This window comes from Actinomadura kijaniata NBRC 14229 (assembly GCF_001552175.1).
GTDB classification, from domain to species: Bacteria; Actinomycetota; Actinomycetes; order Streptosporangiales; family Streptosporangiaceae; genus Spirillospora; species Spirillospora kijaniata.
Genome location: NZ_BCQR01000004.1, coordinates 1 through 57,671 on the forward strand (window position 1 = coordinate 1; position 57,671 = coordinate 57,671).

49 protein-coding genes and 1 riboswitch (1 of these 50 running past the window's edge) are annotated in these 57,671 nt (G+C 74.0%); of the genes, 13 read left to right on the forward strand and 36 right to left on the reverse strand.

Going from position 1 to position 57,671, the window contains the following annotated elements:
• Positions 1-4,019 (forward strand): type I polyketide synthase (locus AKI01S_RS01185; protein WP_157419579.1); only part of this gene is annotated, 4,019 nt, incomplete at its 5' end.
• 62 nt (positions 4,020-4,081) lie between these two features.
• Here the strand turns inward: AKI01S_RS01185 and AKI01S_RS01190 are convergent.
• The gene (locus AKI01S_RS01190) at positions 4,082-4,699 is read right to left on the reverse strand and encodes a TetR/AcrR family transcriptional regulator (RefSeq protein ID WP_067811292.1); all 618 of its coding nucleotides are present in this window, start codon (positions 4,697-4,699) and stop codon (positions 4,082-4,084) included.
• Positions 4,700-5,045: 346 nt separating this feature from the next.
• On the opposite strand from AKI01S_RS01190, the gene groL reads away from it, so the two are divergent.
• Together groL and groES are read left to right on the forward strand one after the other, a co-directional pair.
• Positions 5,046-6,674 carry a chaperonin GroEL gene (gene groL / locus AKI01S_RS01195; RefSeq protein WP_067811295.1) on the forward strand — a complete coding sequence of 543 codons (1,629 nt, stop codon included), beginning with the start codon at positions 5,046-5,048 and terminating at the stop codon, positions 6,672-6,674.
• A gap of 149 nt (positions 6,675-6,823) precedes the next feature.
• The gene (gene groES / locus AKI01S_RS01200) at positions 6,824-7,135 is read left to right on the forward strand and encodes a co-chaperone GroES (protein WP_067811299.1); all 312 of its coding nucleotides are present in this window, start codon (positions 6,824-6,826) and stop codon (positions 7,133-7,135) included.
• Between the two features lie 64 nt (positions 7,136-7,199).
• Here groES and AKI01S_RS01205 read toward each other — a convergent pair whose 3' ends face one another.
• Complete coding sequence (locus tag AKI01S_RS01205) at positions 7,200-8,741, reverse strand: MDR family MFS transporter (RefSeq protein ID WP_067811301.1); 1,542 nt, start codon at positions 8,739-8,741, stop codon at positions 7,200-7,202.
• A 216-nt stretch (positions 8,742-8,957) separates the two neighbouring features.
• Between AKI01S_RS01205 and AKI01S_RS01210 the strand changes: the two genes are divergently transcribed.
• From AKI01S_RS01210 to AKI01S_RS01225, 4 genes are all read left to right on the forward strand, one after another.
• Positions 8,958-10,244: a nucleotide disphospho-sugar-binding domain-containing protein gene (locus AKI01S_RS01210; RefSeq protein WP_083998723.1), complete on the forward strand. Its 1,287-nt coding sequence runs from the start codon at positions 8,958-8,960 to the stop codon at positions 10,242-10,244.
• Positions 10,245-10,309: 65 nt separating this feature from the next.
• A complete protein-coding gene (locus AKI01S_RS01215) occupies positions 10,310-11,488 on the forward strand; it encodes a cytochrome P450 (protein ID WP_067811304.1) in 1,179 nt (392 codons plus the stop codon).
• A gap of 140 nt (positions 11,489-11,628) precedes the next feature.
• Complete coding sequence (locus tag AKI01S_RS01220; protein ID WP_067811307.1) at positions 11,629-12,609, forward strand: aldo/keto reductase; 981 nt, start codon at positions 11,629-11,631, stop codon at positions 12,607-12,609.
• 123 nt (positions 12,610-12,732) lie between these two features.
• Entirely contained in the window at positions 12,733-13,557 is an 825-nt protein-coding gene (locus AKI01S_RS01225; RefSeq protein ID WP_067811309.1) for a TylF/MycF/NovP-related O-methyltransferase, read from the forward strand.
• An 84-nt stretch (positions 13,558-13,641) separates the two neighbouring features.
• On the opposite strand, the gene AKI01S_RS01230 is transcribed toward AKI01S_RS01225, so the two are convergent.
• The 16 genes from AKI01S_RS01230 to AKI01S_RS01305 form a co-directional block, all read right to left on the reverse strand.
• Positions 13,642-14,604, reverse strand: coding sequence for a carbohydrate kinase family protein (locus tag AKI01S_RS01230; protein ID WP_067811312.1), 963 nt, complete (start codon positions 14,602-14,604; stop codon positions 13,642-13,644).
• Between the two features lie 14 nt (positions 14,605-14,618).
• Positions 14,619-16,001, reverse strand: a complete 1,383-nt coding sequence (locus AKI01S_RS01235; protein WP_067811314.1) for a tetratricopeptide repeat protein — start codon at positions 15,999-16,001, stop codon at positions 14,619-14,621.
• Between the two features lie 5 nt (positions 16,002-16,006).
• Positions 16,007-16,453, reverse strand: coding sequence for a PH domain-containing protein (locus AKI01S_RS01240; RefSeq protein WP_067811317.1), 447 nt, complete (start codon positions 16,451-16,453; stop codon positions 16,007-16,009).
• The gene (hisG, locus tag AKI01S_RS01245) at positions 16,446-17,321 is read right to left on the reverse strand and encodes an ATP phosphoribosyltransferase (RefSeq protein WP_067811319.1); all 876 of its coding nucleotides are present in this window, start codon (positions 17,319-17,321) and stop codon (positions 16,446-16,448) included. The genes AKI01S_RS01240 and hisG overlap by 8 nt, the downstream gene beginning before the upstream one ends.
• Positions 17,322-17,367: 46 nt before the next feature.
• A complete protein-coding gene (ribH, locus tag AKI01S_RS01250; protein ID WP_067811563.1) occupies positions 17,368-17,880 on the reverse strand; it encodes a 6,7-dimethyl-8-ribityllumazine synthase in 513 nt (170 codons plus the stop codon).
• Between the two features lie 347 nt (positions 17,881-18,227).
• Complete coding sequence (locus AKI01S_RS01255; RefSeq protein ID WP_067811322.1) at positions 18,228-19,457, reverse strand: bifunctional 3,4-dihydroxy-2-butanone-4-phosphate synthase/GTP cyclohydrolase II; 1,230 nt, start codon at positions 19,455-19,457, stop codon at positions 18,228-18,230.
• A complete protein-coding gene (gene pnuC, locus AKI01S_RS01260; protein WP_067811325.1) occupies positions 19,454-20,107 on the reverse strand; it encodes a nicotinamide riboside transporter PnuC in 654 nt (217 codons plus the stop codon). Before pnuC ends, AKI01S_RS01255 begins: the two co-directional genes overlap by 4 nt.
• A complete protein-coding gene (locus tag AKI01S_RS01265) occupies positions 20,104-20,697 on the reverse strand; it encodes a riboflavin synthase (protein WP_067811564.1) in 594 nt (197 codons plus the stop codon). Before AKI01S_RS01265 ends, pnuC begins: the two co-directional genes overlap by 4 nt.
• 97 nt (positions 20,698-20,794) lie before the next feature.
• Positions 20,795-20,925, reverse strand: a riboswitch (FMN riboswitch).
• A 93-nt stretch (positions 20,926-21,018) separates the two neighbouring features.
• Positions 21,019-21,669, reverse strand: coding sequence for an HAD-IA family hydrolase (locus tag AKI01S_RS01270; RefSeq protein ID WP_067811327.1), 651 nt, complete (start codon positions 21,667-21,669; stop codon positions 21,019-21,021).
• A gap of 58 nt (positions 21,670-21,727) precedes the next feature.
• Complete coding sequence (gene rpe / locus AKI01S_RS01275; protein WP_067811330.1) at positions 21,728-22,408, reverse strand: ribulose-phosphate 3-epimerase; 681 nt, start codon at positions 22,406-22,408, stop codon at positions 21,728-21,730.
• Positions 22,409-22,438: 30 nt separating this feature from the next.
• Entirely contained in the window at positions 22,439-23,389 is a 951-nt protein-coding gene (locus AKI01S_RS01280) for a phosphatase PAP2 family protein (protein WP_067811332.1), read from the reverse strand.
• A gap of 120 nt (positions 23,390-23,509) precedes the next feature.
• Entirely contained in the window at positions 23,510-24,940 is a 1,431-nt protein-coding gene (locus tag AKI01S_RS01285) for an RsmB/NOP family class I SAM-dependent RNA methyltransferase (RefSeq protein WP_067811334.1), read from the reverse strand.
• Positions 24,940-25,869 carry a methionyl-tRNA formyltransferase gene (gene fmt, locus AKI01S_RS01290; protein WP_067811337.1) on the reverse strand — a complete coding sequence of 310 codons (930 nt, stop codon included), beginning with the start codon at positions 25,867-25,869 and terminating at the stop codon, positions 24,940-24,942. Before fmt ends, AKI01S_RS01285 begins: the two co-directional genes overlap by 1 nt.
• Positions 25,870-25,871: 2 nt before the next feature.
• Positions 25,872-26,417: a peptide deformylase gene (def, locus tag AKI01S_RS01295; RefSeq protein WP_067811338.1), complete on the reverse strand. Its 546-nt coding sequence runs from the start codon at positions 26,415-26,417 to the stop codon at positions 25,872-25,874.
• 68 nt (positions 26,418-26,485) lie between these two features.
• Positions 26,486-28,285 (reverse strand): hypothetical protein, encoded by a 1,800-nt coding sequence (locus tag AKI01S_RS01300; protein WP_067811341.1) that lies wholly within the window; start codon positions 28,283-28,285, stop codon positions 26,486-26,488.
• 36 nt (positions 28,286-28,321) lie between these two features.
• Positions 28,322-30,454 (reverse strand): primosomal protein N', encoded by a 2,133-nt coding sequence (locus AKI01S_RS01305; protein ID WP_067811344.1) that lies wholly within the window; start codon positions 30,452-30,454, stop codon positions 28,322-28,324.
• A gap of 268 nt (positions 30,455-30,722) precedes the next feature.
• On the opposite strand from AKI01S_RS01305, the gene AKI01S_RS01310 reads away from it, so the two are divergent.
• On the forward strand, positions 30,723-32,300 hold the full coding sequence (locus AKI01S_RS01310; RefSeq protein ID WP_174567339.1) for a DUF8823 domain-containing protein: 1,578 nt from the start codon (positions 30,723-30,725) through the stop codon (positions 32,298-32,300).
• On the opposite strand, the gene AKI01S_RS01315 is transcribed toward AKI01S_RS01310, so the two are convergent.
• From AKI01S_RS01315 to pyrR, 14 genes are all read right to left on the reverse strand, one after another.
• Positions 32,297-33,580: an aspartate aminotransferase type Ic gene (locus AKI01S_RS01315; RefSeq protein ID WP_067811349.1), complete on the reverse strand. Its 1,284-nt coding sequence runs from the start codon at positions 33,578-33,580 to the stop codon at positions 32,297-32,299. The genes AKI01S_RS01310 and AKI01S_RS01315 overlap by 4 nt on opposite strands.
• Before the next feature lie 225 nt (positions 33,581-33,805).
• Complete coding sequence (gene metK / locus AKI01S_RS01320) at positions 33,806-34,999, reverse strand: methionine adenosyltransferase (protein ID WP_067811351.1); 1,194 nt, start codon at positions 34,997-34,999, stop codon at positions 33,806-33,808.
• 179 nt (positions 35,000-35,178) lie between these two features.
• Positions 35,179-36,396, reverse strand: coding sequence for a bifunctional phosphopantothenoylcysteine decarboxylase/phosphopantothenate--cysteine ligase CoaBC (gene coaBC / locus AKI01S_RS01325; protein WP_067811354.1), 1,218 nt, complete (start codon positions 36,394-36,396; stop codon positions 35,179-35,181).
• A 29-nt stretch (positions 36,397-36,425) separates the two neighbouring features.
• On the reverse strand, positions 36,426-36,680 hold the full coding sequence (rpoZ, locus tag AKI01S_RS01330; RefSeq protein ID WP_067811357.1) for a DNA-directed RNA polymerase subunit omega: 255 nt from the start codon (positions 36,678-36,680) through the stop codon (positions 36,426-36,428).
• Between the two features lie 21 nt (positions 36,681-36,701).
• Positions 36,702-37,292: a guanylate kinase gene (gene gmk / locus AKI01S_RS01335; protein ID WP_067811359.1), complete on the reverse strand. Its 591-nt coding sequence runs from the start codon at positions 37,290-37,292 to the stop codon at positions 36,702-36,704.
• A gap of 100 nt (positions 37,293-37,392) precedes the next feature.
• Complete coding sequence (gene mihF / locus AKI01S_RS01340) at positions 37,393-37,719, reverse strand: integration host factor, actinobacterial type (RefSeq protein ID WP_067811362.1); 327 nt, start codon at positions 37,717-37,719, stop codon at positions 37,393-37,395.
• Between the two features lie 561 nt (positions 37,720-38,280).
• Positions 38,281-38,973 (reverse strand): orotidine-5'-phosphate decarboxylase, encoded by a 693-nt coding sequence (gene pyrF, locus AKI01S_RS01345; protein ID WP_067811365.1) that lies wholly within the window; start codon positions 38,971-38,973, stop codon positions 38,281-38,283.
• Entirely contained in the window at positions 38,970-39,995 is a 1,026-nt protein-coding gene (locus tag AKI01S_RS01350) for a dihydroorotate dehydrogenase (RefSeq protein WP_083998725.1), read from the reverse strand. Before AKI01S_RS01350 ends, pyrF begins: the two co-directional genes overlap by 4 nt.
• Positions 39,992-40,879, reverse strand: coding sequence for an iron-sulfur cluster-binding protein (locus AKI01S_RS01355; RefSeq protein WP_067811369.1), 888 nt, complete (start codon positions 40,877-40,879; stop codon positions 39,992-39,994). The genes AKI01S_RS01350 and AKI01S_RS01355 overlap by 4 nt, the downstream gene beginning before the upstream one ends.
• Before the next feature lie 102 nt (positions 40,880-40,981).
• On the reverse strand, positions 40,982-44,320 hold the full coding sequence (gene carB / locus AKI01S_RS01360; RefSeq protein ID WP_067811371.1) for a carbamoyl-phosphate synthase large subunit: 3,339 nt from the start codon (positions 44,318-44,320) through the stop codon (positions 40,982-40,984).
• A 115-nt stretch (positions 44,321-44,435) separates the two neighbouring features.
• Positions 44,436-45,566, reverse strand: a complete 1,131-nt coding sequence (gene carA / locus AKI01S_RS01365) for a glutamine-hydrolyzing carbamoyl-phosphate synthase small subunit (RefSeq protein ID WP_067811374.1) — start codon at positions 45,564-45,566, stop codon at positions 44,436-44,438.
• Positions 45,563-46,852, reverse strand: coding sequence for a dihydroorotase (locus AKI01S_RS01370; RefSeq protein ID WP_067811377.1), 1,290 nt, complete (start codon positions 46,850-46,852; stop codon positions 45,563-45,565). Before AKI01S_RS01370 ends, carA begins: the two co-directional genes overlap by 4 nt.
• The gene (locus tag AKI01S_RS01375) at positions 46,853-47,794 is read right to left on the reverse strand and encodes an aspartate carbamoyltransferase catalytic subunit (RefSeq protein ID WP_067811380.1); all 942 of its coding nucleotides are present in this window, start codon (positions 47,792-47,794) and stop codon (positions 46,853-46,855) included. It abuts the gene before it with no gap.
• Positions 47,791-48,372, reverse strand: a complete 582-nt coding sequence (pyrR, locus tag AKI01S_RS01380) for a bifunctional pyr operon transcriptional regulator/uracil phosphoribosyltransferase PyrR (protein WP_157419591.1) — start codon at positions 48,370-48,372, stop codon at positions 47,791-47,793. Before pyrR ends, AKI01S_RS01375 begins: the two co-directional genes overlap by 4 nt.
• A 417-nt stretch (positions 48,373-48,789) precedes the next feature.
• On the opposite strand from pyrR, the gene bldD reads away from it, so the two are divergent.
• Positions 48,790-49,284: a transcriptional regulator BldD gene (gene bldD / locus AKI01S_RS01385; protein WP_021597992.1), complete on the forward strand. Its 495-nt coding sequence runs from the start codon at positions 48,790-48,792 to the stop codon at positions 49,282-49,284.
• 93 nt (positions 49,285-49,377) lie between these two features.
• On the opposite strand, the gene AKI01S_RS01390 is transcribed toward bldD, so the two are convergent.
• Positions 49,378-50,850 carry an MFS transporter gene (locus AKI01S_RS01390; RefSeq protein WP_245681436.1) on the reverse strand — a complete coding sequence of 491 codons (1,473 nt, stop codon included), beginning with the start codon at positions 50,848-50,850 and terminating at the stop codon, positions 49,378-49,380.
• A 120-nt stretch (positions 50,851-50,970) separates the two neighbouring features.
• On the opposite strand from AKI01S_RS01390, the gene AKI01S_RS01395 reads away from it, so the two are divergent.
• The 3 genes from AKI01S_RS01395 to AKI01S_RS01405 are packed head-to-tail and all read left to right on the forward strand — an operon-like array spanning position 50,971 to position 54,047.
• Positions 50,971-51,564: a TetR/AcrR family transcriptional regulator gene (locus tag AKI01S_RS01395; protein ID WP_067811383.1), complete on the forward strand. Its 594-nt coding sequence runs from the start codon at positions 50,971-50,973 to the stop codon at positions 51,562-51,564.
• A complete protein-coding gene (locus AKI01S_RS01400) occupies positions 51,561-52,430 on the forward strand; it encodes a crotonase/enoyl-CoA hydratase family protein (protein ID WP_067811385.1) in 870 nt (289 codons plus the stop codon). The genes AKI01S_RS01395 and AKI01S_RS01400 overlap by 4 nt, the downstream gene beginning before the upstream one ends.
• 3 nt (positions 52,431-52,433) lie before the next feature.
• Positions 52,434-54,047 carry an AMP-binding protein gene (locus tag AKI01S_RS01405; RefSeq protein ID WP_067811388.1) on the forward strand — a complete coding sequence of 538 codons (1,614 nt, stop codon included), beginning with the start codon at positions 52,434-52,436 and terminating at the stop codon, positions 54,045-54,047.
• Between the two features lie 4 nt (positions 54,048-54,051).
• Here AKI01S_RS01405 and AKI01S_RS01410 read toward each other — a convergent pair whose 3' ends face one another.
• The 3 genes from AKI01S_RS01410 to AKI01S_RS01420 all read right to left on the reverse strand — a co-directional run bounded on the left by AKI01S_RS01410 (position 54,052) and on the right by AKI01S_RS01420 (position 57,553).
• The gene (locus AKI01S_RS01410) at positions 54,052-55,410 is read right to left on the reverse strand and encodes an amidase (protein WP_067811390.1); all 1,359 of its coding nucleotides are present in this window, start codon (positions 55,408-55,410) and stop codon (positions 54,052-54,054) included.
• 616 nt (positions 55,411-56,026) lie between these two features.
• Positions 56,027-56,533 (reverse strand): SAV_6107 family HEPN domain-containing protein, encoded by a 507-nt coding sequence (locus AKI01S_RS01415; RefSeq protein WP_067811393.1) that lies wholly within the window; start codon positions 56,531-56,533, stop codon positions 56,027-56,029.
• A 255-nt stretch (positions 56,534-56,788) separates the two neighbouring features.
• On the reverse strand, positions 56,789-57,553 hold the full coding sequence (locus AKI01S_RS01420) for a L,D-transpeptidase family protein (protein ID WP_245681437.1): 765 nt from the start codon (positions 57,551-57,553) through the stop codon (positions 56,789-56,791).
• 30 nt (positions 57,554-57,583) lie between these two features.
• Between AKI01S_RS01420 and AKI01S_RS01425 the strand changes: the two genes are divergently transcribed.
• Positions 57,584-57,671: the start of a YbaK/EbsC family protein gene (locus AKI01S_RS01425; protein ID WP_067811398.1), read on the forward strand. The gene runs 386 nt beyond the window's last position; 88 of the gene's 474 nt are visible here — the first part of the coding sequence; the start codon lies at positions 57,584-57,586; its stop codon lies beyond the right edge, outside the window.

Genomic DNA, 57,671 nt, shown 5'->3' on the forward strand with positions numbered 1-57,671 from the left:
CCCGCCTCGCCGAGCGCGCCGACGACCTGCCCTCCCCCACCGAGGTGGCCTGGGCGCTCGCCACGACGCGTTCGACGTTCGACCACCGCGCCGTCGTCGTCGGCCGCGACCGCGCCGAGCTCCGCGCCGGGCTCGCGGCCGTCGCCGCGGGCGAGCCGCACCCGGCGGTGGTGCGGGGCGCGGCCCCCGCCGGTCCGGTCCGGACCGTCCTGGTGTTCCCGGGGCAGGGCTCGCAGTGGGAGGGCATGGCGCTCGACCTGCTGGAGCGGTCGCCGGTGTTCGCCGAGCACCTGCGCGCCTGCACCGACGCCCTCGCGCCGCACACCGGCTGGTCCCTGCTCGACGTGCTGCGCGGCGCGCCCGGCGCGCCGGGCCTGGACCGCGTGGACGTGGTCCAGCCCGCGCTGTTCGCCGTCATGACGTCGCTGGCCGAGCTCTGGAAGGCCGCGGGCGTCGTCCCGGATGCGGTCGCGGGCCACTCCCAGGGGGAGATCGCCGCCGCGTACGTGGCGGGGGCGCTGTCGCTCCCGGACGCCGCCCTGGTGGTGGCGCTCCGCAGCCGGATCCTGACCCGGCTCGCCGGGACCGGGACGATGGCCTCGGTGCCGCTGCCCGCCGACGCCGTCGCCGGACGGCTGGCGGCCGGGGCGGACGCCGACGTCCACCTCGCCGCGATCAACGGGCCGGACAGCTCCGTGGTCGCGGGCGGCGCCGACGCCGTCCGCGCGTTCGTGGCGCGGTGCGAGGCCGACGGCGTCCGCGCCCGGCTGATCGCCGTGGACTACGCCTCGCACACCCCGCACATCGAGACGCTCCGCGACGAGCTGGCGCGGGCCCTCGCCCCGGTGCGGCCGCGCGCGGGGACGGTGCCGTTCTACTCCGCCGTCACCGGCGGGATCGTGGACGGCGCCGAGCTGGACGCCGGGTACTGGTACCGCAACCTGCGGCACACCGTCCAGTTCGGCATCACCACCGAGGCGCTGCTGGACGCCGGTCACCGCCTGTTCGTCGAGGCGGCCCCGCACCCCGTCCTGACGGTGGGCGTGCGGCAGACCCTGGAACGCGCCGGGGCCGGGGCCGCGGCGATCGGCACGCTGCGGCGCGACGAGGGTGACGCCCGCGCCCTGCTCACCGCCTTCGCCGAGGCCCATGTCCACGGGGCCCCGCTGGACTGGACGAGGGTGCTCACCCCGGGGACCGGGAAGGTCGACCTGCCGACCTACGCGTTCCAGCGCGACCGGTACTGGCTGAGCCCCGCGGCCGCGACCGGCGACGTGACGGCGGCCGGGCTGACCGACACCGGCCACCCCCTGGCGGCGGCGAGCCTGCCGGTCGCCGGGGACGACCGGCGGGTCCTCAGCGGCCGGATCTCGCTGCGCACCCATCCCTGGCTCGCCGACCACCAGGTGAACGACGTGGTGCTGGTGCCTGGGACGGCGTTCGTCGAACTGGCGCTGCACGCCGCCCGCGAGGTCGGCTGCGCCGCGGTGGAGGAGCTCACCCTGCTCACCCCGCTGGTGGTGCCCGAGCGGGGCGGCGTCCGGATCCAGGTCGTCGTGGGGGCGCCCGAGGCGACCGGCGCGCGCCCCGTCACGGTGCACTCCCGCCCGGACTCCGACGACGACGCCGAGTGGACCCTGAACGCCACCGGCGCGCTGGCCCCGGAGGGCGCGGCGACCGCGGACGCGCTGCCCGAGTGGCCGCCCGCCGGAGCCGAACGGGTCGACGCCGGAGCCGTCTACGACCGGTTCACCACCAACGGCCAGACCTACGGCCCGGTCTTCCAGGGCCTGCGGGCCGCCTGGCTCCACGGCGACGACGTCTACGCCGAGGTGACCCTCCCCGAGGACGTCGGCATCGAGGGGTTCGGCGTCCATCCGGCCCTGCTGGACGCCGCCCTGCACGCCCTGATGGCGCGGCGGCCCGCGACCGACCCGTCCGAGGCGGCGGTGCTGCTGCCGTTCTCCTGGACGGGGCTGTCCCTCACCGCGACCGCGGGCCGGACGCTCCGCGCCCGGCTCCGGCCCACCGCCGACGGCGACGGCCTGACCGTGGACCTGGCCGACGGCGCGGGGCGGCCCCTCGCACGCGTCGGATCGCTCCGGCTGCGGCCGCTCGACCCCCGTCGTCTCACCGCCGACCAGGGGCGCGGCGCGGCGCTGACGACCGAGTGGGTCGAGGCCGGACCGGCCGCGGCCCCCGCCCCGACGCTGGCGTTCGTCGGCGACACCGGCGTCCCGGACGTCCGGTCCGAACGCCACGAGGACCTGGACGCGCTCCGCGCGGCCGTCGCCGACGGCGCTCCCCCGCCGCAGGCCGTCGTCATGGCCTGCCCCGGCGGGGTCACGGCCGACCCCGCCGCCGACGCGCACGCGGCGACCCGCCGCGCCCTGGAGCTGGTCCAGCGCTGGTCGGCCGACGAGACGTTCGCCGCGTCGTCCCTGGTCCTGGTGTCGCGCGGCGCTGTCCCCGGCGGCGGCCGGGAGGACGTCACGGACTTGGCGGCCGCGGCCGTGTGGGGCCTGGTGCGCAGCGCGCAGTCGGAGAACCCGTTCCGCTTCCAGCTCGTCGACGTCGACGCCGGGACCACCGAGGACGCGCTCGCCGCCGCGCTCGCGCTCGGCGAACCGCAGGCGGCGATCCGCGGCGGGAAGGTCCGCCTGCCCCGCCTGGCGCGGCGGCCCGCGGGCGATCCCGGGCAGGGCCCGGAGGTGTTCCGGGCGGACGGGACGGTGCTGGTCACCGGCGGCACCGGCACGCTCGGCGGCCTCGTCGCCCGGCACCTGGTCACCGCCCACGGCGTCCGGCACCTGGTCCTGGTCAGCCGCGCGGGACTGGCGGCGGACGGCGCGCCGGACCTGGCGGCCGAGCTGGCCGGGCTCGGCGCGACGGTCACCGTCACCGCCTGCGACACCGCCGACCGCGACGCGCTGGCCGGGGTGCTCGCCGCGATCCCCGGCGAGCACCCCCTCACCGGGGTCGTGCACGCCGCCGGGACGCTGGACGACGCGACGGTGCCCAACCTCACCCCGGACCGGCTGGACACCGTCCTGCGGCCCAAGGCCGACGCCGCCTGGAACCTGCACGTGCTCACCGCGGGGCTCGACCTGGCGGCGTTCGTCCTGTTCTCCTCCGCCGCCGGGACCCTCGGCGCCCCCGGCCAGGCCAACTACGCCGCCGCCAACGCGTTCCTCGACGCGCTCGCCGCGCACCGCCGTGCCCTCGGGCTGCCCGCCGTGTCCATGGCCTGGGGCCCGTGGGAGCCGGCGAGCGCGCTGACCCGGGGGCTGGCGGAGCAGGACCAGGCCCGGGTGACCGCCCGCCGCGGCCTGGTCCCGCTGTCCACCGGCGACGCGCTCGCCCGCTTCGACGCCGCCGTCGGCGCGGAACACGCGGTCCCGGTGCTCGCCGAACTCGACATGCGGCACCTGCGCGCGCAGGTCGTCGCCGACGCCCTGCCGCCGGTGCTGCGTGGCCTGGTGCGGGTCCCGCCGCGCCGGGCGGACGACGCCGGTGGCTCCGTCGCCGAACGGCTCGCCGGGCATGACCGCGAGGAGCAGCTGGAGATCGTGGCGGACCTGGTGCGCGGTCAGATCGCCGCCGTGCTCGGCCACGGGTCACCGGCCGGGATCGCCGTCGATCGCGCCTTCCAGGACCTGGGGTTCGACTCGCTCACCGCGGTGGAGCTGCGCAACCGGCTCGGCGGGGCGACCGGGCTCCGGCTCCCGGCCACCCTCGTCTTCGACTACCCGACGGTGCGGGCACTGTCGGAGTACGTCCTGGGCCTTCTCGCCGCGCCCGAGCCGTCGCCCGCCGACACCGTCCTGGCCTGCCTCGACCAGCTGGAGGCGGCCCTGGCGACGCTTCCGGACGGCTCCGCCCGCGAACCGGTCGACCGGCGGTTGCGGCTCCTGCTCGGGCGGACGGACGGGACGGCCGGAGCGGACGGCGCGGAGATCGAGGGCGCCTCGGCCGACGAGCTCATGGACTTCATCGACCGGGAGCTCCGGCAGGCGTGAGCGGCGACCGGCCGGCCCGGCGGATCAGGACCGCCGGGCCGGCCGGGTCAGGGCCGGTCGGGTCAGGGCCGGTCGGCGGACGGGGCCAGCGTGCCGGGGCGCAGCACCTGCCGCAGCGCCTCGTCCAGCACCTCGGCGAAGGGCTGCGGGTCGGTGCTGTCGAGCCAGTGCCGGCCCGCCACCCGGACTGCCCCCGCGACGGCCGCGGCCAGCACCGCCGGGCGCAGCTCGTCGGCGTCATCGCCCACGCGTTCGGCGATCGCGAGGGCCAGCGGCTCCTCGGCCATGGCGAACGCCTTCAGCGCCTCGCCCTGCAACGACGGCGTGGACATGATCATCTTCAGCCCGCCCCGGTCCGGCTCGGGATCGGCGAAGACCTCGATCGCCGCCGCGACGACGGCCTCGTCCAGCGGCTCCCCGGCGGGCCGGGCGCTCAGCGCGCGGCCCAGCCGCCGGGCCTGGTCGGCCTGGAAGGCGCAGATCGCCTCCTCCCGGCTGGAGAAGTAGTTGTTGTAGGTCCGGGGGGCGACCCCGGCCGCCTCGGCGATGTCACGGACCCGCACCAGAGCCAGCCCCTCGGGGCCCTTCTCCAGCGCCAGCCGCAGCGCCGCGGCGCTGATCGCCTCGCGGGTGGCCTGCTTGTTGCGCGTCCGCATGTCGTGGACTTCGTCGGCGAACATGTGCGGTCGAGGAACGGCCGGTCCAGGCTCGACAGCCGACCGCCGGTCCCCTACCCCCCTCCTCGATCTCCGGATCTCCTCAGGTCAACGCTGGATTGTTCCACGTCGGCCCGGGGCGGTCCGCGCCCGCTCACCCGGTGCGCCGGGGGCCGTTCCGCGAACCTCTTTTGATTACGCTCCATGCACTATATGCGTGGCGCGCAACTTTCGGCTAGGGTACGAACCGTCGCCTGGCACTCGAACCAGGCGAGTGCCAATCACAGTGGCGTGCCGGGACGGCGAGGCCCGTCGGGCCGTCCGTCGCGGGCGCCGTCCCGGGACGCCACCCAGAACCGCAGGAGGAGCGATGGCTGCAAAGATGATCGCGTTCGACGAGGAGGCCCGGCGCGGTCTCGAGCGCGGCATGAACCAGCTCGCCGACGCCGTCAAGGTCACCCTTGGCCCCAAGGGCCGCAACGTCGTGCTGGAGAAGAAGTGGGGCGCCCCCACCATCACCAACGACGGCGTGTCCATCGCCAAGGAGATCGAGCTCGAGGACGCCTGGGAGAAGATCGGCGCCGAGCTGGTCAAGGAAGTAGCCAAGAAGACCGACGACGTCGCCGGTGACGGCACCACCACCGCCACCGTGCTGGCCCAGGCGCTGGTCCGCGAGGGCCTGCGCAACGTCGCCGCCGGCGCCAACCCGATGTCCCTCAAGCGCGGTATCGAGGCGGCGGTCGAACGGGTCAGCCAGGAGCTGCTGAAGCTCGCCAAGGACGTGGAGACCAAGGAGCAGATCGCCTCCACCGCCTCCATCTCCGCCGGTGACGTCCAGATCGGCGAGATGATCGCCGAGGCGATGGACAAGGTCGGCAAGGAAGGCGTCATCACCGTCGAGGAGAGCAACACCTTCGGGCTGGAGCTGGAGCTCACCGAGGGCATGCGCTTCGACAAGGGCTACATCTCGCCCTACTTCATCACCGACAGCGACCGCATGGAGGCCGTGTTCGAGGACCCCTACCTGCTGATCGTCCAGAGCAAGGTCTCGGCCAACAAGGACCTGGTCCCGGTGCTGGAGCAGGTCATGCAGACCGGCAAGCCGCTGGTCATCATCGCCGAGGACGTCGACTCCGAGGCGCTCGCCACGCTGCTGGTGAACCGGATCAAGGGCCTGTTCAAGTCCGTGGCCGTCAAGGCCCCGGGCTTCGGCGACCGCCGCAAGGCCATGCTCGGCGACATCGCCACCCTGACCGGCGGCCAGGTCGTCTCCGAGGACATCGGGCTGAGGCTGGAGTCCACCACCCTGGACATGCTGGGCCACGCCCGCAAGGTCGTGGTGGCCAAGGACGAGACCACCATCGTGGACGGCGCCGGTGACGCCAACGAGATCGCGGGCCGGGTCAACCAGATCCGCACCGAGATCGAGAACACCGACTCCGACTACGACCGCGAGAAGCTCCAGGAGCGTCTGGCCAAGCTGGCCGGCGGCGTGGCCGTCATCAAGGCCGGCGCGGCCACCGAGGTGGAGCTCAAGGAGCGCAAGCACCGCATCGAGGACGCCGTCCGCAACGCCAAGGCGGCCGTCGAGGAGGGCATCATCCCCGGCGGCGGCGTGGCGCTGCTGCAGGCCTCGAACGGGGCGTTCGAGAAGCTCGACCTGGAGGGCGACGAGGCCACCGGCGCCAACATCGTCAAGCGCGCCCTGGAGGAGCCGCTGAAGCAGATCGCCGTGAACGCCGGCCTGGAGGGCGGCGTCGTGGTGGAGAAGGTCCGCAACCTGACCCCGGGCCACGGCCTCAACGCCGCCACCGGCGAGTACGTCGACATGTTCGAGGCGGGCATCATCGACCCGGCCAAGGTGACGCGTTCGGCGCTGCAGAACGCCGCCTCCATCGCGGCGCTGTTCCTCACCACCGAGGCCGTCATCGCCGACAAGCCGGAGAAGAACGCCGCTCCGGCCGGCGGCGGCGGCGACATGGGCGGCATGGACTTCTGACGTCCCCCCGCCCGTGTTCCGGGGCGCGCTCCGGCCTTCCCGCGGGAGGCCGGGGCCGCCCCGGCATCCGTGGCCCCGTTCGACCAGCCTTGCCCACCCGGCCCGAGCCGACGCAAGCCGACGTACAGCCGACCCGAGGGAGTCCGATCGTGGCGACCGCCACCAAGCTCACGCTCAAGCCGCTCGAAGACCGCATCGTGGTCCAGCAGTCCACGCCCGAGCAGGTCACCGCGTCGGGGCTGGTGATCCCCGACACCGCCCAGGAGAAGCCCCAGGAGGGGACCGTCCTCGCCGTCGGCCCCGGCCGGTGGGAGGAGGGCGGCTCGAAGCGCGTCCCGCTCGACGTGAAGGTCGGCGACACCGTTCTCTACAGCAAGTACGGCGGCACCGAGGTGCGGCACGGCGGCGAGGAGTACCTCGTGCTGTCCGCCCGTGACGTGCTCGCCGTCATCGAGAAGTGACGTGACCACGACACCGCCCCGGCCCGCCCCCTCACGGGGCGGGCCGGGGCGGTGTCGTACGCGGTCAGGACTCCCTGGGGCGGGGGACGTCCGCGGCCTGCCCGGGCTCCTTGCCGAGCTCCCTGCCGGACTCCTTGCCGGGCTCCGGCCCGGTCTTCGGCCCTGTCTTCGGCCCGGTCTTCGCCCCCAGCACCGTCGTCGGCAGGAGAAGCGTCGGCACGACGGCGAGCGCGAGGAAACCGACGCTCCACCAGAACGTGTTGTCGTAGGCGCGGGCGAGCCCGGCCGTGCCACCGGCGGACCCGTGCGCGGCCAGCTGGAACTGCAGCACCACGCCGATCACCGCGGTGCCCGCCGACAGCCCGACCTGCTGGAAGATCCGCGAGCCGCTCGCCGCCCGGGCGATCTGGTCCGGCGGCAGGCCGATGTAGAGCGCGGTCGTCATGGACAGCACCATCATGCCGAGCCCCACCCCGGTCGCGAACATGGCGACCAGGATGACGAGGTGGCCGGTGCCGGCGTCGAACTGCGTGAACAGGAAGCGGCCGAGAAGGGCGCAGGCGAGGCCCGCGAGGCCGACCTTGCGCGGCCCGAGCCGGTTGAACGCCTTCCCCATGACCAGCGAGGCGAGCGCCGATCCGACGCCCGTGGCCACCAGCAGCAGCCCGGTGCCCGACGCGCTCTCGGCGTGGACCTGCTGGAGGAACAGCGGATCCACGTACCCGGCCCCCATGGTGAGCCCGGACAGCAGCAGGAGCGCGCTGGAGGTCGCGAACCCCCGGTACCGGAACATCCGCATCGACACCAGCGCGTCGATGTTCGGCCGCGACGCGTGCAGCGCGAACGCGGCGACCAGGACCGCCCCCACCGCGAGCGGCACGATGGCCCCGGCGCCGTCGAACCCGGTGGAGGGGGCCGCGGAGAAGCCGTAGACGACCGCCACCAGCCCGGGCACCAGCAGCGCGACCCCGAGCACGTCCAGCGCGGCGCCGCTCCGCGCCCTGATGTTGGGCATGGCCCGGCTCGCCACCAGGAAGGCGACCAGCCCGATCGGAAGGTTGACGAAGAACATCCACCGCCAGCTCAGATGGTCGACGATGACCCCGCCGAGCACCGGGCCGAGGGTGGGGCCGATCAGCGCGGGCACCGCCATGAGCGACACCAGCCGGGCCCGCCGCTCGACGCCGCTGAGCTGGATGAGCATGGCCTGGCCGACCGGCACCATCATGCCGCCGCCGAGGCCCTGCAGCACCCGCGCCGCGATGAGCGTCCAGATCGAGTCCGCCACGCCGCACAGCAGCGACCCGACGAGGAACGCGGCGAGGGAGACGTTCCACATCGTCCGGGTGCCGAACCGGTCGGCCGCCCATCCGGCGACCGGCATCCCGGCCATCAACGCGAGCAGGTAGGCGGTCATCACCCACTGCACCGTGGACACCGGCACCGACAGCTCGCGCACGAACTTGTCCAGCGCGATGCTGACCATCGTCCCGTCGAGCTGCATCAGCAGCATGCCGAGCAGCACCACGCCGGTGACCTTCAGCAGCTCCGGCGAGAGACGCTGGCCGTCGCCCGCCGGAGAGTCGTCCAACTTCGCCTGCGCCATCAGAGTCCTTCGGGGTTCAGGAGGTCGCGCGCGACGCGGCGCGCCAGGCATGGCCCTCAGGCTGGCATAGCGTTGCGTGTCACGCAAGCAGGTGCGTAATCTGCAGAAGGTTGCGAGTCATGCAGAGCCCCTGCCATGCTTCAGACGACTTTTAGCGGGACGGGCTTTGCTGGACCCGGTCCGCTGTCGCGGCGGAGCCGGCCACACCGGAAAGGCATGCTGTTGCGAATCCTGTTCACCGTGCCCCCCTTCCCGACCACCCTGTTCCACGCGGTGCCGTTGGCCTGGGCGTGCCGGGCGGCCGGACACGAGGTGCGCATCGCCGCCCAGCCGGAGCTCACCCCGACGACCACCGGCATCGGGCTGATCGCGGTCGAGGTCGGCCACGGCTACGACCTGCTGGACGGCATCCTGCGGGCGCGCGGCGGCCGGCAGGTCGTCGAGTCCCCCGCCGCGGACTGGAAGCGGACGGAGCTGGCCGACTCCCCGCCGGAACCCGGCTCCGCGTCCGCCGGGCTGCCCGCCGACGAGAGGCGCAGGGCCCACGACCGGCTGCTCGCCCCGCACGTCGCGGCGTCCGCCGCGGTCGCGGACGACCTGATGCGGTTCGCCGAACGCTGGCGGCCGGACCTGGTGATCTCCGATCCGCTGCTGTTCGCCGCCCCGCTGGTGTCGGCGGCACTCGGCGTCCCGCTGCTGCGCCACCTGGTCGGGCCCGACATCTGGGGGCGGTTCTGCCCCCTGCAGGGCCAGCCGGACGACGGCGGCGCGCGGGAGCGGTGGCCGGCGGAACTCGTCGCCCTGTACGACCGCTTCGGCGTCGAGGTCCGCGACGACCATCCGGTGGGCGCGATCGACCCCTGGCCGACCAGCCTCCAGCTGCCCGGCGTCGCCGGCCGCGTCCCCGTGCGCTTCGTCCCCTACAACGGATCGGCGGCCGCGCCGGACTGGGTGCTCGACCGGCCCGGCCGGCCGCGCGTGTGCGTCACCTGGGGGACCACGACCGCCGTGCTCGGCGGTGACGACACCTTCGTCCTCCCCCGCGTCCTGGAAGCGCTCGCCGAACTCGACGTCGAGATCGTCCTGGCGGTGACCGCCGCCGAGCGGACGAGGCTCGACTGGATCCCCGGCAACGCGCGGGTCGCCGACAGCGTGCCGCTCCACCTGCTCATGCCCACCTGCGACGCGATCGTGGACCAGGGCGGCGCGGGCTCGGTCCTCACCGCGGCGGCGCACGGCGTGCCCCAGGTGATCATGCCGCGCACCGCGGACACCCCGATCGTCGCCGCCAGCTTCGGCCGCGGCGGGGCGGCCGTCACCCTGGACGCCGACGACGCGACCCGGGAGGCGATCGGCGCGGCGGTGACGCGGACGCTCACCGACGACGCGGTCCGGAACGCGGCGCTGAAGCTGGCCGACGAGATCGCCGCGACCCCGTCGCCCGCCGCCGTGGTGGGCGCGCTGGAGGACCTGGTCGCCCGGCGCCCCGGCGCCCGCGCGTGACCGCACCGGCCGGGGCCGCGCGGTCCCGCGCCGGTAGCCCACCCTCGTTGATCACAGGAGGCAGGATGGCCGCCGAGACCTTCGCCCAGATGCCGTCGCTCGCCGACGGCGGCGCCGAGACGCTGGCCTGGATGCGGCGGATGCGTGACGAGCAGCCGCTCTGGGTGGACGCCGCCAACATGCACCACGTCTTCCGGTACGCCGACGTGCAGGCGGTGATGTCCGACCCCGCGCGGTTCTCCTCCAACATCGGCCGGATCCTGCCCGGCCACGACCCCGAGCAGATCAGCGCCAACCTGCCCTGGCTGGACCCCCCGGACCACCGGCGGCTGCGGCAGCTCGTCAGCCAGGCGTTCGCCCCGAAGACGGTGGTCGGCCTGCGGCCGCGGATCACCGAGATCGCCGCGGGCCTGCTGGCCGCCGTGCCGGACGGCGAGTTCGACTTCGTCGAGCGGGTGGCGTACCCGCTGCCGGTGATCGTCGTCGCCGAGCTGCTCGGCCTGCCCCCGGCCGACCGCGCGTTCTTCCGGGACTGCGCCGACCGGCTGCTGGGCGTCGGCGACGCCGGGTCGGCGGAGGCGGGCAGCGCGGCCATCGCGGAGGCGAACAGGGAGCTCCGGGAGTACCTCACCGCCGAGGCCGGGCGGCAGCGCGGAAGCCGGTCCGACGGCCTGATCGCGGCGCTCACCGCCGCCGAGCTCGACGGTCAGCGGCTGAGCGACGTGCAGGTCGCCACCATCGCCGGGCTGCTGCTCACCGCCGGTCACATCACCACCACGATGGTGCTCGGGAACGCCCTGCTGTGCCTGCGGGACAACCCCGAGGCCGAGGCGCGGACGCGCGCGGACCGTTCCCTGGTGCCCGCCGCGCTGGAGGAGGTCGTCCGGCAGCGGCCGCCGTTCCCCCGCGTCGTCCGGGTCAGCACGCAGGACGTGGCGATCGCGGGAGGCGTGATCCCGGCCCAGCGGCTCGTCGTGGCCTCGACGCTCTCGGCCAACCACGACGAGCGGCAGTTCCCGGACCCGGAGCGGTTCGACATCGACCGGCATCCCAACCGGCACATCGGGTTCGGCCACGGCATCCACTTCTGCCTCGGCGCCCCGCTGGCCCGGGCGGAGACCCAGATCATGCTCGACCTGCTGTTCGACGAATTCGCCGAGCTGCGGGTCGTCGGGGAGCCGGTCCACAATGAGTCCGAGTATTTCGGAACCAGGAAGATGACGGTCTTCGCGCGCCGCTCGTGAAGGAAATGCGAAGTTCCCGGACGGTGATGAGAAAAACGCGAACCGCACGCGTTCCGAACGACCCTGTGATTTTCTGGGAACGCACAACCGGCCATCCGCCGGAAGCCACCTGACGGCGTCACGAAGAAAGAGAAAAGAAAATGGAGTACATCCGACTGGGATCGGCCGGTCTGAAGGTGAGCCGGCTCGCGCTCGGCTGCATGAGCTTCGGCACCCCCTCTCCGCTGAGCCCGTGGGTGCTCGACGACGAGGCGGCCGAGCCGCTGTTCCGGCAGGCGGTCGAGCTGGGCATCACCTTCTGGGACACCGCCAACATCTACGGGATGGGCACCTCGGAGGAGATCGTCGGGCGCGCGTTGCGGAAGTACGCCAGCCGCGAGGAGATCGTCCTGGCGACCAAGGTGCTCTTCCCGATGCGGCAGGGCCCCTCCCGTCCCGGGCTGTCCCGCAAGGCGATCATCGAGCAGCTCGACGCCTCGCTGACCCGGCTCGGCACCGACCACGTCGACCTCTACCAGATCCACCGGTTCGACCCCGAGACACCGGTGGAGGAGACGATGGAGGCGCTGCATGACGTCATCAAGGCGGGCAAGGTCCGCTACATCGGCGCGTCGTCGATGTGGGCCTGGCAGTTCGCCAAGATGCAGCACGCCGCGCAGGCGAACGGGTGGACCCGGTTCGTCTCCATGCAGGACCAGTACAGCCTGCTCCAGCGCGAGGAGGAGCGGGAGATGTTCGGCCTGCTCGCCGACCAGGGCGTGGGCAGCCTGCCGTGGAGTCCGCTGGCCGGGGGACGGCTCGCCCGCCCGTGGGGCGAGGGCGGCACGGCCCGCGCCGAGGTCAGCCCGCCCACCGATCCGTGGGGCCGGCCGCTGTTCCTCGACAGCGACAAGGCGATCGTGCAGGCGGTGCAGCGGATCGCCGAGGAGAGGGGCGTCTCGATGGCGACGGTGGCCATGGCCTGGGTGCTGAGGAACCCGGTCGTGACCGCCCCGATCGTCGGCGCCACCAAGCCGCACCACCTGGCCGACGCCGCCGCGGCCCTGGAGATCCGGCTCACCGACGAGGAGGTCTCCGCGCTCGAATCCCCCTACGCCCCGCGCCTGCCCACGCATTTCTGAGCCCGTGGCGCGGGCGGCCCGGTGGGGCCACCCGCGCCGGGGAAACCGTTCCGTCCACGTTTTAGAGGGGCTTCAGGCATACGTGATGCCATGACATCCGGCGACGGATCCGAAAGGACGACGATGGCGACCAAGGACACCCCGGACGAGCGGAAGAAACCGGCTCCGGAGATCTCGAACCCGACGGAGCTGGCCGATGCCTATCTCGGCCTTCTGAAGAAATGCCTGCTGCGTTTCCACGACGGCGCCGCCTTTCCCTACTCGCCCGACTCGGATCCCGTCGACGCGCGCATGAGCACCCTGCTGAGCAAGGGGATCATGCCGTCGCCGGGCGCGGACACCATGGTCAGCCAGGAACGGCTGGACAACATCCACCACGCCGCCGCGACGGTCATCCGGGAGGGCGTTCCGGGCGACTTCATCGAGACGGGCGTCTGGCGCGGCGGCTCGTGCATCCTCATGCGCGCCGCGCTCACGGCGTACGGGGACCGCACCCGCAAGGTCTGGGTCGCCGACTCCTTCGACGGGTTCCCGCCGCCGACCGACAAGTACCCGTCGGACCCGTGGCAGGGACGCAGCCAGGACATCATCGGCACGCTCGGCGTCTCGCTCAAGGTCACCTTCGAGGAGGTGAAGGAGCGTTTCGCCCGGTACGGACTGCTCGACGAGCGGGTGGAGTTCCTGACCGGGTTCTTCGAGCACACCCTGCCGTCGGCGCCGATCGACAGGCTGGCGATCCTCCGCCTGGACGGCGACCTGTACCAGTCCACCTACGAGGCGCTCGAAGCGCTCTACCCGAAGCTGTCGGTCGGCGGCTACTGCATCATCGACGACTACTTCTACACGATGTGCAGCAAGGCCGTGGACGACTACCGCCGCAAGCACAACATCGACGAGCCCATCGAGGCCGTCGACTGGACGTGCGTGCAGTGGCGGAAGGCCGGGTGACCGAGCTCGCCGGGACTCGCAGCCGGTCCCGGCGAACGCCGGCCGGGGTTAGTGCCGCCCCGGCCGGCCCCCGGCCCTACCGACCTAATCCGGGAGCCCGAGCAGGTCGAGGACGGACGGCGCCAGGTCGCGGGCCCAGGGCGGGTCCGCACCGGGAACGCCGACGGTCGCGGCGGCGATGTGCGCGGCGAACGTCAGGGCCGTCCGGACCTGCTCCGGCCGCACCGCCTCCAGGCGCCCGCCGAGGAGGGCGCCGCGGTTCAGCCAGTGCAGCAGGGCCGCCATGAACGCGTCGCCCGCCCCCACCGTGTCGGCCACCCGGGTGGGGACGCCGGGGACCTCGACGCGCTCGCCGGACAGGGACGCCACCGCGCCGTCCGCGCCGCGCGTCACCACGATCAGGCGCACCCCCGAGGCGTGCCAGGTGTCGCAGACCTCCGCGAGGGACAGGCCGAGGGCGTCCAGGTCGTCCTCGCTGAGGCGGATCACGTCCGCCAGCCGCGCCCAGCGCGGCAGGCGTTCGCGGTAGACGGCCGGGGCGATGATGCCGGGACGCACGTTCGGGTCGATGGAGACCGTCGCGTGGGGGCGCACCCGTTCCAGGACCTCCTCGATGAGCGGGCCGCCGGGGTCGGTCGCCAGCGCCAGGGAGCCCGTGTGCACGGCCGCCCCGTCCGGGACGCGCGCGGCCAGCTCCTCGCGGGTCCACTGCCAGTCCGCCGTGCCGCGCGCGTAGAAGTCGTACTCGGCCTGCCCGTCCTCGCCCACCGTCGCGACGGCGAGGGTCGCCTCCTGCGGCGCGGCCACGCAGCCCGACACGTCCACGTCCGACTCCGCCAGGTGGCGGCGCAGCAGCCGCCCGAACGCCCCGGTGCTCAGCCGCCCCAGGAAGCGCGTCGGGGTGCCGAGGCGGGCCAGCGCGACGGCGGTGTTGGCGGGGCCGCCGCCGGGCCGGACCTCCAGGCGCAGCGGCGGGTCGAGGCCGCGGTCGGGCAGGAACGCGTCGGCGACGGTCTCGCCGATCACCGTGAGGGGCTGCGGGTCCATCCGCCGCACTGTACTCAGCCGCCCGCGGGTTCGCGGCCCACGGTCATGGCCTTGATCAGGCCATCGCCGGTGAACCCGACCGTCACCTGGTCGCCCGCGCCGGACCGGCCGTCGATCACCTCGGCCGACTCCCTGATCCGGAACCCGTGGTGGGACAGGAAGCCGCGCACGACCCGGCGCGCCTCGCCGGGGAAGAGGCCGGCGGCGGTCATCAGCAGGCGCGGCGCGCGGAGCCGGTCGAACGCGGCGGCGGGCAGCGCGGGGTCGTCGAGGTGGACGTAGGCCGTGCCCCGCCCGTCGTTGATGCCGTAGCTGACCACGCCGTTGCCGCCGAGCAGCATCCCGGAGGTGATCGCGATGCTGGTCGCGGCCTGGTGCGGGTCGGGGAAGCCGGACAGGTCCTGGTGCCCGGCGGCCAGCTCGGCGATGCCGTGCTCCTCGCCGTGCTCGCGGACGGCGCGCAGCGGGACGACGGCGGGATGGCCGGCGGCGAACGCCTCGTTCGCCCACGACCACAGCCACGTGCGGCTGAGGTGGGAGAAGCTGCCCAGCAGCGTCACGCCGCCGTAGGCGCGGCCGTCGCAGGTGAGGGTCCGCGCGTCCAGGTCGATCGCCAGGCCGCCGGTGAGCAGGTCGTTGACCTGCTCCTGCCGGTCGAACGCGGCGGCCGCCACCCAGCTCGCCAGCGCCTCGAACTCCGGGCTGTGCGCGCCCGGCCCGGCCAGGAAGTCCCGCCAGTACGCGGCCCGGCGTTCGTCGCCGTGGGCGCGGTACAGCTCGTCGAGCCGGCGCGCGGCGGCCTCGTCACCGGCCTCGTACACCGCGCGGCGGAACCAGGTCACGGCGGTGTCCAGGTCCCCGCCGTTCGCGTGGTGGTCGCCCAGGGCCCCCGCGGCCCGGGGGTGCCCGAGTTCGGCCGCGCGCCGCCAGGACGCCAGCATCCCGCCGGTGTCGCCCCGGTCCGCGCACACGAAGCCCAGGTTGAACGCCGCGCCCGCGTTGCCGCGCTCGGCCGCGCGGCCGTACCAGGTCGCGGCCTGTTCCAGGTCGCCGCGCCCGTCGTCGTCGTACAGCCGCCCCAGGTTGAACGCCGCCGCGTGCGAGCCCAGCTCCCAGGCGCGCCGGTACAGCTCCATCGCGGCGGGGACGTCGCGTTTCTCGACCAGGACCGCCAGGTTCAGCACGCCGCCGGGGTCGCCGCCGTCGGCGGCCTCGCGGTACCGGCGTTCGGCCTCCTCCGGCTCGCCCCGGCGCTCGGCCGCCAGGCCGAGTTCGAGGGCGCTCCCGGCGTGGCCCGTCGCGGCGGCGCGGCGGAACAGTTCCTCCGCCCGCGCGTCGTCACCCTGGCGGATCGCCGCCACACCCGCCTCGTACAGCTCGTTCGCTTCCGGCACCATGGCGACTAGGACGGGTCGGAGGCCTCGCCGCGTTCCCGGAGCAGGGACCTCAGTTCGGCGAGCTGCCGGGCGGACAGGTCCTTCTCGGTGCCGTTGATGCCCATGGCGCCGACGGAGGTGCCGTCGGCCAGGTCCAGGGTGGGCCACGGCTCGCCGACGGCCATGTCGGCGTCCAGGACCTCGGCCCACTCCAGGCGGCGGGTGCGGAACGCGTTGACCACGGTCAGCCCGGTCTCGTCGGCCACCACGCGGCAGCGCGCCAGCATGTGCAGGATCCAGGCGATGAACGCCCCGGACAGCACGATCAGGACGCGGTCGAACAGCTTGAACTGGGGCGCCACCACGACGGCGAGCACGATCATGCCCAGCATGATCACGCCCGCCGTCGCGTAGGCCACGACGCGTGTGGTGCGCGGACGCCACACCGTCGGCAGGGCCGGGATCTCAGTCAACGATCTTGGAAATCGGGATCTCGAGGATGTCGTGGGCGCCCGCGGCCTTCAGCGCCGGGATGAGGGTGTTGACGCCGCGCTTGGCGACCACGCTCTCCACCGCGCTGCTGTCGCCGCCGGCCAGCGAGGTGACCGTGGGCGAGGACATCGACGGCATGATGTCCAGCACGGCCTGGAGGTTCGCGGCGGCGACGTTCAGCTTCAGCAGCACGTTGCCCCGGGCCCGGATCGCCCCCTGGAGCAGCAGCGCGACGTCCTCCATCGCGGCGCGCTTCTCGGGGTCCTCGTAGGCCTCCCGGTTCGCCACCAGCTCGGTGTAGCTGGTCAGCAGCGTGTCCAGGATGCGCAGGCCGTTCTTGCGCAGCGACGAGCCGGTCTCGGTCAGGTCCACGATCACGTCGACGATGTCGGGGACCTTCGCCTCGGTCGCGCCGTAGGACGGGACGACCTTGGCCTTGACGCCGTGCCGCTCCAGGAACCGCTTGGTCATGGCGGGGAACTCGGTGGAGATCCGCACGCCCTCGGGCAGGTCGGAGACCTTCTGCCAGGGGGCGTCGTTGGGCACCGCCATGATCACGCGGACCGGGTTGTCGGTCGCCTTGGAGTACTTCAGCTCACCGAGGCTGACGACGTCGGCGTCGGTCTCGGTGATCCAGTCCCGGCCGGTGATGCCGAGGTCGAACAGGCCCTGTTCCAGGTAGGTGGGGATCTCCTGGGGGCGCAGCACCCGGACCCGGTCGATGCGCGGGTCGTCGATCTGGGCGCGGTAGTCGCGGTCCGAGGAGCGGCGGACCGTCAGGTCGGCCGCGTCGAACAGCGTCATGGTCGCCTTCTCCAGGGACCCCTTGGGCAGGACGAGAGACAGCACGGTGAAACCCTTCCGTGGGTGGGATTGTCGGGAACGTCCGGGACGATCAGGAGCTCAGATGCTCCGCGCCATGCCCGGCGTGACCGTGATGCCGCAGCCCTCGCAGGGTCAGTGCCGTGTCGAGTGCGGCCACAGTCGCCTCCCATCCCTTGTCCTCGTGACTGTCCGGCAGTCCGGCGCGGTCGAGCGCCTGTTCCATGGTGTCACATGTGAGCACGCCGTTGCCCACCGGAGTGGACTCGTCGAGCGCGACGCGGGTCACACCGGAGGTCACCGAGTCGCACACGTAGTCGAAATGGGCGGTCTCGCCGCGGATGACCGCGCCGAGCACCACCACCGCGTCCAGGTCCCGGGCGAGCTGCTGCGCGACCACCGGGAGCTCCAGCGCCCCGGCGACGCGGACCACGACCGGCTCGGCGACCCCGCACGCCTTGGCGGCGTCGGCCGCGCGCTCCAGCAGGCGGTCGGTGATCGGCGCGTGCCAGCGGGTGCAGACGATGCCCAGCGTGAGCCCGGACGCTTCGACGGCGCCGTCCTCGGGACGCCCCGCTCCGCTCATCTCGTGCCTCCCGCGCATTTCCGGGGCGCCTCAAGGCGCCGTCTTCCCTCGTCGCTCTGGTCGCTTCGCTCCCGCTTCGCTCGCTGCACTCGCTCCGCGCGGACGCAGTGCCCATCGGCTCGCTGCGCTCGCGGGTCAGTCCAGACGACGCCGCGCCCCTCCAACGCGCTCATCGCGTGCCTCCCGCGCACTTCCGGGGCGCCTCAAGGCGCCGTCTTCCCTCGTCGCTCTGGTCGCTCCGCTCCCGCTTCGCTCGCTGCACTCGCTCCGCGCGGACGCAGTGCCCATCGGCTCGCTGCGCTCGCGGGTCAGTCCAGACGACGCCGCGCCCCTCCAGCGCGCTCATCTCAGATCTCCCCGATCGCGTGGCCGAGACGGTCGCGCTTGACCGTCAGGTAACGGCGGTTGTGCTCGGTGACCACCACGGGCATCGCCTCGCGGCCCAGCACCCCGATGCCGAACCCGTCCAGCCCGGCGAGCTTGGCCGGGTTGTTGGTCAGCACCCGGATCGAGCGTACCCCCAGGTCACGCAGCATGTGGGCAGCGTTGGAGTATTCGCGCGCGTCGGCGGGCAGCCCGAGCTCCAGGTTGGCGTCGACGGTGTCGGAGCCGTTGTCCTGAAGGGCATAGGCCTTCAGCTTGGCCAGCAGGCCGATGCCGCGGCCCTCGTGACCGCGCAGGTACAGCACGACGCCCCGGCCCTCGGCGCTGATGCGCTCCATGGCGGCGTCGAGCTGGGGGCCGCAGTCGCAGCGCTCGGAGTGCAGCACGTCGCCGGTCAGACATTCGGAGTGGGCGCGGACCAGCACGTCCTCGCCGTCGCCGAGGTCGCCGTAGACGAGCGCGACGTGCTCGCCGCCGTCGATGGCGCTGGCGAACCCGACGGCCCGCCACATGCCGAACCGGTTCGGCACGCGGGTCTCGACCTCGCGGGTGACCATCGTCTCGGTGCGCTTGCGGTACTCCACCAGCTGCTCGATGGAGATCAGCTTCAGGCCGTGCTCCTTGGCGAACACCTGGAGCTCGGGCAGGCGGGCCATGGTGCCGTCGTCGTTGACGATCTCGGCGAGCACGCCCGCCGGGCGCAGCCCCGCCAGGCGGGCCAGGTCCACGGCGGCCTCGGTGTGGCCGCGGCGGCGCAGCACGCCGCCCTCGCGGTAGCGCAGCGGGAAGATGTGGCCGGGCCGGACCAGCTCGTACGGCTCGGTCGCGGTGTCGCACAGGGTACGGATGGTCTTCGCGCGGTCGGCCGCCGAGATCCCGGTGGTGACGCCGTCGCGGGCGTCCACGCTGATCGTGTAGGCGGTGCGCATCCGCTCGGTGTTCTGCGAGGTCATCAGCGGCAGGTGCAGCCGGTCCAGGTCCTCGCCGGTCATCGGCACGCAGATCACGCCGCTGGTGTGGCGGATGGTGAACGTCAGCAGCTCCGGCGTCGCCTTGGCCGCCGCGAAGATGATGTCGCCCTCGTTCTCGCGGTCCTCGTCGTCGACCACCACGACGGCCCTGCCCGCCGCGATGTCGGCGACGGCGTCCTCGATCGGGTCGAAGATCCCTGCGTTGGAGTCGTTGCCGCTCATGCGGTCACCGCCTTGCTCTCGTTCTGGGGGGTGGGAACCTCGCGCCGCCGGGACTCGCGCAGCCAGTTGCGGAACCCGACCATGACCATGACGAAGAAGATGCCGTAGACGGCGGCGGACACGTACAGCCCCGACTTCAGGGCCAGCGGCACGCCGACCAGGTCGACCAGCACCCAGATGATCCAGAAGTCGACCAGGGCGCGGCTCTGCGCGAACGTCGCGACCGCGCTGCCGACGAAGATGTAGGCGTTGGCCCACGGCGACCAGGCGATCTTCAGCCAGTCCAGGTGGATGAACAGCTGCGCCACCAGAACGGTGCCGATGACCAGGGCCGCCAGCAGGACCGCGCGCTCCCGGGCGGTGGCCTGCCGGACGACCAGGCCGTGGTCCGCGCGGCGGCCGCGCGTCCAGGAGTACCAGCCGAACAGGGCCAGGCCGATGAACAGGACCTGCTTGAGGGCGTTGCCGGGGGCCGCCGCGTGCAGCGAGGCGGCCAGCAGCAGCGCCGCGCCGGTGAGCTGGACGGGCCACGTCCAGATGGTCTTGCGCATCGCCAGCCAGACGACGGCCAGCGACAGGACGTTGCCGACCAGGTCGGTCCACAGGATGTGCTCACCGAAGACGGTGAAGCTCGCGTTCAGCCAGCTCACGCGCGGGCTCCGATCATGCGCTCGACGTACTTGGCCACCACGTCGACCTCCAGGTTCACGGGGTCGCCCGGCCGCTTGTGGCCGAGCGTGGTGAGGGCGAGGGTGGTGGGGATGAGCGCGACGGTGAAGAAGTCGTCACCCGCCTCCACGACGGTCAGGCTGATGCCGTCCACGGTGATGGAGCCCTTGTCGACCACGTAGCGGGCCAGGTGGGCGGGCAGGGAGACCGTCACGACGTCCCAGCGTTCGCCGGGCTCGCGGGAGACGATCTCGCCGACCCCGTCGACGTGGCCCTGCACCAGGTGGCCGCCGAGACGGTCGGCCAGGCGCACGGGTCGTTCCAGGTTGACCTTGGACCCCGCGGCGAGCGCGCCGAGGCTGCTCTTGTCGAGGGTCTCCTTCACGACGTCGGCGGTGAACCGACCGTCGATGGCCTCCACCACCGTGAGGCAGACTCCGTTGACGGCGATCGACGCGCCGTGGACGGCGTCCTGGGTGACGAGGGGTCCGCGGACCGTGAGCCGGGCCGAGTCGCCCAGCGACTCGACGGCCTCGATCTCGCCGAGTTCCTCGACGATGCCGGTGAACATCTCCCGGGCCTCCATTGCTCTGGGGCGAAGGCTCCGGGGGTTGCTTGCGTACGACGGAACGTACGGCTGGAGACACCCGTGCCTGGGCACGGATGTCCTGCGCGCTGCCTCCCATCCGGACTTTCACCGTCGGTCCCGGAATTCCACCGGGTCAACCGGCCGATGGCTTCGGCCGGGTCGCGGACTGTCACCGCCGGTTCGGACTTTCACCGACCCCGGAGCACGCTTTCACTGCTAGGCAACCAGTGTGCCATGCCGCGCATTCCCGGGACCCTGTGAAACTCGCCACGGCCACAGTTGGACAACCAAGCGCTCGCTTGTTTACCGGACGGCGACGCGCAGCCCGCCCGGGACGGCCGTGACGGCGGTCAGATCGGGCACGACCACGTCCGCCTCGGCCAGTTCGGCGGCGGGATGGCTGGTGGCGACGGCCAGGACGGCCGCCCCGGCGGCGCGGCCCGCGCGCACCCCGGCCGGGGCGTCCTCGACGACCACGCACCGCGCCGGGTCCACGCCGAGCCTGCGGGCGGCCAGCAGGTAGCCCGCCGGGTCGGGCTTGCCGCGCTCCACCTCCTCGGCGGTCACGACCACCCGCGGCAGCGGAACGCCCGCCGCGCCCGTGCGCTGGAGGAGCGCGCCCCGGTCCATGGAGGTGACCACCGCCCACGGCAGCCCGTCGAGCGAGGCCAGCAGGCCCACGGCGTTCGGCAGCGCGGCGACGCCGTCGCTGCGGGACGCCTCCAGCTCGTCCAGCCGCGCGGTGGCGGCCCGGACCCGGTCGGGCGGCAGGAACTCGGCGATCCGGTCGCTGGTGCGGCGCCCGTGCGCCCCCTCCAGGAAACGCGCCGGGTCGATGCCGTACTCGGCGGCCCACTCGTGCGCGGCGGCCTCCACCAGCGGGGTGGAGTCCACCAGGGTGCCGTCCACGTCGAACAGCACCGCCGCGCAGGGCAGGTCGAGAACGTCGGTCATGGGGTCGGCTTCCCGTTCGCCTTCCGGGGGCGCCGCCGGGGCGCCCCCGCGGTTCGTGTCAGGACCAGTCGGCGTTCGCGGTGGCGGCCTCGGCCTGGGCGCGCAGCTTGCGGACGGCCTCGGCGGGGTCGTCGGCGTTGTAGACGGCGCTGCCCGCCACGAACACGTCCGCGCCCGCCTCGGCGCAGCGCTCGATGGTCTCGGCGCTGACGCCGCCGTCCACCTGGAGCCACACCGGCTTGTCGGCGTCGCGGATCAGCTTCCGGGCGCGGCGGACCTTCGGCAGCACCATGTCCAGGAACTTCTGGCCGCCGAAACCCGGCTCCACGGTCATCAGCAGCAGCATGTCCACCTCGCCGAGCAGGTCGGCGTAGGTCTCCACGGCGGTGCCGGGGTTGATGCCGAGCGACGCGCGGGCCCCGGCGGCGCGGATGGCCCGCAGGGTGCGCACGGGAGCCCTGGCGGCCTCGGCGTGGATGGTGACGCTGCCCGCGCCCGCCTCGGCGTAGGCCGGGGCCCACCGGTCCGGGTCCTCGATCATCAGATGGCAGTCCAGGGGCAGGCGGCTGCTCTTCAGCAGCGCCTCCACCACCGGCAGGCCGAGGGTGAGGTTGGGCACGAAGTGGTTGTCCATCACGTCGACGTGCACCCAGTCGGCGGCGTCGGCGATGCGCTCGACGTCGGCGCCCAGGTTGGCGAAGTCGGCGGACAGGATGCTGGGAGAGATCTGCGGAGCCATGATGCCCCCGAGTCTATGAGGGGCCGCCGCTCACCTGGTCACCGCCCGCCGGTCGGCGGGCGCGCCGGCCGGGGCGCACGCCCCCCGGGTGGCCAGGCCGAGCCGCACGAACGCCTCCGGCGCCCCGGCCGCCGCCCACAGCCCCAGCACGGCCTGCACGCAGAACGCCTGCACCGGCTGCTCCCCCAGGAACAGCCCCACCGAGTAGATCCCCGCCGCGCCCGCCGCGCCGACCGGGATCCGCGCCAGCCTGCGCCACGGGTCGCCGCCGGGGTCGCACCAGCCGCGCCGGGCGGCCACCGACAGCCCGGCCAGGATGCCCGCCAGCCCGCCGGCCGCCCCGGCGGCCTCCGCCAGCGTGACCGGCTCGGCCGAGCCGCCCGCCGCGGCGATCCGCCGCACCCACTCGGCGGGCCACCGCCAGCCGTCCAGCGCGAACCGCAGCGCCGCCCACGCGGCCACCAGGCACAGCAGCCCGATCGCCAGGGACAGCGCGAGCTGGGTCCACAGCGGCTGCCGCGCCCAGCGGGGCGCCACGCGCGGCTCCAGGTACAGCCCGCCGGCCAGCACCAGGCCGCCGACCGCCCACCCGGTGAGGACCTGCGCGAACGAGTGCACGCCCAGATGGATCCGGGAGTACCCGATCAGCACGATGATCACGACGGCGCCCGCCCACACGGCGCGGCGGCGGGACCGGCTGCCCAGGAACCCCCAGGCCACCACGGCGTTCTGGGCGTGCCCGGACGGCATCCCGAACGAGTCGCGCCCCTCGTGCCCGGTGACCCCCGGGTCGGTCCAGAACGGCCGGGGGTCGTGGAACCACAGCTTGGCGACGGTGTTGACGGTCGCGTTCACCGTCAGCAGCACCGCCGCCCGCGCGCCCGTGCGGGGGTCCACGCACCAGTAGACGACCACCAGGAGCGGCAGGTAGAACGCCGCGCTCCCGATGAACGACATGACGTGCATGAACTCGGTGAGCACAGATCTCCCCCGGCGTGTTCGGGCTCCCGGCGTCGTCTCGACCCCGGTCGGTGGACATCAGGTGAACGTCCGGCCGACACGTAAAGGATCCCTGGGGGGCGGGAGTCTAAACGTGGCGGCCTAACGGCGGCGCAGCAACGCCAGGAACATCGCGTCGGTGCCGTGGCGGTGGGGCCACAGCTGCGCCCAGGGGCCGTCGCCGACGCCGGTCAGCTCCGGGGCGACCGCCCGCAGGACGGCCGGGGAGTCGAGGCGTTCGACGTCGTCGCGGTCCGCCAGGACGTCGTCGAGGACGACGCGGGTCTCGGCGAGGTGCGGCGAGCAGGTCACGTAGGCGACCACGCCGCCGGGGCGCACGGCCTCCAGCGCGCGGGCCAGCAGCCGGCGCTGGAGGGCGGCCAGCTCGGGGACCGAGCCGGGACCGCGCCGCCAGCGGGCCTCGGGGCGGCGGCGCAGCGCGCCCAGGCCGGTGCAGGGCGCGTCCAGCATGATCCGGTCGAACGCGGCGGGCCGCCAGGCCGGGGCGGTGCCGTCGGCGACGATCACTCCGGCGCGCGCGTCCACGGCGTGGCCGACCAGGGCGGCGCGGTGCGGCTGGAGGTCGGCGGCGAGCAGCCGGGCCCCGCGCCGGGTGGCGATGGCCGACAGCAGCCCCGCCTTGCCGCCGGGACCGGCGGCGATGTCGAGCCAGCGTTCGTCGCGGCCCTCCAGCGGCGCCTCGGCCAGCGCGAGGGCGACGAGCTGGCTGCCCTCGTCCTGGACGGCGGCGCGGCCCTCGCGGACGGCGGCGATGGCCGACGGGTCGCCCTCGGGCAGCACCGCGGCGGTCGGCGCGTGGGACCCGGGTTCCGCGCCCGCCTCGTACAGCTCCTCCAGGCTGGCGCGGCCGGGGCGGGCGACGAGGGTGACGCGGGGACGGGCGTTGTCGGCGGCGAGCAGGTCGCCGATCTCGGCCCGGTCGGCGCCCAGCGCGTCGCGCATCGCGTCCACGATCCACCTGGGGTGGCTGTGCGCCAGCGACAGCCGGGTGGTCTCGTCCGCGTCGGCCGGGGCGATGATCTCCAGCCAGCCGTCCAGGTCGCGGGTGGTGACCTTGCGCAGCACGGCGTTGGCGAACTTGGCCTGGCCGGGGCCCGACACCGAGCGCGCCAGGTCCACGGCCGTCCCGACGGCGGCGTGCGGCGGGATGCGGGTCGCGAGGATCTGGTGGGCGCCGAGGCGCAGGACGTCCAGCAGCTCGTCGTCGACGCGGCGCAGCTCGCGGTCGCTGCACAGCGCCAGGATCGCGTCGTAGGTGCCGAGGCCGCGCAGGGTGCCGTAGGTCAGCTCGGTGGCCAGGGCGGCGTCGCGGCCGGTCAGCTCGCGGTCGGCGAGCTTCCTGGGCAGCAGCAGGTTGGCGTAGGCGTCGCGGTCCTGCACGGCGCGGACCACGTCGAACGCGGTGCGCCGGACCAGGTCCTGCGGGCGGCCGGTGCGGCGCGGGCCGCCGGGGCGGCGGTTGTCGCCGCCCTTGCCCCGGCGGTCTCCCCGGTGGTTGCGGGTGGGCGGCATCAGTGCAGCGTGTCCTTAGCGTTCAGGTCGAGGCCGCGGGCCCAGTCGGCGGCGTCCATCATCCGCTTGCCCTGGGGCTGGACCCGGCCCAGCGCGACCGGATGGGTGGCGGTGCCGGCCAGCAGCGCCTTCTTGGTGACGTGCAGCTCTCCGGGGGCGAGCGCGACCTCGGCGTCCGGCGCGGGCCGGACGGGACCGAGCTTGAGGCGGGCGTCGCGGAACGTCGTCCACGCGCCGGGCGCGGGCGTGCAGGCCCGCACCAGGCGGTCCACGCGCTGGGCGGGCGCGGTCCAGTCGACCCGCGCGTCCTCGGGGGTGATCTTGGGGGCGTGGGAGACGCCCTCGGCGGGCTGCGGCCGGGCCTCCAGCACGCCGTCCTCGATGCCGTCCATGGTGTCCACCAGCAGCCGCGCGCCCGCGACGGCCAGCCGGGACAGCAGTTCCCCGGCGGTGTCGGTGGGCTGGATCGGCTCGGTCAGCACGCCGTAGACGGGCCCGGTGTCCAGGCCCTCCTCGATCTGGAAGGTGGCCGCGCCGGTCATGTCGTCGCCGTGCAGGACGGCGTGCTGCACCGGGGCCGCGCCGCGCCAGGCGGGCAGCAGCGAGAAGTGCAGGTTGACCCAGCCGTGCCGGGGGATCTCCAGCGCGGCGGGCTTCAGCAGCGCGCCGTAGGCGACGACCGGGCAGCAGTCCGGCGCGATCGCGCGCAGGCGGTCCAGGAACTCCGGATCGCTCGCCTTGGCGGGCCGGAGGATCTCCACCCCGGCCTCGGCGGCGCGCTGCGCGACGGGGCTGGCGACCAGCCTGCGGCCGCGTCCGGCCGGGGCGTCGGGGCGGGTGACGACGGCGGCGACCTCGTGCCGCGACGCCAGCAGCGCCTCCAGCGCGGGGACGGCGGTCTCGGGAGTACCGGCGAAGACGAGTCTCAAGGTCAGATGGCCTTCCCGAACGTGCGGTGCGGCGACTCCTTGACCACCGGGGCGGTCTCGCCGAACCACTCGGCCTCGCGGATCGCCTTCATCGCGGCCTTGCGCTGCTCGGGGTCCATCCGGTCGACGAACAGGACCCCGTCCAGGTGGTCGGTCTCGTGCTGGACGCACCGGGCCAGCAGGTGGGTGCCCTCCAGGGTGATCGGCTCACCGTGCATGTTGAAGCCCTTGGCGACGGCCCGCACCGCGCGCGGCGTCGGGAACGCCAGCCCCGGGATCGACAGGCAGCCCTCGTCGTCGGTCTCGGTCTCCTCCGACAGGTCGAGGCTCGGGTTGACCAGGTGGCCGAGGCGGTCGTCGACGTAGTAGGTGAACACCCGCAGGCCCACGCCGAGCTGCGGCGCGGCCAGCCCCGCCCCGGGCGCGTCGATCATGGTGTCGGTGAGGTCCTTGACGAGCTGGCGCAGCTCCTTGTCGAAGTCCTTCACCGGTTCGGCGGGCGTGCGCAGCACGGGGTCGCCGAACAGGCGGATGGGCTTGACGGCCAACGAGGGCTCCGTTCCTGCGGTCTTCCTGGCGGGTGGTCGGTGTCCAGGGGTCCCAGTCTACGGAGCGGTCAGCCGCGCCCGCGCACCGAGCGCGCCTTGTGGGCGGCGGTCCGCGCGGCCTTGGCGACCGTCCGGTCGGGGTGGTGGGCGCCCAGGGCCTCCAGGACGCGGGCGGTGTCGGGGTGCTCGCTGCGCCACAGCTCCTCGGCGAACGCGACCATGTCGGCCTCGGCGGGGGCCCGCAGCAGCGCGGCGGCGACGGCCTCGCGCGGCTCGGCGGTCTCCAGCATCCCGGCGACGGTGTCGACGAACATCCACAGGTAGTCGTCGCGGGACGGCTCGTCGGCGGCCAGGCCCCGTTCCGCCAGCCACAGCAGCGCGTAGGGGCGGACCGGCTGCCCGTCGGCGGCGGCGCGGACCCGCGGCTCGGCCTCGGGGCCGAGGCGGCCCAGCACGGCGGCGGCCAGGTTGCGGCGGCCGGGCCCGCCCTCGGCGATGACCGCCAGCAGCCCGTCGGCGGCGTCGGCGGCCGGGCGGGCGGCGAGCCAGCGCCCGATCTCCTCGTCGGCGGTGTCCTCGCGGTGCCAGACCAGGCCCGCGACCAGGTCGGCGGCCGGGGCGTCGGCCAGGTCGCCGACCACCGGGGCGAGGAACCCGTCGGCGCGCAGCAGCTCCCGGACGCCCCACACGCCCAGCGGCGTCAGCACCAGGCCGTCGGGGACGCCCTCGACCACGCCCCAGGCGGTCAGGTCGGCCAGCTCCAGTTCCAGTCCGGCGGCGACGGTCGCGGCGATCGCGGCGGGCTCGGCCAGCTCGTAGGAGTCGGCGATGTGCGCGGTCAGCGCCTCGGCCAGCTCCTCGGGGGCGGAGGGGCCGTCCTGCTCGTACAGGCGGATGAGGACGCCGGTCAGCTCGTTCTGCACCAGCTGGGTCGGGTCGAGGCCGTCCTCGCCCTCGTGCTCGGGCACCACGGCGGCGTCGAACAGCTTCAACCAGGTCTCCAGCGCGGCCGCGTCGTCGCCGTCCAGCGCGGCCAGGCCCGGTCCGGCCTGCGCCCGCCCGCCGGAGGTGGTGATCACCTCGGCCTCCAGCGCGGCCCACCACAGCCGTTCCAGCTCGGGCAGGCCGCCCAGGTCCGCGACGTCCGCGGCGCGGCGCGGCGTCGCCAGGCCCAGCTCCCCGAGGGCGGCCAGCGCGTCGGCGACGGACGGCTCGTCGTGCTCGTCGACGGCCCGGCCCTCGGCCCACCGCGCCACGGCGCGGACCTGCGCGGTCAGGCCGGAGGCGCGGGCGGCGGCGGCGAGCTCGGGCTCGGGCGCCAGCCGGACCGGCGGCACGGCCAGCTCCCCGGCCCGCCGCAGGTAGTCCTCGGTGCGGGCGACGCGCTCCTCCTCCGGCAGCTCCTCGAACGCCGCCAGCCACTCCTCGACGGCGGCCTCGTCGTCCAGGTCGACCCCGTCGGCCGCCATCAGCCCGGTGATCATCTCGGCGGCGGCCTGCCGTTCCGGCGAGTCGGCGGCGACGACGGCCTCGGCGAACGCGGGCGCGATCCCGTCCAGCTCGGTGAGCAGGGCCGCGGCGCGGTCGGCGGGGACCAGGTCGCGGTCGCGCAGGTACGCCGCCAGCCCGCGCACGGTGTCCAGGATGGCGGGCACCTCCTCGGCGGAGGCGACCACCACGGCGGGGAAGACCTCCAGCAGCAGCGTCCGCAGCGTCGCGGGGTCCAGTTCGCCGGGCCCGGTCAGCCCCGCCTGCTCCTGCGCGAGCTCCAGCAGGAGCCGCGCCCCCTGCGCGTCGACGGCGCCGCCGCGCTCCTCGCTCCAGCGCCGCAGGTCCTCGCTGGTCGTCTCCACCCACTTCTCGGCCACCCGCGAGAGCCTAGTGCCCCGCGCGGCGCCGCACGCTCAGATGAGCTCCAGCGGGTCGATCCGCACCCGGACCGTCTCGGGGGCCTTGCGGGCGCTGCGCACCCCCTGGGCCTCCTGGAGCGCCCTGGCCAGGGCCGGGCCCGCCGGGCGGGGGACGCGGACCAGGGCGCGTTCCCGCTCCTCGGCGGGGTCGGCCGGGCCGGGCCCCGGCGGGGGCCCGGCCGGGACGGGGCCGAGGACCTCCGCGCCGCCGGGCAGGCGGGTGTCGGCCAGCAGCTCGCGGATCGCGGCGGGGGTGCCGGTGAGGGAGGCCATGCGGACGGCGGGCGGGAACCCGGCCTCCTGGCGTTCGGCGAGCTCGCGTTCGGCGAAGGTGACCGGGTCCCAGCGGATCAGCGCCTGGACGGCGGGCAGCGCGGCGTCGGCGGAGACCACGACGGGGCCGCCGGGGCGGACCAGGGCGGCGGCGTTCATCCAGCGGCGCAGCGTCTCCTCGGCGGCGCGCAGGTCGGCGCGGCCGAGCAGGGCCCAGCCGTCCAGCAGCAGCGCGGCCGCGTACCCGGCGTCGGCGGGCGGTTCGGCGCCCGGCGTGGCCACCACCAGGGCGCGGTCGTCGGTGACGCGCTCCAGGACCGCCTCCCGGCCGGAGGTCCGCACCGGGACGCCGGGGAACGCGCGCCCCAGCTCCTCGGCGGTGCGCCGCGACCCGACGACCATCGCCCGGAACTGGAAGTGGCCGCACTCGGGGCAGTGCCAGTCGCCCGCCAGGTGCCCGCACCAGCGGCAGTAGGGCGTCCCCTTCTGGGACGGCAGCGCCAGGGGGCCCTGGCAGGTCCGGCAGTGCGCCGGGGTGCGGCAGCGCACGCACGCCAGCGCGGGCAGGTAGCCGCGGCGCGGGACCTGCACCAGCACCGGGCCGTCGGCCAGGGCGCGGCGCGCGGTCTCGAACGCCAGCTTCGACAGCCGGGCGGCGCGGGCGGCCTCGTCGCGGGCCAGGTCCTGGTCGTCCCCGGCGGCCCGCACGCGCGGCATCACCGCCCGGACGGTGGTCCGGTCGGCGGCCAGCGCGTGCGCCCATCCGGTCTCGATGAGCTGGGTGGTGTCGGTGGTCCGGGTGAACCCGCCGATCAGCGCGCCCGCCCCGCTGCGGTGGGCGCGCAGCGCCAGGACCTCGCGCGGGTGCGGGTAGGGCGCGTGCGGCTCGGCGTGCACGTCGTCGCCGTCGTCCCAGAGCACGACCAGCCCGAGGTCGTGGACGGGCGCGAACATCGCGGCGCGCGTCCCCACGACCGCCCGGACGCCGCCCCGGCTGATCGCCAGCCAGTTCCGGTAGCGCTCGGTGGGCGGCAGCGAGGCCATCAGCCGTACGTGCCTCCCCTCGCCCAGCTCGGCGGTCAGCGCGGCGTCCACCCGGGCCACGTCGTGCGCGTCGGCCATCACGACCAGCGCGCCGCGCCCGCTCTCCAGCGCCGCCGCCACGGCGCGCGCGATGGCGGCGGTCCAGTCGGGGCCGGGCAGCGCGGTCCACACGGCGCGGGGGGCGCCGCCGCCCGCCAGGGCGTTCAGGAACGAGGGCCCGGCCGGGTAGCGGGCCCACGGCCCCGGTCCCCCGGGCTCCGGCGCGTCCCCGGGGGCGGGGCGCGGCGGCTCGGCCTCCACCCGGGCGTGCCGGGGCGGGATCGCCAGCCGCAGCACGTCGGCCAGGGTGCCCGCGTACCGGTCGGCCACCTCCCGCGCCAGCGCCGCGATCTCCGGGGACAGCACCGGCTCGGCGGAGGTGACCCGCTCCAGGAACGCCAGCCGCCCGTCGTGGCCGCTCTCGGCGACCCGTTCCAGGAGCAGCCCGTCCACGAGCTGGCCGGCGAACCGCACCCGCACCCGGCACCCCGGCACGGCGGTCCCGGCCAGCTCGGTCGGCACCAGGTAGTCGAACGGGCGGTCCAGGTGCGGCAGCGAGATGTCCACGGCCACCCGCGCGACGGGCAGCTCGGCGGCGGGCTCCCGCACGCCCTTGCGCCTCCGCTTGCCGGGTTTGGCCTTCCCGGCGGGCCTCCCCGCCGCCTTCCCGGCCGTCTTGCCGGTCGCCTTCGCGGCCGTCGTCTCCGCCGCCCCCGCCGGGACGTCCGCCAGCCCCGGGATCAGCTCCGCTCCCCCGCCGTCCTTGGTCACGCCCCCGTCCTACCAGATCAGACCGACACCCCCGCCCACCTCCGCCCGCGTCACCCGGTTTGAACTCCCGGGTGCCGATCTTGGATCATGACCGGATATCCCCCGCGCCCCTCCTGTCTCCTATAACCCCTAGGCCACATCAGTGACGACCGCGCCTCCCTCACCCGCGACGACCCTTCCGGTCCGGTCACGACCGGCCCTCCCCACCCCTGCCGCCGCACCGGGGCGCCGCCGGGGATGGCGGCGGTGGACCGATCCGCGCGACCCCGTGACGGCGGCGACGCTGCTGTCGGCCGCGCTGCACCTGGCGTGGGCGTTCCTGCTGTTCACCGAGGGCGGGGACCTGGCGGCGCAGGCGGCCTGGACGCGCTTCGCCGGGGAGCACCCCGGCGCGGCCTACAACATGGCCTGGTACGGGGGCATGCACCCGGTCTCCTACAGCGTGCTGTCGCCGTACCTGATGGCGTGGCTCGGCATCCGCACGGTCGCGGTGGCCGCCGGGACGCTGAGCACGACGCTGACGGCGGCGCTGCTGGTGCGGTTCCGCGTCCCGGTGCCGCTGGCGGCGTCGCTGTGGGCGGCGGTGGCGCTGTGGTGCAACGCCGCGTCCGGGCGGGTGACGTTCGGGCTCGGGCTGGTGTTCGCGCTGGTGGCGGTGGCGGCGGCGTTCACCCGGCGGGGCACCCCCGCGCTGCGGGGCGCCACGATGGCCGCCGGCGGGGTGCTGGCGACCATGGCCAGCCCGGTGGCGGGGCTGTTCCTGCTGGTGGTGGCCGCCGCGCTGTTCCTCACCGGCCGCCGCCGGGCGGGGGTCGCGCTGGCGGTGGGCATGCCGCTGGTGGTGGGCGTGACGACGCTGCTGTTCCCGTTCAGCGGGGTGCAGCCGATCGGGTTCGCCTCCATCGTGCTCCCGACGGTCACCAGCGTGGTCGCGGTGCTGCTGTGCGCGCCGCGCGAGTGGACGGTGCTGCGCGTCGGCGCGGGCGTCTACCTGCTGGGGGTCGCGCTGACGTTCGCCGTCCCCTCGCCGGTGGGCAGCAACGTCGAGCGCCTGTCGCTGCTGTTCGGCGGCGTGGTGCTGCTGGTGTCGGCGGCGCGGCTGGTCCGGCGCGGCGGGTTCGCCGCGCACCGGGGGCGGCTGGCGGCGCTCGGGGCGGCGTTCCTGGTGACGGCGGGCTGGATGGTCGTCAAGCCGGTGCAGGACATCGTCCACACCCGGCCCGCCGCCCGGTCGGCCGCGCACGCGGGCGGGCTGGTCGCCGAGCTGGACCGGCGCGGGGCGCGGCGCGCCCGCATCGAGGTCGTCCCGCTGCGGTCCCACTGGGAGTCGGCCGGGCTCGCCCGCCACTACGTCCTGGCGCGCGGCTGGAACCGGCAGGTCGACGCCGAGCGCAACGCCCTGTTCTACGACGAGGGCGCCCTCACCCCCGCCTCCTACCGCGACTGGCTGCGCACCTGGGGCGTGCGGTACGTGGTGCTGCCCGAGCAGGAGATCGACTGGTCCTCGCGCGGCGAGGCCGACCTGGTCCGCGCCGGCCAGCCCTACCTGCGGCAGGTCTGGCGCGACGGCTACTGGCGGCTGTACGAGGTCGCCGACCCCGTCCCGCTGGCCGCCGCCCCCGCCACCGTCGCCCGGATCGACGCCGGCGAGCTGGTCGTGGACACCCCCGCGCGCGGCGCCGTCCTGCTGCGGATCTCGTGGTCCCCGTGGCTGGGGGTGCGCGGCGGCCCGGCGGGCGCGTGCCTGTCGCGGGACGGGGACTTCGTCCGCCTGCACGCGCCCGGACCGGGCCGGTACCGCGTCAACGCGACCTACCGGCTGCCGCGCGGCACCGCCTGCTCCTAGTCGGCCCGCTCCCCGGCGGCCAGCTTCTCGTAGCCGACCAGCCGCACGCAGGTCGCCAGGCCCTCGATCGCCTGCTCCAGCTCGGCCAGGTCGGGGAAGCTCGGCGCGATGCGGATGGTGCTGTCGCGCGGGTCGTCGCCGTAGGGGTGGGTCGCTCCCGCGGGCGTCAGCGCGATCCCGGCCTCGGCCGCGCGCCGCACCACCTCGCGGGCGCAGCCGTCCAGCACGTCGAGCGCGACGAAGTAGCCGCCCTTCGGGGCCGACCAGGTCGCCAGGCCGGTGCCGCCGAGCCGTTCGGTGAGGATGCGGTGCACCGCGTCGAACTTGGGCCGCAGCAGCTCGCGGTGCCTGGCCATGTGCGCGCGGACGCCGTCGGCGTCCCGCAGGAACAGCGCGTGCCGCAGCTGGTTGACCTTGTCGGGGCCGATCGAGCGCTTGCCGCTGTAGCCGGTCAGCCAGGCCACGTTCGCCGGGGAGGACCCGAAGAACGCCACGCCCGCGCCCGCCAGGGTGATCTTGGAGGTGGAGCCGAACACGAACACCCGGTCGGGGTTCCCGGCCGCCGCGCAGGCCGCCAGGACGTCGGCGATCTCGACCTCCTCCTCGGTGAGGTGGTGCACCGCGTAGGCGTTGTCCCAGAAGATCCGGAAGTCCGGCGCGGCCGTCGGCATCGCCGCCAGCCGCCGCACCGTCTCGTCGCCGTAGCTGACCCCGCTCGGGTTGCTGTACTTGGGCACGCACCAGATGCCCTTGACCGCCGGGTCGGCGGCGGCCAGGCGCTCGACCTCGTCCATGTCGGGACCCTCGGCCGTCATCGGCACCGGGATCATCTCGATGCCGAACCGCTCGCACAGCGCGAAGTGCCGGTCGTAGCCGGGCACCGGGCACAGGAACGCGATCCGCTCCTCGTCCGCCCAGCGGCGCGCGGCCCCCGGCAGCGTGCCCAGCAGCGCGTGCACCAGGCAGTCGTGCATCAGCTCCAGGCTGGAGTTCCCGGCGGCGACGAGCTGCTCGACCGGCACCTGGAGGTGGCCGGCGAACGCCTCCCGCAGCTCGGGCAGGCCGAGCGGCGCGCCCTGGTAGTTGCGGCAGTCGGTGCCGTCGGAGGCGGTGTGCCGGTCGCCGGGCAGCCGCAGCAGGTCGGCCGCCAGGTCCAGCTGCCGCGCCGACGGCTTGCCCCGCGTCAGGTTCAGCGACAGGCCCCGGTCGACCAGGGCGGCGTAGTCGCGCCGGGCCTCGTCCAGGCGCGTCGACAGCGATTCGGGCGTTACGGCGGTCACGGAAGCGTCCTTCGGCTCGCGGAAAGGTGGCAACGCCGCTGAACGCTACAAGCGCCCAGCGGCCTCGCACAAACGCTATCTCGCCTGGTGAGAACGCATCGCCCGATGAGAACGCAAAGGACTCCAGAGACGCCGTCTCTGGAGTCCTTTCACCCGTGTGCGCCTGCCTCAGCCCCGCACGCGAGCGCGTCCGGAAACTGAGGCGGAAAGCCGAACGACTACGTCTTACAGGCCCGCAGCCTTGGCGAGAGCCTCGGCGCGGTCGGTGCGCTCCCAGGAGAAGTCCGGCTCGGGGCGGCCGAAGTGGCCGTAGGCGGCGGTCTGGGAGTAGATCGGGCGCAGCAGGTCCAGGTCGCGGACGATGGCGGCCGGGCGCAGGTCGAAGACCTCCAGCACGGCCTGCTGGATCTTCTCGACCGGCAGCTTCTCGGTGCCGAAGGTCTCGACGAACACGCCGACCGGGTGGGCCTTGCCGATCGCGTAGGCGACCTGCACCTCGGCGCGGTCGGCCAGCTGCGCGGCGACGATGTTCTTGGCGACCCAGCGCATGGCGTAGGCGGCCGAGCGGTCCACCTTGGACGGGTCCTTGCCGGAGAAGGCGCCGCCGCCGTGGCGGGCCATGCCGCCGTAGGTGTCAACGATGATCTTGCGGCCGGTCAGTCCGGCGTCGCCCATCGGGCCGCCGATCTCGAACCGTCCGGTCGGGTTGACCAGCAGCCGGTAGCCCTCGGTGTCGAGGTCGAACTCGGCCAGCACCGGGTCGACCACGTGCTCCTTGACGTCCGGGGCCAGCAGCTCCTTGAGGTCGATGTCGGGAGCGTGCTGGGAGGACACCACGACCGTGTCCAGGCGCACCGCGCGGTCGCCGTCGTACTCGATGGTGACCTGGGTCTTGCCGTCGGGGCGCAGGTAGGGGACGACGCCGCCCTTGCGGACCGCCGACAGCCGGTGCGACAGCTTGTGCGCGATGGTGATCGGCAGCGGCATCAGGTCGGGCGTCTCGTTGGTGGCGTAGCCGAACATCAGGCCCTGGTCGCCGGCGCCCTGGCGGTCCAGGTCGTCCTGCTGGCCCTCCTCGCGCGCCTCGTAGGCGTCGTCGACGCCCTGCGCGATGTCGGGCGACTGGGCGCCGATGGACACCGACACGCCGCAGGAGTTGCCGTCGAAGCCCTTCTTGGAGGAGTCGTAGCCGATCTCCAGGATCTTCTCCCGGATCACCCCGGGGATGTCGACGTAGGTCTCGGTCGTCACCTCGCCGGCCACGTGCACCTGGCCAGTGGTGATCATGGTCTCGACGGCGACGCGGCTCTTGGGGTCGTCCTTGAGCATCGCGTCCAGGATCGCGTCAGAGATCTGGTCCGCGATCTTGTCCGGGTGCCCCTCGGTGACGGACTCGGAGGTGAACAGGCGGCGAGACACGTACGTGAACTCCTTGCAGCGGCTGCTGACTGACGTCGCAGAACGGACTATTCCTCAGTTCCGGGCGGGGAGCGTCCCCCCGTTCCGGGATGTGCCCACGGTATTCCAGAAAGTCTATCGGGAATGTCTCCGCAGGCAGGTATCGCTGTCGTCGGCGGGGAGGCCCAAAGATCGGCCCCTCAGCCGGAGATCGGTTTCAGCCGTGCGACCACCAGGTCCCAGACGACGTCGGCGAGGTCCTCCTTCGGACCGCGCGGGACCTCCACCGGGTCCCCCTCGGCCGCCAGCACCACGGCGGCGTTGTCGGGACGGCCGAACGTCAGATCCTCGCCCACCTGGTTGACCACCAGCAGGTCCGCGCCCTTGCGGACCAGCTTCTCCCGGCCGTTGGCCAGCACGTCGTGGGTCTCGGCGGCGAACCCCACGACCACCTGGCCGGGGTGCGGGCGCGCGCCCAGCTCGGCGAGGATGTCGGGGTTCTTGACCAGGTGGATCGGCTCGGGGCCCGCCCCCGCCACCTTCTTGATCTTCGCGTCCCGGTATTCGGCGGGCCGGAAGTCGGCGACGGCGGCGGCCATCACGACCGCGTCGGCGTTCCCGGCGGCCTCCAGCACGGCGGAGCGCATCTGCTCGGCGGACTCCACGCGCACGACGGTGGCGCCCGCGGGGTCGGGCAGGCTCACGTTCGCCGAGACCAACGTCACACGCGCGCCCCGTGCCACGGCGGTGCGGGCCAGGGCGTATCCCTGGATCCCGGAGGAGCGGTTGCCGAGGAAACGGACCGGGTCCAACGCCTCGCGGGTGCCTCCGGCGGAGACGACCACGTGCCGTCCGGCCAGGTCGCGGCCGAGGGAACCGCGGGCCAGCACCCGGCGGGCGACCTCGAACAGCTCGGCCGGGTCGGGCAGCCGCCCGGGACCGGTGTCCTTGCCGGTGAGGCGGCCGGAGGCGGGATCGACCACGATCGCGCCGCGGGCGCGCAGCGTCGCCACGTTCGCCTGCGTCGCCGGGTGCTCCCACATCTCGGTGTGCATCGCGGGCGCGAACACCACCGGGCACCGGGCGGTGAGCAGGGTGTTGGTCAGCAGGTCGTCGGCCAGGCCGTGCGCCGCCTTGGCGAGCATGTCGGCGGTGGCGGGGGCGACGAACACCAGGTCGGCGTTCTGGCCCAGCCGGACGTGGGGAACGTCGGACACCCCGTCCCACACCCGGGTGGTGACGGGGTTCCCGGACAGGGCGGCCCAGGTGGGCTCGCCCACGAAGCGCAGCGCGTCGGCCGTGGGGACGACGCGGACGTCATGACCGGACTCGGTGAGCCGCCGCAGCAGCTCGCAGACCTTGTACGCGGCGATCCCGGCGCTCACACCGAGGACGACGCGCGGTTTGGGGGCTGACATGCGACGAGACTCTAGAGCAACCGGTGTGCTCAGCCCTCGATGGGCTCGGCGCGCAGCAGGCCCTCGCGGGTCTCGCGCAGCGCGATCGACAGGGGCTTCTCCTGCACCTGCGTCTCGACGAGCGGGCCGACGTACTCCAGCAGGCCCTCGCCGAGCTGGGCGTAGTAGGCGTTGATCTGCCGGGCGCGCTTGGCCGCGATGCTCACGAGGCCGTACTTGGTGTCGACGACCTCCAGGAGCTCGTCGATCGACGGGTTGGTGATGCCTTCGCTGCTGGCTGCCACTCGGTGGCCTTCCCCTAGTGCTTAAGAACGAACAGCCATCAAGGTTAGCAGTTCGCCGACGACGTCCCGGACCGACGTGTTGACCAGGGTGACGTCGAACTCCTTCTCGGCCGCCAGCTCGACGCGGGCGGCGGCGAGACGGCGCTCGATCACCTCGGGCGGCTCGGTACCGCGCCCGGTGAGCCGGCGGACCAGCTCCTCCCAGGACGGCGGGGCCAGGAACACCAGCCGCGCCTCGGGCATGGCCCCGCGGACCTGCCGGGCGCCCTGGAGGTCGATCTCCAGCAGCACGGGCTCGCCACGGGCGAGCCGCTCCTCGACCGGGCCGCGCGGGGTCCCGTAACGGTTGCCCGCGAACTCGGCCCATTCGAGGAGCCGCCCCTCGGCGACGAGCCGGTCGAAACCGGCGTCGTCGACGAAGAAGTACTGCACACCGTGGATCTCACCCGGCCGGGGGGACCGGGTGGTCACCGAGACCGACAGCCACACCTCGGGGTGCGCACGCCGGATCTCGGCGACGACCGTGCTCTTGCCGACGCCGGACGGTCCGGACAGGACCGTCAGACGGCGGACGAGAGGGTCACGGGGTTGGGAGCCGTCCGACGCAGTCATGGGTGCGCCGGAGCTGGACGGGATGGTGCCGGAGCCGGAAGTGGGTACGACCGGGCCGGCCGCGACGGCAGCACCGTCGCGCCCGTCCGCGGTTCGGGGGTCAGTGCTTTCCACCGCCGCCGAACTCACGCTCCAGGGAGGCGCGCTGGTTGGCGCCGAGACCGCGCACGCGGCGGGACTCGGCGATACCCAGACGCTCCATGATCTGCTTGGCACGGACCTTGCCCACGCCGGGCAGGGACTCCAGGAGGGCCGAGACCTTCATCTTGCCGATGACGTCGTCGGTCTGCCCCTCCTTGAGAACCTCGGCCAGGGTGGTGCCACCGTGCTTGAGCCGGTTCTTAACCTCGGCACGCTCCTTGCGGGCCTTGGCAGCCTTCTCCAGGGCTGCGGCGCGCTGTTCGGGGGTTAGGGGCGGAAGAGCCACGCCGGGTCACCTCAGGTTTCCACTCGACGGAGTCGGACGGGTTCGGAAACTAGCGAGTTCACAGCCCATAAGGCAACGTGAAGTGCCGTTTAGCCCGCCACAAAATCACGAAAATCACTCCTTGAAGTGTCCTGAATACAGAGTGTACCCAACTCGGGCCCTCGTTCCGGCGACCCCCGTCCCATGCTGGACCTTTACAAGATCGACAAAAAGCGTCGTCGGAGGGTGGTTTTCCGTTGCCCTTCGACACCGTGTCGAACAACGGACCATCCCGTAAACGCGATCTTCGTCACTCCGGTTCCCGGCGTGTCGCACACCGCCCCCTCCGGCGCCCATCAACCGGCCAAGGACCGAAGCCCTTCGGCCGAACACCGGAGCGCGCCCGAAAACCTCAGCCCGCACGCGAGCGCGTCCGGAGGCTGAGGCCGGGATCAAAGCCGAAGGCGAGATCCCGGCGGAAGATCGCGAAGCGATGCAGCGCTCGCCCGCGTAGCGGTCAGCCCCGGAGCCCCCCAGGGCGGAGGGGATGGGCCGTGAAGCCAATGAACACAGCCGAAAGGCCTATAGACGACGCAGCGACGCGGCGATGGCGGCGGCGGCCGCGCCCGGGTCGGGGGCGCCGGTGATCGGGCGGCCGATCACCAGCAGGTCGGCTCCGGAGGCCAGGGCCTGCTCGGGTGTGGCGATGCGCGTCTGGTCGTGTGAGGCGGCCCCTGCGGGCCGAACACCCGGAGTGATGAGGGTGATACCGGGTCCGACCTCCGCGCGCACCGCAGCGGCCTCCTGGGGCGAGCAGACGAGGGCCTGCGCGCCCGCACCGACCGCCAGGGACGCCAGGCGCCGCACCGCGTCGGGGGCGGGGCCGTCCAGCCCGATGGCCGTCAGGTCGGTGTCGCCGAGAGAGGTCAGCACCGTCACCGCGGCGACACAGGTGTCGGGGGCGGCCTCCACCGCCTCGCGGATCATCGCCGGGCCGCCGGCCGCGTGCACGGTCAGGTAGGCGGGCTTGAGGCGGGCCACCGCGCGGGCCGCGCCGCGCACGGTCGCGGGGATGTCGTGCAGCTTCAGGTCCAGGAACACCTGCACGCGGCTGGCGCCGCGCACGCTGTCGACCGCGTCGGGGCCGTAGCGCATGTACAGCTCCAGGCCGACCTTGACGGTGCTGACGTGGGGGGTGACCAGGCTGGCCCACCGGGCGGCGGTCTCCAGGTCGGGCGCGTCCAGGGCGACGGCGATGGGGGCGGTGGCGGTCACGGCAGTCTCTCCTTAGCTTCCCCAGGGTCGGCGACGGCCGCGTCGAGGGGGGCCTGGACGGCCTGCGGCTCCGGTCGCACCTGGGGCGGGACGTATCCGGCGGGTCGGTGGGCGAGCCCGACGGCGTCGGCCAGCCGCATCCGGCGGGCCGACAGCGCCTCCTCCAGCTCGCGCAGGATGCGGGGGGCGGCGGTGGGGTCGTGGAACAGGGTCGTCCCGACGGCGACGGCGGACGCGCCCGCCAGGACGAACTCCAGCGCGTCCAGGCCGGTGGCGATCCCGCCGACCCCGATGATCGGCAGGTCGGGCAGCGCGGCGTGCACCTGGTAGACGCAGCGCACGGCGATCGGCCGGATGGCCGGGCCGGACAGCCCGCCCGAGACGCCGGTGAGGGCGGGGCGGAGGGTGGCCGGGTCGATGGCCATGCCCTCCACGGTGTTGATCAGGGTGAGCCCGTCGGCTCCGGCGTCGGCGCAGGCCAGCGCGACGGTGGTGATGTCGGTGACGTCGGGGGCGAGCTTGGCCAGCACGGGCACGCCGGGCCGGGCGGCGGCGCGGACCGCGCCGACCACCGAGGCCGCCGCGCCCGGGTGCCAGGCGAACATGCGGCCGCGGTCCTCGACGTTGGGGCAGGCGGTGTTGACCTCGATGGCGGCGACGCCCGGCACCGCGCGCAGCCGCCGGGCCAGCTCGGCGAACTCCTCGGCGGTGTTGCCGGCGATCGACACGATGAGCGGGACGTCCTGCTCGGCCAGCCACGGCAGGTCGCGTTCCAGGAAGCCCTCGATGCCGGGGCCGGGCAGGCCCATGGCCGTCAGCAGGCCGGCGGGGGCCTCGGCGGCGCGGGGGGTGGGGCGTCCGGCGCGCGGCTGGGACATCACCGAGGTGGTGACGAACGCGCCGAGGCGGGACAGCTCGAAGAACTGGGCCAGCTCCCGGCCGGTGCCGCCGCAGCCGGAGGCGTTCAGCAACGGGCCGGACAGCTCCAGGTTCCCGATCCGGGTCTTCAGCCGGTCACTCATGCCGGGCCCCCTTCCATGGCGCTGAGGACGCGCGGCGCGCCGAGCGCGTCGAACGGGATGGTGCCCAGATCGCCCCACCGGACGCGGTCGCCGCGCAGGACGGGCCCGTCGGCGCAGGCCCGCACCATGCGGGTGACCCCGTCCTCGCCGTGGACGGGCAGCACGCAGGTCATGCAGGTGCCGATGCCGCACGCGCCGGTCCGCTGGAGGAACTCCTCGACCGACACCTGCGAGGGCAGGCCGTGCTCGGTGGCGATGCGGGTGACCGACCGCAGCAGGCTCGTGGGGCCGCAGGCGTACACCACGTCCGCGCCGGTCTCGGCGATGACGCGGGGCATGACCTCGGGGACCGCGCCGCGCTCCCCCATCGACCCGTCGCCGGTGACGACGGTGGCCGAGTCGCCGATGCGGTTGGCCATGCGGGAGCCGAACACCTGCCGGGCGGCGGGGCCGCCGAGCAGGAAGTGGACCGGGCAGCCGCGCCGCCGCAACGTGTCGGCCAGCGCGAACAGGGCCGCGCCGCCGGGGCCGCCGCCGACCAGCAGGCAGCCGACCGGGTCGCGGGGCAGCCGGAACGGCCGGCCGAGCGGCCCGACGACGTCGACCTGGTCGCGGGAGCGCAGCCCGGCCAGCCAGGCGGTGCCGGGCTCGGTGTCGGCGAACACCAGCTCGACGGTGCCGCCGTAGTCGGACTTCACCTCGTACACCCCGAAGCAGCGGCGGACCAGCCGGCCCGAGTGCTCGCCGCCCACGGCGAGCGCCACGAACTGACCGGGCCGGAACCGTTCGGCGATGGCCGGGGCCACCAGTGTGATCGCGTGGTAGTCCTGCACCTGGCGGACCGTCAGGACCGTCGCCGACGTCTGCACCGGTGTGTCCGACACCCGTCTCCCTCTCGTCGTCGTCTGGCCGCGCGCGGGGCCCGGCGCGCGGTGACACGGCGGCACCGCGCGCCGGGCCCCGGACCGGCCCGTGTCAGCCGGGCGTCACCCCTGCCCGGTCACGCCGTGCGCGCCCTTGAGGCGCTCGGCGTGCTCCTGGAGGGAGCGCACGCCGACCGCCCCGGCCGAGACCGCCTCGATGCCCTGCACGGCGGCCGCCAGACCCTGCACGGTGGTGACGCACGGCACGCCGCGCAGCACCGCGGCGGTGCGGATCTCGTAGCCGTCCAGCCGGGGCCCGGACTGCCCGGGGCTTCCGAACGGAGTATTGACGATGAGGTCCACCTCGCCGTCCAGGACGCGCCGCACGATGGTGGGTTCCCCGTTCGGGCCGGGACCCTCGCTGTGCTTGCGCACGATCTTGGCACGCACGCCGTTGCGGCGCAGGACCTCGGCGGTCCCCTCCGTGGCAAGAATCTCAAAGCCCAGGTCAGCAAGGCGCTTCACCGGGAAGATCATGTGGCGCTTGTCCCGGTTCGCCACCGACACGAACACCCGGCCCTTGGTGGGCAGGGAGCCGTAGGCGGCCTGCTGCGACTTGGCGTAGGCGGTGCCGAACACCTCGTCGATGCCCATGACCTCGCCGGTGGAGCGCATCTCCGGGCCGAGGACGGTGTCGACGAACCGGCCCTCGCGGTCGCGGAACCGCTCGAACGGCAGCACCGCCTCCTTCACCGCGATCGGCGCGTCCAGCGGCAGCGAGCCGCCGTCGCCGGACTCGGGCAGCAGCCCCTCGCGGCGCAGCTCCGCGATCGTGGTGCCCATCATGACGCGGGCGGCGGCCTTGGCCAGCGGCACGGCGGTCGCCTTGGACACGAACGGCACGGTGCGCGAGGCGCGCGGGTTGGCCTCCAGGACGTACAGGACCCCGGCGGACAGGGCGTACTGGACGTTCATCAGGCCGCGCACGCCGATGCCCCGGGCGAGGGCCTCGGTGGACTCGCGGATGCGGCGGATGTCGTCGTGGCCCAGGGTGATCGGCGGCAGGGCGCAGGCGGAGTCGCCGGAGTGGATCCCGGCCTCCTCGATGTGCTCCATGACGCCGCCCAGGTACAGCTCCTCGCCGTCGTAGAGGGCGTCGACGTCGATCTCGATGGCCTCGTCCAGGAAGCGGTCCACCAGCACCGGGTGCTCGGGGGAGGCCGCGGTGGCCTTGGCCATGTACGACTCCAGCGTGGCGTCGTCGTACACGATCTCCATGCCGCGGCCGCCCAGCACGTAGGAGGGCCGCACCAGGACCGGGTAGCCGATCTCGGCGGCGATCTCGCGGGCCTCCTCGAAGGAGGTGGCGGTGCCGTGCTTGGGGGCCAGCAGCCCGGCGCGGTGCAGCACGCGGCCGAACGCGCCGCGCTCCTCGGCCAGGTGGATGCTCTCGGGCGAGGTGCCGACGATCGGCACGCCCGCGTCCTTGAGCTTCTGCGACAGGCCGAGCGGGGTCTGCCCGCCGAGCTGGACGATCACGCCCGCGACCTCGCCGGAGCGCTGCTCGGCGTGCACCACCTCCAGGACGTCCTCCAGGGTGAGCGGCTCGAAGTAGAGCCGGTCGGAGGTGTCGTAGTCGGTGGAGACGGTCTCGGGGTTGCAGTTGACCATGACGGTCTCGTAGCCCGCCTCGGCCAGCGTGAACGAGGCGTGCACGCAGGAGTAGTCGAACTCCACGCCCTGCCCGATCCGGTTGGGACCGGAGCCCAGGATGATGACCTTGGGCTTCCTCCCGGGCGGCACCTCGGTCTCCTCGTCGTAGGAGGAGTACAGGTACGGGGTCTGCGCCTCGAACTCGGCGGCGCAGGTGTCGACCGTGAGGTACACCGGGCGGATGCCGAGGGCGTGCCGCAGCTCGCGGACGACCTCCTCCGACAGGCCGCGCAGCTCGCCGATCTGGGCGTCGGAGAAGCCGTGCCGCTTGGCGGCCAGCAGCTTGTCCCGGGTCAGCGCGTCCTCGGCGGTGCGGATCCCCTCGGCGATCTCGTTGATCCCGGCGATCTGGTCCAGGAACCACGGGTCGATCCGCGTGGCGGTGTAGGCCTGCTCGATGGTCGCCCCGGCGCGCAGCGCCTGCTGGACGTCGCGCAGCCGGCCGTCGTGCGGCTGGGCGGCGCGCCACAGCAGCTCCTCCACGTCGCCGGGCTCGCCCGCCCAGGTGAACGCGGTGCCCTTGGCCTCCAGCGACCGCAGCGCCTTCTGCAGCGCCTCGGGGAAGTTGCGGCCGATCGCCATGGCCTCGCCGACCGACTTCATGTGGGTGGTCAGCGAGCCGTCGGCGGCCGGGAACTTCTCGAACGCGAACCGCGGCACCTTCACCACCACGTAGTCGAGCGTCGGCTCGAACGAGGCGGGGGTCTCGCGGGTGATGTCGTTGGGGATCTCGTCGAGGGTGTACCCTATGGCCAGCTTGGCGGCGATCTTGGCGATCGGGAAGCCGGTGGCCTTGGAGGCCAGCGCCGAGGAGCGCGACACCCGCGGGTTCATCTCGATGACGATCATCCGGCCGGTGCCGGGGTGCACGGCGAACTGGATGTTGCAGCCGCCGGTGTCGACGCCGACCTCGCGGATCACGGCGATCGCGACGTCCCGCATGTTCTGGTACTCGCGGTCGGTGAGCGTCATCGCGGGCGCGACGGTGATCGAGTCGCCGGTGTGCACGCCCATCGGGTCGAGGTTCTCGATGGAGCACACGATGACCACGTTGTCGGCGCGGTCCCGCATGACCTCCAGCTCGTACTCCTTCCAGCCGAGGATGGACTCCTCCAGGAGCACCTCGGTGGTCGGGGAGGCGTCCAGGCCCGCCCCGGCGATGCGGCGCAGGTCCTTCTCGTCGTGGGCGAAGCCGGAGCCCGCGCCGCCCATGGTGAACGAGGGGCGCACCACGACGGGGTAGCCCAGCTCGTCCGCGGCGGCCATGACCTCGTCCATGGTGTGGCAGATCACCGAGCGCGCGGACTCGGCGTTCAGGCCCTGCTCGCGGGCGACCTTGGCGACGATCTCCTTGAACTTCTCGCGGTTCTCGCCGGCCTGGATCGCGTCCACGTCCGCGCCGATCAGCTCGACGCCGTAGCGGTCCAGCACGCCGCTCTCGAACAGGGAGATGGCGGTGTTGAGGGCCGTCTGGCCGCCCAGGGTGGGCAGCAGCGCGTCCGGCCGCTCCTTGGCGATGATCTTCTCGACGACCTCGGGGGTGATCGGCTCGACGTAGGTGGCGTCGGCCATCTCCGGGTCGGTCATGATCGTGGCGGGGTTGCTGTTGACCAGCGTGACCCGCAGGCCCTCGCTCCTCAGCACCCGGCACGCCTGGGTGCCCGAGTAGTCGAACTCGGCGGCCTGACCGATCACGATCGGTCCGGAACCGATGACCAGGACGCTCTTGATGTCCTCGCGGCGCGGCATTACTGGGACGCCTCCATGATCTCGCAGAACTGGTCGAAGAGCCCGGTGGCGTCGTGGGGGCCGGCGGCGGCCTCCAGACGGCGCGTGGTGGTACCGGACGCTGAACGCCTCCGCATCAGCCACGCACCTCCCGTCGATCCATCAGCTCGCAGAAGCTGTCGAAAAGGTAGGAAGCGTCGTGGGGGCCCGCCGCCGCTTCGGGGTGGTACTGGACGCTGAACGCCGGGCGGTCGAGCAGGCGCAGGCCCTCGACGCAGCCGTCGTTCAGGTTGACGTGGCTGACCTCGGCGCGGCCGTAGGGGGTGTCGAACGGCCCGTCGGTCGGCGCGTCCACGGCGAACCCGTGGTTGTGCGCGGAGACGTCCACCTTGCCGGTGCGCCTGTCCTGGACGGGCTGGTTGATGCCCCGGTGGCCGAAGCGCAGCTTGTAGGTGCCGAGGCCGAGCGCCCGGCCGAAGATCTGGTTGCCGAAGCAGATGCCGAAGAACGGCCGGCCCGCGTCGAGCACGCCGCGCAGCGCCGCCACCTGGGCGTCGGCCGTGGCGGGGTCGCCGGGGCCGTTGGAGAAGAACACGCCGTCGGGGTCCACCGCGAGGATGTCTCCGGTGGTGGCGGTGGCGGGCAGCACGTGCACCTCGCAGCCGCGCTCGGCCAGGCGGTGCGGCGTCATGCCCTTGATGCCCAGGTCCACGGCCGCGACGGTGTACCTCTTCTCGCCGATCGCCGGGACGACGTAGGCCTCCCTGGTGGAGACCTCCTCGGCCAGCGCCGAGCCCTCCATGCGGGGGCTGTCCTGCACGCGGGCGACCAGCTCGTCCACCGGCGCGGCGGCGGCGCCGCCGGAGAAGACCCCGGCGCGCATGGCGCCGCGGTCGCGCAGGTGGCGGGTCAGGGCGCGGGTGCCGGGGATCGCGATGCCGACGACGCCCTGCTCGCGCAGCGCGGCGCCGAGCGAGCCGGTGGCGCGCCAGTTGGAGGCGACGCGGGCGGGCTCGCGCACGACGTACCCGGCGACCTGGATGCGGGCGGACTCGGGGTCCTCGGCGTTGACGCCGGTGTTGCCGATGTGCGGGGCGGTCATCGCCACGATCTGACGGGCGTAGGAGGGGTCGGTGAGGGTCTCCTGGTAGCCGGTCATGCCGGTGTTGAAGACGATCTCACCGAAGGTCTCCCCCTCGGCTCCGTAGGCGACCCCGTGGAACGTCCTGCCATCTTCGAGGACCAGCACGGCGGGGGGTGGGGTCACTGGAGTTTCCCTTCCAGAACGGTCGGCCTGCCGCGCAGGAACGTGGCGACGACCCGGCCCGGCAGCTCCATCCCCGCGTACGGGGTGTTGCGGCTCTTGGAGGTCATCGCCGACGGGTCCACGGCGCGGCGCGGCGACGGGTCGTACAGCGTGATGTTGGCGGGGGAACCGGCCTCCAGCGGACGACCCTGTCCGTTCAGGCGGCCGATGCGGGCGGGCGCGAACGACATGCGCTCGGCGACCCCGGCCCAGTCCAGCAGGTCGGTGTCGACCATGGCGTGCTGGACGACCGACAGCGCGGTCTCCAGACCGATCATGCCCATGGCGGCCACGTTCCACTCGGTCTCCTTGGCCTCGACCGGGTGGGGGGCGTGGTCGGTGGCGACGACGTCGATGGTGCCGTCGGCCAGGGCGTGCCGCAGCGCGGTGACGTCGTCGGCGGTGCGCAGCGGCGGGTTGACCTTGTAGATCGGGTCGTAGGACTGCGCGCAGGAGTCGGTGAGCAGCAGGTGGTGCGGGGTGACCTCGGCGGTCACCGGCGCGCCCTTGCTCTTGGCCCAGCGGATGATCTCCACGGACCCGGCGGTGGAGACGTGGCAGACGTGCAGGCGGGCGCCCACGTGCTGGGCCAGCAGCACGTCCCGGGCGATGATCGCCTCCTCGGCGACGGCGGGCCAGCCGGTCATGCCGAGCCGGGCGCTCATCTCGCCCTCGTTCATCTGCGCGCCCTCGGTCAGGCGCGGCTCCTGGGCGTGCTGGGCGACGACGCCGTCGAACGCCTTCACGTACTCCAGCGCCCGGCGCATGATCACCGCGTCGGAGACGCAGTGGCCGTCGTCGGAGAACACCCGGACCCGGGCGGCCGAGTCGGCCATCGCGCCCAGCTCGGCGAGCTGCTGCCCCCGGATGCCGACGGTGACGGCGCCGACCGGCTGCACGTCGCAGTAGCCGGCCTCGCGGCCCAGCCGCCAGACCTGCTCGACGACGCCGGCGGTGTCGGCGACCGGGTCGGTGTTGGCCATGGCGTGCACGGCGGTGTAGCCGCCCATCGCGGCGGCCCGGGTGCCGGTGTCGACGGTCTCGGCGTCCTCGCGGCCCGGCTCGCGCAGGTGGGTGTGCAGGTCCACCAGGCCGGGCAGGGCGATCAGGCCCGTGGCGTCGACGACCTGGGCCCCGGGGGCCGACAGGTCCCGGCCGACCTCGGCGATCTCGCCGTCGCGGACGAGGATGTCGGCGGGGTCGCCGCCGAGGAGGCGGGCGTTCCTGATGACGTAGACGGTGCTCATTTACTCCGAGACCTCCTTGCCGATCGCCGGCTCGGAGCCGCCGAGGAGCAGGTACAGGACGGCCATGCGGGCGCTGACGCCGTTGGCGACCTGTTCGACGATGGTGGACCGGACCGAGTCGGCGACCTCGGCGGCGATCTCGACGCCGCGGTTCATCGGGCCGGGGTGCATGACGATGGCGTGCTCGGGCAGCGTCGCCATGCGGGCGGCGTCCAGGCCGTAGCGGCGGCTGTACTCGCGCACCGTCGGGAAGTACGAGGCGTTCATGCGCTCGTGCTGCACGCGCAGCATCATCACCACGTCGCTCTTGGACAGCACGGCGTCCAGGTCGTAGGAGACCTCGGCGGGCCAGCTGTCCACCGCGACCGGCAGCAGGGTCGGCGGGGCGACCAGGGTCACCTCGGCGCCCAGGGTGTGGAGCAGCAGCACGTTGGAGCGTGCCACGCGGGAGTGCAGCACGTCGCCGACGATGGTGACCCTGCGGCCGTCCAGGTCGCCCAGGCGGCGGCGCATGGTGAACGCGTCCAGCAGCGCCTGCGTGGGGTGCTCGTGGGTGCCGTCGCCGGCGTTGACGACGCTGCCCCGGACCCAGTTGGCCAGGCGGTGCGGCGCGCCGGAGGCGCCGTGCCGGATGACGACGCCGTCGGCGCCCATCGCCTCCAGGGTGAGGGCGGTGTCCTTCAGGCTCTCGCCCTTGGAGACGCTGGAGCCCTTGGCGGAGAAGTTGATGACGTCCGCCGACAGCCGCTTGGCGGCGGCCTCGAACGAGATGCGGGTGCGGGTGGAGTCCTCGAAGAAGAGGTTGACCACGGTGCGGCCGCGCAGGGTCGGCAGCTTCTTGATCGAGCGGTCCGACAGCTGGGCCATCTCCTCGGCGGTGTCGAGGATCAGCAGCGCGTCGTCCCTGGTGAGGTCGGCCGCCGAGATGAGGTGACGCTTCATTCCTTCTCCTCCTTCGGACCGAGAAGAACCGCGTCGCGATCGTCGTTCTCGGCCAGCAGGACCTTCACCGTCTCGCGCATGGAGGTGGGCAGGTTCTTGCCCACGTAGTCGGCGCGGATCGGGAGTTCGCGGTGCCCGCGGTCCACCAGGACGGCGAGCTGGACGGCGCGGGGGCGGCCGAGGTCGTTGAGCGCGTCGAGCGCGGCGCGCACGGTGCGTCCGGAGAACAGCACGTCGTCCACCAGCACGACGACCCGGTCGTCCACGCCGTCGGCGGGCAGCTCGGTGCGGCCGAGCGCGCGGGCGGGGCGCATCCGCAGGTCGTCGCGGTACATGGTCACGTCGAGCGAGCCCCACAGGAACGGGCGGCCCTCGACCTCCTCCAGCTTGGCGGCCAGCCGCTCGGCGAGCGTGACGCCGCGGGTCTGGATGCCGAGCAGGACGACGTCGTCGCCGCCCTTGGTGCGTTCGAGGATCTCGTGCGCGATGCGGGTCAGCGCGCGCCGGATGTCGGGACCCTCCAGAACGGCCTTCTGCCGGGGGTCACCGTCCGCCACACGCGCCCCCGCCGGTTCCACCGGCCGGTGGGCAGCATTCACCACCGAAACCTCCTTTCCCGCCTCACGGGACGGGCCTTAAAGGACGTCTTGTCCCTCACACCGTAGCAGCCCGTGCCCGGCGTTCCGAACCCGACCGGTGGGTATCTTCCCTGGTGAGAGCGGTCACACTCGGCGTTCACCAGGCCTGGTGGAGCACACTCGAACGCCCGTACGGCCGGGCTCGGGGGTGATCCGGACGGCCCGGATAGAGACCTGTAGATTCGACCGCTTTTTTCCGAACAGCTTGACCTGAGGCCGTCACCGTTTTACCGTCACTGTCCGTAACCATCCCTGGAGACGGACCCATGGGGCCGCAACGCCGCGCGGGCCGTCTCCTCCCCGGGCCGCCGGTCCGGGGAATCGACGACGACGAAAGTGAGCCTGGGGGGCCGCGAAATGCCGTCTGAATATGCTAAGGCTCTCGGCGCGCGCCTGCGCGCCATCCGCACCCAGCAGGGCCTGTCCCTGCACGGCGTGGAGGAGAAGTCCCGGGGCCGCTGGAAGGCCGTCGTCGTGGGTTCGTACGAGCGGGGCGACCGCGCCGTCACCGTTCAGAAGCTGGCCGAGCTCGCCGATTTCTACGGCGTGCCGGTTTCCGAGTTGCTGCCCGGCGGTGCCGCGCCGAGCCCGCTCGGGCCCACGCCCAAGCTCGTCATCGATCTTGAGCGACTGCAGCAGCTTCCGAAGGACAAGGCCGGTCCTCTCGCCCGCTACGCCGCGACGATCCAGAGCCAGCGGGGCGACTACAACGGGAAGGTGCTGTCCATCCGCCAGGAGGACCTGAGGTCCCTGGCCGTCATCTACGACAAGTCCCCGACGGAGCTGACCGAGGAGCTCATCGGCTGGGGCGTGCTGGACCCCGAGGCGCGGCGCGCCGTCGAGTCCTTCTGATCCCTCTCCCACCGCGGACGGGGCGTCCCCCCGGCGTCTCGACCCCCGACACCGCCGAGCCCCCGCAGGGCCTCCCTGCGGGGGCTCGGCGCGTCACGGGCCGGCCGCGCCGCCCGTCCTGGAGGCCGTGACGGGCCCGCCGTCCGCCGCCTCCCGGCGGTCCCCCGGGCCGTCCTCGCCGCCGCCCTCGCCGTTCCTGGGGCGCCGGGGCGCCAGCAGCGCCAGCGCCAGCACCCCGGCCATCGCGCCGCCCGCCGCCGCGAAGCCGGTGACGAAGCCGCGTTCGGCGGGGTGGCCGTGGACGGCGGACGCGGCGACGATCACCGCGCTGACCTGGGTGCCCAGCGACGCGCCGACGGTGCGCAGCAGGGTGTTGACGCCGGTGGCGACGCCGGTCCGCTCGTGCGCGACGGCCGCGACGACCAGGTTGGCGACCGCCGCGTAGGCGAGGCCGAGCCCCGCGCCGCGCGCGACGCCGCCCGCGTAGAGCTGCCACATCGCGTCGTGCCAGAACGCCACGAACCCGTACCCGCCGCCGGTCAGGACCGCCCCGGCCAGCAGCACGGCGCGCGAGCCGACGCGGCGGTGCAGCGTCCCGGCGGCCATGCCCGCGACGGTCATGGCCGCGCCGGCGGGCAGTTGCAGCATCGCCGCCTGGGTCGCGGTGCCGCCGAACCCGAAGCCGGTCGAGGCGGGGAGCTGGACCAGCAGCGGGAACAGCACCCCGCCCGCCATCAGGGCGTAGCCGGCCAGCACCGAGGCGGCGTTGGCGGTCCACACCCCGCGCCGCCGCATCAGCCGCAGGTCCACCAGCGGCTCGGCCACGCGGGACTCCACGCGCAGCCACACCGCCAGCAGCACGGCCGCCAGAACCGACAGGCCGATCACTCCGGGTGACGTCCAGCCCCAGTCCATGCCCTGGGTCAGCGCCGTCAGCGCGGCCACCAGGGCCCCCGCGAACAGCGCCGCGCCCCACCAGTCGACCCGGGCGGCCGGGCGCGGTGCGGACTCGGGAACGATCCACCAGGCCGCGACCAGGCCGGGCATCAGGCCGAGCACCGGAATCCACAGCAGCCAGCGCCAGCCCGCCAGGTCGATGACCGGTCCTGCGACGCACCACGACAGCGCGCCGCCCAGGCCGAGCATCGACGACATCAGGCCGACCGCCGGGGCGGTGCGCTCGGGCGGGAACACCTCGCGCACGATCGTGTAGGCGAGCGGGAACACGCCGCCGCCGACCCCGGCCAGCGCCCGCCCGGCCAGCATGACCGGCAGGTTCGGGGCGGCCGCGGCGGTCACCATGCCGGCGGTGGCGACGGCCAGCACGACCAGCAGCACGCGGCGCGGCCCGTACAGGTCGCCGAGCCTGCCGACGACAGGGGTGGCGACGGCCGCCGACAGGGTCATCGCCGTCAGCGCCCAGGCGGCCCCGGCGGCGCTGGTGCGCATGTCCTGCTGGAGCAACGGGAGCGCGGGGGTCACCACGGCCATGGCCAGCGAGTAGGCCATCACGCCGAGGAAGGCCAGCAGGGGGACCAGGCCGCGCGCGCTGTTCCGTTGTCTCACGGATGCACATTCTCATAAGGGGCGAACGCCGCTTCTCGCCCGCCCCCCTTCACAGTCAGCGCTGACTGTGAGATGGTCGGCTTCACCGTCAGGACTGACGGTGAAGCCGGAGGGGGAGCGATGACCCGGGTGCAGCAGCGGGACGCGACCCGCCGCCTGCTGGTGGACGCGGCGGTGGAGACGCTCATCGGGAAGGGCTACGCCGCCACCACGACGCTGGAGGTGCAGCGCCGCGCCGGGGTCAGCCGGGGCGCGCTGCTGCACCACTTCCCCACCCGCCAGGCGCTGTTCGGGGCGGCGGTCGCGGGCCTGGTGGAGCGCAACGAGCGCGCCGTCCGCGAGGCCCTGGCGACCGTCGCGCCGGGCGCCGACCCGGTGGCCCGCGCCCTGCACGTGCTGCGCGCCGCGCTGCTGACCCCCTCGTTCGGCGCGGAGCTGGAGCTGTGGACCGCCGCCCGCACCGACCCCGGCCTGCGCGCCGAGCTGCGCCGCGCCGAGGGGGCCGCCCGCCGCGACCTGTACCGGGTGATCGACGAGGTGGTGGGGCCGCGGGTCACCGCCTCCCCCGCCTACCCGGTGATCGCCGACCTGACCGTGCAGCTGCTGCGCGGCATCGCCATCTCCGACGTGCTCTACCCCGACGGCGCCGACCGAGGGGCGCTGCTCGACCAGTGGGCGGGCGTGGTCCGCCTGATGCTGAAGGAGAACCCGTGACGTTCGAGACCCTCCGGTACGAGACGCGGGACCGCAAGGCGTACATCACGCTCGACCGGCCCGACCGCCTCAACGCCATCGACTTCCGCATGCCGGGCGAGCTGCGCGCCGCCGTCCGCCGCGCCAACGACGACCCCGGGGTCCATGTGATCGTGCTGGCGGGCGCGGGCCGGGCGTTCTGCTCCGGCTACGACCTGAAGATCTCCGCCGAGGATGGGCAGGGCACCCAGCGGGAGCACACCTGGGATCCGATCGCGGACTACCGGGTGATGAAGGAGTTCACCGACGACTACTTCACGCTGTGGCGGTCGCTGAAGCCGACGATCGCCAAGGTCCACGGGTACGCCATCGCGGGCGGCAGCGACATCGCGCTGTCCTGCGACATCGTGGTCATGGCCGACGACGCGCGGATCGGCTACCCGCCCGCGCGGGTGTGGGGCTGCCCCACCACCGCGATGTGGGTGTACCGGCTGGGCGCCGAGCGCGCCAAGCGCATGCTGTTCACCGGCGACACCATCGACGGGAGACAGGCCGCCGAGTGGGGCCTGGTGCTGGAGTCCGCGCCCGCCGACGAGCTGGACGCGCGGGTGGAGGAGCTGGCCGACCGGATGGCGGGCGTTCCGACCAACCAGCTCGCCATGCAGAAACTCATGATCAACCAGGCGTACGACAGCATGGGCCTGCACGGCACGCAGATCCTGGCGACGCTGTTCGACGGCATCACCCGGCACTCCCCCGAGGGCCGCTGGTTCCAGGGGTTCGCCGCCGCGCACGGCTTCCACGAGGCCGTCCGGTGGCGCGACTCGGGACGGTGGATCCCCGAGGGCGGCGGCCCGGTCCCCGCGCGCGAAGACCTGGAGGGATAGACGATGCTCACCGAGTCGTACTGGCCCGCCGACACCTCGCGGCCCGTGCTGGAGACGACGCCCGGCGACGTGCTGCGGCGGGCCGCCGCGAACGCCCCCGACCGGATCGCGCTGGCCGAGGTCGCCCCCGAGGCGCTGACCGGCGACGGCCGCACCGACCGCACCTGGACCTACCGGGAGCTGCTCGACCAGGCGCACCGCGCCGCCACCTGGCTGTCGGCGCGCTTCGCGCCCGGCGAGCACGTCGCGGTGTGGGCCCCCAACGTCCCCGAGTGGGTGATCCTCCAGTACGGCGCGGCCATGGCCGGCCTGGTGCTGGTCACCGCCAACCCCGCGCTGCGCGAACCCGAGCTGGAGTACCTGCTCGCGCAGTCGCGCTCGGCGGGCGTCGCGTACGTGGACGCGTTCCGGGGCACCGACATGGCCGGGACCGTGGAGCGGATCGCCGCCCGGACCCCGGCGCTGCGCGAGCGGATCCCGCTCCGGGACTGGGCCGCCGAGATCGCCGCCGTCGGGCCGGGCCCGCTGCCGGACGTCGCGCCCGGCGACGCGGCGCAGGTCCAGTACACCTCCGGCACGACCGGCCGCCCCAAGGGGGCGCTGCTGCACCACCGGGGGCTGGTCACCAACGCGTTCCTGGTCGCCGACTGCGCCGGGTTCCCCGCGGGCGGGACGTGGGTGACGGCGCTGCCGCTGTTCCACACGGCGGGCTGCGGGCTGTCGGTGCTGGGCACGGCGGTCAACGGGGGCACGCTCGTGCTGGCGCAGTCCTTCCACCCCGAGCTGCTGCTGCGGGCGCTCCAGGACCGGCGGGGGCACCTGTTCGGGGGCGTACCGGCGATGCTGACGGCGATGCTGGCGCATCCGGGCTTCGACGCGTTCGACCTCTCGGCGCTGCGGCTGGTGATGTCGGGCGGCGACACCGTGCCGCCCGCGCTGGTGAGCGAGGCCGAACGCCGCTTCGGCGCGCGGTTCTCCACGGTGTACGGGCAGACCGAGCTGAGCCCGGTCGTCACGCAGACGTCGCCGGACGACGCCCCGGAGGACAGGGCCGGCACCGCCGGACGCCCGCTGCCGCAGGTCGAGGTGAAGGTCGTCGACCCGGCGACCGGGCAGACGACGCCGCCCGGGACGCCGGGCGAGGTCTGCGCGCGCGGCCACCAGGTGATGCTGGGCTACCTGGACCTGCCCGAGGCGACCGCCGCCACGGTCGACCCCGACGGCTGGCTGCGCACCGGCGACCTCGGCGCGCTCGACGGGCGCGGCTACCTGACCATCACCGGCCGCCGCAAGGACATGATCATCCGAGGCGGGGAGAACATCTACCCCCGCGAGATCGAGGAGGTGCTGTCCCGGCATCCGGGCGTGGCGGCGGTGGCGGTGCTGGGCGTTCCCGACCCCGGCTGGGGCGAGCAGGTCGCGGCCGTCGTGGTCCCCGCCGATCCGGACCGGCCGCCGACCGCCGCCGAGCTGCGCGACCACGTGCGCGCCCGGCTCGCCCCGCACAAGACGCCGCGGACCTGGCGGCTCGCCGGGGAGCTGCCCGCCAACGCCATGGGCAAGACGCAGAAGTTCCTGCTCCGCGACCGGCTCGCCGACCTGCCCGAGCCGCCGTGACGCCTCAGGCGAAGCGGGGCGGGCGGCGCGGCCAGGGCCGGGCGGCCTCCAGCTGCGCGGCCAGCCCCAGCAACAGCGCCTCCCGTCCCGGCGCGGCCACCAGCTGGACCGACAGCGGCAGCCCCGACAGGCCCACGCCCATCGGGACCGAGGCCGCCGGGAACCCGGCCAGGTTCCAGGCCGCCGTCATCGGCGCGTAGAGCATCGCGGAGCCGACGCTGCGCACCCAGGCCCCGGCCACGCCCCACGAGCGGGCGGCGGGCGCGTAGCGGGCCAGGGTCGGCATCACCAGGACGTCGCGGCGCTCGAACAGCGGGGCCACGGCCGCGCGGAAGCGTTCCCGTTCGCCGGGGCGGGGCGGACGGACCCTGGCGACCAGCCGCCCGGCCCTGGCGTGCCGCCGGGTGCGCTTCTCCAGGCGCGGGTCGGCCGCGTACTGCTCGGCGTCCGCCGCGGGCAGCGCGAGCCACCGGGAGACGACGGCGGTCGCCGCCCACAGCGGATAGTCGGGATCGTCGCGGACGACGTGGTGCCCCAGCCCCACGAACGCCGCCCCGGCCTCCCGGACCGCCTGGCGGAACTCGGGGTGGATCATCACCCCGGCGGCGGGCGGCCGCACCGACAGCGCGATCCGCGTCCGCCCCGGCTCGGCGACCCCGGCGAGCGACGGGTCGTCCGCCATCGCCGCCAGCGCCAGCGCCGCGTCGGCGACGGTCGTGGCGAGGGGCCCGTTCTCGGCCATGTGGTCCCAGGCGTCGGTGCCGATCTCGGCGGGCACCACGCCGAGGCCCGGCTTGATCCCGAACAGCCCGCAGTTGGCGGCGGGGATGCGGATGGACCCCGCGCCGTCGTTGCCGTGCGCGACGGGCGCCATGCCCGCCGCCACGGCCGCCGCCGCGCCCCCGGAGGACCCGCCCGCCGTCCGGGACGGATCCCACGGGTTGCGGCTGGTCCCGAACGCGCTGTCGGTGAACGGGTAGATGCCGAGCTCCGGCAGGTTCGTCTGCCCCACCACCACGGCCCCGGCGGCCCGCAGCCGCGCCACCACGGGGTGGTCCTTCTCCTGGGGCCCGTCGGGCGTGGCCGCCGACCCCGACCGCATCGGCTCCCCGGCGACCGGAACGTTGTCCTTGACCGGAACCGGAACCCCGGCGAGCGGCAGCTCCGCCCGGTCGGCCCGCGCGTCCACCTCGGCCGCCTCGGCGAGCGCCCGCTCCCGCCGAACCCGCGCGAACGCGCCCAGCTCGTCGTCGAGGGCGTCGATGCGCTCCAGATGCTCCCGCACGACCTCGACCGCCGTGACCTTCCCCGCCCGCACCGCCGCCGCGATCTCCGTCGCCCGCCGACCCACCCATTCACCCATAAGCCGGAAGTTTGCCATTTCATGGACATTCGCGGCGGCCCACACCTCCAGAACCCCGACGTCCGCCGAGAAGCACCAGGAGGCATCCGTGCCATGACGGCACACCGACCAGAGCCGAAAGGTCGCTCAACACGACATCGCGCCAACGGGCCGCGCCGGTATCGGGCTCGGCCCCAGGGGGCGGGGCGTACACCCACAAAACCTCAATGTCCCGAAGACCGGGACAGGGGGCCGACGCCGGGAAGCACGACATCGCACCGACGGACCGCCTCGGGGGATGACGGCGCCGCCGGCGCCCCCGGAGGCCGGGGCAGGGGGCCGACGTCGAAGGCGAGATCCCGTGGAAGTACGACATCGCGCCGACGGACCGCCTCGGGGGAATTACGGTGCCGTCGGCGCGATGCCGGTATCGGGCCCGGCCCCAGGGGGAGGGTGGACCGAGGCCCGGGTATCGGCGGACCCATCTCAGCCCGCACGCGAGCGCGTCCGGAGGCTGAGGCCGGGATCGAAGCCGAAGGCGAGATCCCGGCGGAAGATCGCGGAGCGATGCAGCGCTCGCCCGCTTTTCGGTCAGCCCCGGAGCCCCCAGGGCGGAGGGGATGGGCCGGAAGGCCAATCAATCCAACGTCGGTTGTCCCGGGATGCCGAGGGTGTCCTCCACGAGGGACACGAAGACGCCGGCGTCGTGGAGGAGTTCGTCGGCCTCGCGCGGGGTGACGGCGCGGGGCAGGCCCGCCTCGGCGGCGGCGCGTTTGTCCGCTCCGGCGGCGAAGAACGCCGCCCACTCGCGCAGGGCCGGTTCGGCCTCGGGGAGCAGGACCCACACGCTGCGGGGACCTCGGCGGCGGCCGGGGTCCACCGGCTCCCTCGCGGCCAGCACGGCGGCGGCCGCGCGCAGGGCGGCCAGGTGGGCGCAGACGTAGCGGACGGCGGGCGAGGTCGCCTCGGCGGCCTCGGCCAGGCTCATCCGCGCCGAGTGCAGCTGCCCCGTGACCGTGTGGGCGGGGCGCGGGGCTGGGTGCGGGCGGGATCGGGGGGCGGGGGTCCCGCCGGGACGAGCGGAGTGCGCGCCCGCGTCGGCGAACGCGAAGTGGGCTCCGCGCGCGGTGGGGGTACCGGACATAGGGCCTCCTTCCGGGGCTCGGGCCGGCCGGGCGGAGAGCTTCCCCTCTCTCCGCCCGGCCGTCCGTCCCACCGCGGCCGTCGCGCGCACGGCCACGGTGGGGACGCTGCCCTGATACGGTCCGCGAGTCCCGTATCACGTCGAACATAGGTTCGACGCATTCACAGTAAACCCCGCTGGCGCCGATTCGTCAACGCGTTCGAACACGTGTCACCACCCTGGGCGACCGCGTGGATGATCTCCCAGGTCAGACGATCAGCGGGGCTTTCGAACATGGACGGGGACACCGGTCCTGACGAGCTTCGGGAAGTACTCGGCGACGTGCATCGGCATTCGAACGCAGCCGTGCGAGGCCGGGGACGAGGGCACGTCCAGCGCGCCGTGGAACGCGATGCCGCCGTTGAAGTAGATGGGGTTGTAGAGGCGCCCGAGCGGCGAGACCTCCCACCCCGAGGCGCGCCGCCCGGTCCGGAAGTCCCCGGTGCCGGTGGTCGCGTAACGGCAGCGCGCGACGGTGGCGCCGCGGTCCTTGGCGCAGTAGTACTCCCCCGACCCCGACGAGATGTGCGTGATCAGGGCGGGCCGTCCGTCCCGGTAGACCACGAGGTACTGGCGGCGCAGGTCCACGTCCACCCGGTCGCCCTCGCGTTTACGGGAGACCGGCGACGGCTGTTTCGGGGCGTCCAGCGCCGCCCACACGCGTTTGCCGACGACGCCGTTGGGCTTGAGCCGGTGGACCTTCTGGAACGCCCACACCGCCATCCGCGTGGACGGCCCGTAGCGCCCGTCGGCCTTGCCGGGGTCGTAGCGCAGCGCCCTCAGCCGCCGCTGCAACGCCCGCACGTCCTCCCCCTTCGCCCCGGGCTTGAGCGTGCGCCGCACGGGAGCCGGGGTGGGGGCCGGGGCCGGCCTGGTGGTCGTGGGGGTCTCGGGCGTGGGCCGCGCCTGCGTCTCCTCCGGGCCGCATCCCGCCGCGAGCAGGGCCCCGCCCGCGAGAATCACCGCGAACCGCCTCCGCACGGGATCACCTCCCTCACTAGGGTTCTGCCCATGCATCCCAACGTCGAACGCGTCATCGCCGACCTGCGCGCCCGGGGCGCCACCGGCGAGGTCCGCGAACTCCCCGACGCCGCCCGCA

Bases quoted from the DNA above. Each gene is read 5' to 3' on its own strand.
- ribH (WP_067811563.1), bottom strand. From the start codon at position 17,880: ATGAGCGGAGCGGGGCGTCCCGAGGACGGCGCCGTCGAAGCGTCCGGG.
- groL (WP_067811295.1), top strand. From the start codon at position 5,046: ATGGCTGCAAAGATGATCGCGTTCGACGAGGAGGCCCGGCGCGGTCTC.
- AKI01S_RS01265 (WP_067811564.1), bottom strand. From the start codon at position 20,697: ATGTTCACCGGCATCGTCGAGGAACTCGGCGAGATCGAGGCCGTCGAG.
- AKI01S_RS01375 (WP_067811380.1), bottom strand. From the start codon at position 47,794: ATGAAGCGTCACCTCATCTCGGCGGCCGACCTCACCAGGGACGACGCG.
- AKI01S_RS01370 (WP_067811377.1), bottom strand. From the start codon at position 46,852: ATGAGCACCGTCTACGTCATCAGGAACGCCCGCCTCCTCGGCGGCGAC.
- gmk (WP_067811359.1), bottom strand. From the start codon at position 37,292: ATGACTGCGTCGGACGGCTCCCAACCCCGTGACCCTCTCGTCCGCCGT.
- bldD (WP_021597992.1), top strand. From the start codon at position 48,790: ATGCCGTCTGAATATGCTAAGGCTCTCGGCGCGCGCCTGCGCGCCATC.
- AKI01S_RS01415 (WP_067811393.1), bottom strand. From the start codon at position 56,533: ATGTCCGGTACCCCCACCGCGCGCGGAGCCCACTTCGCGTTCGCCGAC.
- AKI01S_RS01350 (WP_083998725.1), bottom strand. From the start codon at position 39,995: ATGAGTGACCGGCTGAAGACCCGGATCGGGAACCTGGAGCTGTCCGGC.
- AKI01S_RS01405 (WP_067811388.1), top strand. From the start codon at position 52,434: ATGCTCACCGAGTCGTACTGGCCCGCCGACACCTCGCGGCCCGTGCTG.
- AKI01S_RS01220 (WP_067811307.1), top strand. From the start codon at position 11,629: ATGGAGTACATCCGACTGGGATCGGCCGGTCTGAAGGTGAGCCGGCTC.
- AKI01S_RS01285 (WP_067811334.1), bottom strand. From the start codon at position 24,940: ATGCCGCCCACCCGCAACCACCGGGGAGACCGCCGGGGCAAGGGCGGC.
- AKI01S_RS01255 (WP_067811322.1), bottom strand. From the start codon at position 19,457: ATGAGCGGCAACGACTCCAACGCAGGGATCTTCGACCCGATCGAGGAC.
- AKI01S_RS01235 (WP_067811314.1), bottom strand. From the start codon at position 16,001: ATGGTGCCGGAAGCGAACGAGCTGTACGAGGCGGGTGTGGCGGCGATC.
- AKI01S_RS01215 (WP_067811304.1), top strand. From the start codon at position 10,310: ATGGCCGCCGAGACCTTCGCCCAGATGCCGTCGCTCGCCGACGGCGGC.
- AKI01S_RS01205 (WP_067811301.1), bottom strand. From the start codon at position 8,741: ATGGCGCAGGCGAAGTTGGACGACTCTCCGGCGGGCGACGGCCAGCGT.
- AKI01S_RS01225 (WP_067811309.1), top strand. From the start codon at position 12,733: ATGGCGACCAAGGACACCCCGGACGAGCGGAAGAAACCGGCTCCGGAG.
- AKI01S_RS01395 (WP_067811383.1), top strand. From the start codon at position 50,971: ATGACCCGGGTGCAGCAGCGGGACGCGACCCGCCGCCTGCTGGTGGAC.
- rpe (WP_067811330.1), bottom strand. From the start codon at position 22,408: ATGGCTCCGCAGATCTCTCCCAGCATCCTGTCCGCCGACTTCGCCAAC.
- AKI01S_RS01410 (WP_067811390.1), bottom strand. From the start codon at position 55,410: ATGGGTGAATGGGTGGGTCGGCGGGCGACGGAGATCGCGGCGGCGGTG.
- AKI01S_RS01190 (WP_067811292.1), bottom strand. From the start codon at position 4,699: ATGTTCGCCGACGAAGTCCACGACATGCGGACGCGCAACAAGCAGGCC.
- coaBC (WP_067811354.1), bottom strand. From the start codon at position 36,396: ATGTCAGCCCCCAAACCGCGCGTCGTCCTCGGTGTGAGCGCCGGGATC.
- carB (WP_067811371.1), bottom strand. From the start codon at position 44,320: ATGCCGCGCCGCGAGGACATCAAGAGCGTCCTGGTCATCGGTTCCGGA.
- AKI01S_RS01210 (WP_083998723.1), top strand. From the start codon at position 8,958: ATGCTGTTGCGAATCCTGTTCACCGTGCCCCCCTTCCCGACCACCCTG.
- AKI01S_RS01270 (WP_067811327.1), bottom strand. From the start codon at position 21,669: ATGACCGACGTTCTCGACCTGCCCTGCGCGGCGGTGCTGTTCGACGTG.
- AKI01S_RS01230 (WP_067811312.1), bottom strand. From the start codon at position 14,604: ATGGACCCGCAGCCCCTCACGGTGATCGGCGAGACCGTCGCCGACGCG.